The 57,333-nt window shown below is 41.0% G+C and carries 64 protein-coding genes and 1 tRNA gene (1 of these 65 only partly in view); 41 read left to right on the forward strand and 24 right to left on the reverse strand.

Annotated features, from left to right (window positions below; genetic code table 11):
- The 3 genes from istA to istB form a co-directional block, all read left to right on the forward strand.
- Positions 1-1,038 (forward strand): IS21 family transposase (istA, locus tag DSM02_RS13155; protein WP_240674057.1); only part of this gene is annotated, 1,038 nt, incomplete at its 5' end.
- Positions 1,039-1,119: 81 nt separating this feature from the next.
- Entirely contained in the window at positions 1,120-1,416 is a 297-nt protein-coding gene (locus DSM02_RS20595; protein WP_240674058.1) for a hypothetical protein, read from the forward strand.
- Positions 1,417-1,439: 23 nt separating this feature from the next.
- Complete coding sequence (gene istB / locus DSM02_RS13160; protein WP_128766086.1) at positions 1,440-2,177, forward strand: IS21-like element helper ATPase IstB; 738 nt, start codon at positions 1,440-1,442, stop codon at positions 2,175-2,177.
- Positions 2,178-2,185: 8 nt separating this feature from the next.
- Here istB and DSM02_RS13165 read toward each other — a convergent pair whose 3' ends face one another.
- A complete protein-coding gene (locus tag DSM02_RS13165) occupies positions 2,186-2,401 on the reverse strand; it encodes a hypothetical protein (RefSeq protein ID WP_128766087.1) in 216 nt (71 codons plus the stop codon).
- An 11-nt stretch (positions 2,402-2,412) separates the two neighbouring features.
- Positions 2,413-3,141: an SOS response-associated peptidase gene (locus DSM02_RS13170; RefSeq protein ID WP_128766088.1), complete on the reverse strand. Its 729-nt coding sequence runs from the start codon at positions 3,139-3,141 to the stop codon at positions 2,413-2,415.
- 41 nt (positions 3,142-3,182) lie between these two features.
- Between DSM02_RS13170 and DSM02_RS13175 the strand changes: the two genes are divergently transcribed.
- The 3 genes from DSM02_RS13175 to DSM02_RS13185 are packed head-to-tail and all read left to right on the forward strand — an operon-like array spanning position 3,183 to position 5,181.
- Positions 3,183-3,443: a hypothetical protein gene (locus DSM02_RS13175; protein ID WP_128766089.1), complete on the forward strand. Its 261-nt coding sequence runs from the start codon at positions 3,183-3,185 to the stop codon at positions 3,441-3,443.
- Between the two features lie 57 nt (positions 3,444-3,500).
- On the forward strand, positions 3,501-3,923 hold the full coding sequence (locus tag DSM02_RS13180) for a LexA family protein (RefSeq protein ID WP_128766090.1): 423 nt from the start codon (positions 3,501-3,503) through the stop codon (positions 3,921-3,923).
- A 1-nt stretch (position 3,924) separates the two neighbouring features.
- On the forward strand, positions 3,925-5,181 hold the full coding sequence (locus tag DSM02_RS13185) for a Y-family DNA polymerase (RefSeq protein WP_128766091.1): 1,257 nt from the start codon (positions 3,925-3,927) through the stop codon (positions 5,179-5,181).
- Positions 5,182-5,235: 54 nt separating this feature from the next.
- Here the strand turns inward: DSM02_RS13185 and DSM02_RS13190 are convergent, their stop codons facing one another.
- Positions 5,236-5,517: a hypothetical protein gene (locus DSM02_RS13190; protein ID WP_128766092.1), complete on the reverse strand. Its 282-nt coding sequence runs from the start codon at positions 5,515-5,517 to the stop codon at positions 5,236-5,238.
- Between the two features lie 294 nt (positions 5,518-5,811).
- Here DSM02_RS13190 and DSM02_RS13195 point away from each other — a divergent pair, with 294 nt between their 5' ends.
- The 6 genes from DSM02_RS13195 to DSM02_RS13220 all read left to right on the forward strand — a co-directional run bounded on the left by DSM02_RS13195 (position 5,812) and on the right by DSM02_RS13220 (position 12,076).
- Entirely contained in the window at positions 5,812-6,630 is an 819-nt protein-coding gene (locus DSM02_RS13195; protein ID WP_128766093.1) for an RteC domain-containing protein, read from the forward strand.
- Positions 6,631-6,885: 255 nt separating this feature from the next.
- A complete protein-coding gene (locus tag DSM02_RS13200) occupies positions 6,886-7,170 on the forward strand; it encodes a helix-turn-helix domain-containing protein (protein WP_128766094.1) in 285 nt (94 codons plus the stop codon).
- A complete protein-coding gene (locus DSM02_RS13205; RefSeq protein WP_317128249.1) occupies positions 7,171-7,902 on the forward strand; it encodes a hypothetical protein in 732 nt (243 codons plus the stop codon).
- Entirely contained in the window at positions 7,886-8,548 is a 663-nt protein-coding gene (locus tag DSM02_RS13210) for a P-loop NTPase family protein (protein ID WP_128766095.1), read from the forward strand. Before DSM02_RS13205 ends, DSM02_RS13210 begins: the two co-directional genes overlap by 17 nt.
- A gap of 71 nt (positions 8,549-8,619) precedes the next feature.
- The gene (locus tag DSM02_RS13215; RefSeq protein WP_128766096.1) at positions 8,620-9,603 is read left to right on the forward strand and encodes an AAA family ATPase; all 984 of its coding nucleotides are present in this window, start codon (positions 8,620-8,622) and stop codon (positions 9,601-9,603) included.
- 7 nt (positions 9,604-9,610) lie between these two features.
- Positions 9,611-12,076: a S8 family peptidase gene (locus DSM02_RS13220; protein ID WP_128766097.1), complete on the forward strand. Its 2,466-nt coding sequence runs from the start codon at positions 9,611-9,613 to the stop codon at positions 12,074-12,076.
- A 70-nt stretch (positions 12,077-12,146) separates the two neighbouring features.
- Here the strand turns inward: DSM02_RS13220 and DSM02_RS13225 are convergent, their stop codons facing one another.
- On the reverse strand, positions 12,147-12,815 hold the full coding sequence (locus DSM02_RS13225) for an N-acetylmuramoyl-L-alanine amidase family protein (protein WP_128766098.1): 669 nt from the start codon (positions 12,813-12,815) through the stop codon (positions 12,147-12,149).
- Between the two features lie 159 nt (positions 12,816-12,974).
- Here DSM02_RS13225 and DSM02_RS13230 point away from each other — a divergent pair, with 159 nt between their 5' ends.
- The 9 genes from DSM02_RS13230 (at position 12,975) to DSM02_RS13270 (ending at position 20,248) form a co-directional block, all read left to right on the forward strand.
- Entirely contained in the window at positions 12,975-13,262 is a 288-nt protein-coding gene (locus DSM02_RS13230) for a hypothetical protein (protein WP_128766099.1), read from the forward strand.
- Between the two features lie 11 nt (positions 13,263-13,273).
- Positions 13,274-13,558, forward strand: coding sequence for a hypothetical protein (locus tag DSM02_RS13235; RefSeq protein WP_128766100.1), 285 nt, complete (start codon positions 13,274-13,276; stop codon positions 13,556-13,558).
- Positions 13,545-15,974, forward strand: coding sequence for a TraG family conjugative transposon ATPase (locus DSM02_RS13240; protein ID WP_128766101.1), 2,430 nt, complete (start codon positions 13,545-13,547; stop codon positions 15,972-15,974). The genes DSM02_RS13235 and DSM02_RS13240 overlap by 14 nt, the downstream gene beginning before the upstream one ends.
- A 79-nt stretch (positions 15,975-16,053) precedes the next feature.
- Complete coding sequence (locus DSM02_RS13245; RefSeq protein WP_128766184.1) at positions 16,054-16,593, forward strand: conjugal transfer protein; 540 nt, start codon at positions 16,054-16,056, stop codon at positions 16,591-16,593.
- Between the two features lie 2 nt (positions 16,594-16,595).
- Complete coding sequence (locus DSM02_RS13250; RefSeq protein WP_128766102.1) at positions 16,596-17,438, forward strand: hypothetical protein; 843 nt, start codon at positions 16,596-16,598, stop codon at positions 17,436-17,438.
- Between the two features lie 10 nt (positions 17,439-17,448).
- On the forward strand, positions 17,449-18,066 hold the full coding sequence (locus tag DSM02_RS13255; protein WP_128766103.1) for a conjugal transfer protein TraK: 618 nt from the start codon (positions 17,449-17,451) through the stop codon (positions 18,064-18,066).
- A gap of 73 nt (positions 18,067-18,139) precedes the next feature.
- Positions 18,140-19,015, forward strand: coding sequence for a conjugative transposon protein TraM (gene traM / locus DSM02_RS13260; RefSeq protein ID WP_317128250.1), 876 nt, complete (start codon positions 18,140-18,142; stop codon positions 19,013-19,015).
- 12 nt (positions 19,016-19,027) lie between these two features.
- A complete protein-coding gene (locus tag DSM02_RS13265) occupies positions 19,028-19,876 on the forward strand; it encodes a DUF4138 domain-containing protein (protein WP_128766105.1) in 849 nt (282 codons plus the stop codon).
- Positions 19,877-19,882: 6 nt separating this feature from the next.
- Entirely contained in the window at positions 19,883-20,248 is a 366-nt protein-coding gene (locus DSM02_RS13270) for a nuclear transport factor 2 family protein (RefSeq protein ID WP_128766106.1), read from the forward strand.
- Here DSM02_RS13270 and DSM02_RS13275 read toward each other — a convergent pair.
- The 11 genes from DSM02_RS13275 to DSM02_RS13325 form a co-directional block, all read right to left on the reverse strand.
- The gene (locus DSM02_RS13275) at positions 20,245-21,495 is read right to left on the reverse strand and encodes a type II toxin-antitoxin system HipA family toxin (RefSeq protein WP_128766107.1); all 1,251 of its coding nucleotides are present in this window, start codon (positions 21,493-21,495) and stop codon (positions 20,245-20,247) included. The genes DSM02_RS13270 and DSM02_RS13275 overlap by 4 nt on opposite strands.
- Before the next feature lie 2 nt (positions 21,496-21,497).
- Positions 21,498-21,785, reverse strand: a complete 288-nt coding sequence (locus tag DSM02_RS13280; protein WP_128766108.1) for a helix-turn-helix transcriptional regulator — start codon at positions 21,783-21,785, stop codon at positions 21,498-21,500.
- Between the two features lie 66 nt (positions 21,786-21,851).
- Entirely contained in the window at positions 21,852-23,420 is a 1,569-nt protein-coding gene (locus DSM02_RS13285; protein WP_128766109.1) for a type IV secretory system conjugative DNA transfer family protein, read from the reverse strand.
- Positions 23,421-23,426: 6 nt separating this feature from the next.
- A complete protein-coding gene (mobB, locus tag DSM02_RS13290; RefSeq protein ID WP_128766110.1) occupies positions 23,427-24,458 on the reverse strand; it encodes a MobB family relaxase in 1,032 nt (343 codons plus the stop codon).
- An 11-nt stretch (positions 24,459-24,469) separates the two neighbouring features.
- Positions 24,470-24,841, reverse strand: coding sequence for a BfmA/BtgA family mobilization protein (locus DSM02_RS13295; RefSeq protein ID WP_128766111.1), 372 nt, complete (start codon positions 24,839-24,841; stop codon positions 24,470-24,472).
- A 442-nt stretch (positions 24,842-25,283) separates the two neighbouring features.
- On the reverse strand, positions 25,284-25,430 hold the full coding sequence (locus tag DSM02_RS13300; RefSeq protein WP_240674059.1) for a hypothetical protein: 147 nt from the start codon (positions 25,428-25,430) through the stop codon (positions 25,284-25,286).
- 62 nt (positions 25,431-25,492) lie between these two features.
- The gene (locus DSM02_RS13305) at positions 25,493-25,942 is read right to left on the reverse strand and encodes a JAB domain-containing protein (RefSeq protein ID WP_128766112.1); all 450 of its coding nucleotides are present in this window, start codon (positions 25,940-25,942) and stop codon (positions 25,493-25,495) included.
- A 10-nt stretch (positions 25,943-25,952) separates the two neighbouring features.
- Positions 25,953-26,333 carry a DUF6876 family protein gene (locus DSM02_RS13310; RefSeq protein ID WP_128766113.1) on the reverse strand — a complete coding sequence of 127 codons (381 nt, stop codon included), beginning with the start codon at positions 26,331-26,333 and terminating at the stop codon, positions 25,953-25,955.
- 72 nt (positions 26,334-26,405) lie between these two features.
- Complete coding sequence (locus DSM02_RS13315; protein ID WP_128766114.1) at positions 26,406-26,744, reverse strand: single-stranded DNA-binding protein; 339 nt, start codon at positions 26,742-26,744, stop codon at positions 26,406-26,408.
- Positions 26,745-27,981: 1,237 nt separating this feature from the next.
- Positions 27,982-28,061 (reverse strand) — tRNA-Leu (locus DSM02_RS13320).
- 1 nt (position 28,062) lies between these two features.
- Positions 28,063-28,299, reverse strand: a complete 237-nt coding sequence (locus tag DSM02_RS13325; RefSeq protein WP_128766115.1) for a GIY-YIG nuclease family protein — start codon at positions 28,297-28,299, stop codon at positions 28,063-28,065.
- Between the two features lie 224 nt (positions 28,300-28,523).
- Here DSM02_RS13325 and DSM02_RS13330 point away from each other — a divergent pair, with 224 nt between their 5' ends.
- The 16 genes from DSM02_RS13330 (at position 28,524) to DSM02_RS13405 (ending at position 43,094) form a co-directional block, all read left to right on the forward strand.
- Complete coding sequence (locus DSM02_RS13330; RefSeq protein ID WP_128761701.1) at positions 28,524-29,465, forward strand: ribose-phosphate pyrophosphokinase; 942 nt, start codon at positions 28,524-28,526, stop codon at positions 29,463-29,465.
- Positions 29,466-29,491: 26 nt separating this feature from the next.
- Positions 29,492-30,121 carry a 50S ribosomal protein L25/general stress protein Ctc gene (locus tag DSM02_RS13335; protein ID WP_128766116.1) on the forward strand — a complete coding sequence of 210 codons (630 nt, stop codon included), beginning with the start codon at positions 29,492-29,494 and terminating at the stop codon, positions 30,119-30,121.
- A 197-nt stretch (positions 30,122-30,318) separates the two neighbouring features.
- A complete protein-coding gene (gene pth, locus DSM02_RS13340) occupies positions 30,319-30,939 on the forward strand; it encodes an aminoacyl-tRNA hydrolase (protein ID WP_128766117.1) in 621 nt (206 codons plus the stop codon).
- Between the two features lies 1 nt (position 30,940).
- Positions 30,941-31,876, forward strand: coding sequence for a bifunctional riboflavin kinase/FAD synthetase (locus DSM02_RS13345; RefSeq protein ID WP_128766118.1), 936 nt, complete (start codon positions 30,941-30,943; stop codon positions 31,874-31,876).
- Positions 31,869-33,227, forward strand: coding sequence for an HTTM domain-containing protein (locus DSM02_RS13350; protein ID WP_128766119.1), 1,359 nt, complete (start codon positions 31,869-31,871; stop codon positions 33,225-33,227). The genes DSM02_RS13345 and DSM02_RS13350 overlap by 8 nt, the downstream gene beginning before the upstream one ends.
- Positions 33,228-33,319: 92 nt before the next feature.
- The gene (serS, locus tag DSM02_RS13355) at positions 33,320-34,588 is read left to right on the forward strand and encodes a serine--tRNA ligase (protein ID WP_128766120.1); all 1,269 of its coding nucleotides are present in this window, start codon (positions 33,320-33,322) and stop codon (positions 34,586-34,588) included.
- 212 nt (positions 34,589-34,800) lie between these two features.
- Entirely contained in the window at positions 34,801-36,585 is a 1,785-nt protein-coding gene (locus DSM02_RS13360) for a tetratricopeptide repeat protein (RefSeq protein WP_240674060.1), read from the forward strand.
- 135 nt (positions 36,586-36,720) lie between these two features.
- Positions 36,721-37,047, forward strand: a complete 327-nt coding sequence (locus DSM02_RS13365; protein ID WP_128766121.1) for a DUF4286 family protein — start codon at positions 36,721-36,723, stop codon at positions 37,045-37,047.
- Between the two features lie 35 nt (positions 37,048-37,082).
- Complete coding sequence (gene rsmA, locus DSM02_RS13370; protein ID WP_128766122.1) at positions 37,083-37,940, forward strand: 16S rRNA (adenine(1518)-N(6)/adenine(1519)-N(6))-dimethyltransferase RsmA; 858 nt, start codon at positions 37,083-37,085, stop codon at positions 37,938-37,940.
- Positions 37,941-38,127: 187 nt separating this feature from the next.
- Positions 38,128-39,480, forward strand: a complete 1,353-nt coding sequence (gene mgtE, locus DSM02_RS13375) for a magnesium transporter (protein WP_128766123.1) — start codon at positions 38,128-38,130, stop codon at positions 39,478-39,480.
- Positions 39,481-39,648: 168 nt separating this feature from the next.
- Positions 39,649-40,056, forward strand: a complete 408-nt coding sequence (locus DSM02_RS13380) for an acyl-CoA thioesterase (protein ID WP_128766124.1) — start codon at positions 39,649-39,651, stop codon at positions 40,054-40,056.
- A 21-nt stretch (positions 40,057-40,077) separates the two neighbouring features.
- The gene (locus DSM02_RS13385) at positions 40,078-41,013 is read left to right on the forward strand and encodes a 2-hydroxyacid dehydrogenase (RefSeq protein WP_128766125.1); all 936 of its coding nucleotides are present in this window, start codon (positions 40,078-40,080) and stop codon (positions 41,011-41,013) included.
- Positions 41,014-41,099: 86 nt separating this feature from the next.
- Positions 41,100-41,702, forward strand: a complete 603-nt coding sequence (locus DSM02_RS13390; RefSeq protein ID WP_128766126.1) for a MarR family winged helix-turn-helix transcriptional regulator — start codon at positions 41,100-41,102, stop codon at positions 41,700-41,702.
- Positions 41,703-41,709: 7 nt separating this feature from the next.
- On the forward strand, positions 41,710-42,111 hold the full coding sequence (locus DSM02_RS13395) for a VOC family protein (RefSeq protein WP_128766127.1): 402 nt from the start codon (positions 41,710-41,712) through the stop codon (positions 42,109-42,111).
- Position 42,112: 1 nt separating this feature from the next.
- Positions 42,113-42,604: a GNAT family N-acetyltransferase gene (locus tag DSM02_RS13400; RefSeq protein ID WP_128766128.1), complete on the forward strand. Its 492-nt coding sequence runs from the start codon at positions 42,113-42,115 to the stop codon at positions 42,602-42,604.
- 142 nt (positions 42,605-42,746) lie between these two features.
- On the forward strand, positions 42,747-43,094 hold the full coding sequence (locus DSM02_RS13405) for a TM2 domain-containing protein (protein WP_128766129.1): 348 nt from the start codon (positions 42,747-42,749) through the stop codon (positions 43,092-43,094).
- A gap of 22 nt (positions 43,095-43,116) precedes the next feature.
- On the opposite strand, the gene DSM02_RS13410 is transcribed toward DSM02_RS13405, so the two are convergent.
- The 4 genes from DSM02_RS13410 to DSM02_RS13425 all read right to left on the reverse strand — a co-directional run bounded on the left by DSM02_RS13410 (position 43,117) and on the right by DSM02_RS13425 (position 47,366).
- Entirely contained in the window at positions 43,117-44,943 is a 1,827-nt protein-coding gene (locus tag DSM02_RS13410; protein WP_128766130.1) for a GNAT family N-acyltransferase, read from the reverse strand.
- 132 nt (positions 44,944-45,075) lie between these two features.
- Complete coding sequence (locus tag DSM02_RS13415; protein WP_128766131.1) at positions 45,076-46,329, reverse strand: aspartate kinase; 1,254 nt, start codon at positions 46,327-46,329, stop codon at positions 45,076-45,078.
- A 9-nt stretch (positions 46,330-46,338) separates the two neighbouring features.
- Positions 46,339-46,827: a GNAT family N-acetyltransferase gene (locus tag DSM02_RS13420; protein WP_128766132.1), complete on the reverse strand. Its 489-nt coding sequence runs from the start codon at positions 46,825-46,827 to the stop codon at positions 46,339-46,341.
- A gap of 113 nt (positions 46,828-46,940) precedes the next feature.
- Entirely contained in the window at positions 46,941-47,366 is a 426-nt protein-coding gene (locus tag DSM02_RS13425) for a tellurite resistance TerB family protein (RefSeq protein ID WP_128766133.1), read from the reverse strand.
- 399 nt (positions 47,367-47,765) lie between these two features.
- Between DSM02_RS13425 and DSM02_RS13430 the strand changes: the two genes are divergently transcribed.
- From DSM02_RS13430 to DSM02_RS13445, 4 genes are all read left to right on the forward strand, one after another.
- Complete coding sequence (locus DSM02_RS13430; RefSeq protein WP_128766134.1) at positions 47,766-48,788, forward strand: ligase-associated DNA damage response exonuclease; 1,023 nt, start codon at positions 47,766-47,768, stop codon at positions 48,786-48,788.
- A 55-nt stretch (positions 48,789-48,843) separates the two neighbouring features.
- On the forward strand, positions 48,844-50,454 hold the full coding sequence (locus tag DSM02_RS13435) for an ATP-dependent DNA ligase (protein WP_128766135.1): 1,611 nt from the start codon (positions 48,844-48,846) through the stop codon (positions 50,452-50,454).
- Positions 50,455-50,597: 143 nt separating this feature from the next.
- Positions 50,598-50,960: an endonuclease domain-containing protein gene (locus tag DSM02_RS13440; protein ID WP_128766136.1), complete on the forward strand. Its 363-nt coding sequence runs from the start codon at positions 50,598-50,600 to the stop codon at positions 50,958-50,960.
- A 128-nt stretch (positions 50,961-51,088) separates the two neighbouring features.
- Positions 51,089-53,557 carry a ligase-associated DNA damage response DEXH box helicase gene (locus DSM02_RS13445; RefSeq protein WP_128766137.1) on the forward strand — a complete coding sequence of 823 codons (2,469 nt, stop codon included), beginning with the start codon at positions 51,089-51,091 and terminating at the stop codon, positions 53,555-53,557.
- Here DSM02_RS13445 and moeB read toward each other — a convergent pair.
- The 5 genes in view from moeB to DSM02_RS13470 are tightly spaced (at most 13 nt apart) and all read right to left on the reverse strand, a layout consistent with a single transcriptional unit that may run on beyond the window.
- On the reverse strand, positions 53,554-54,621 hold the full coding sequence (gene moeB, locus DSM02_RS13450; protein WP_128766138.1) for a HesA/MoeB/ThiF family protein: 1,068 nt from the start codon (positions 54,619-54,621) through the stop codon (positions 53,554-53,556). The genes DSM02_RS13445 and moeB overlap by 4 nt on opposite strands.
- 3 nt (positions 54,622-54,624) lie before the next feature.
- On the reverse strand, positions 54,625-55,734 hold the full coding sequence (gene thiH / locus DSM02_RS13455; protein ID WP_128766139.1) for a 2-iminoacetate synthase ThiH: 1,110 nt from the start codon (positions 55,732-55,734) through the stop codon (positions 54,625-54,627).
- On the reverse strand, positions 55,727-56,497 hold the full coding sequence (locus DSM02_RS13460) for a thiazole synthase (RefSeq protein ID WP_128766140.1): 771 nt from the start codon (positions 56,495-56,497) through the stop codon (positions 55,727-55,729). Before DSM02_RS13460 ends, thiH begins: the two co-directional genes overlap by 8 nt.
- Before the next feature lie 13 nt (positions 56,498-56,510).
- The gene (locus DSM02_RS13465) at positions 56,511-57,176 is read right to left on the reverse strand and encodes a thiamine phosphate synthase (RefSeq protein WP_128766141.1); all 666 of its coding nucleotides are present in this window, start codon (positions 57,174-57,176) and stop codon (positions 56,511-56,513) included.
- Positions 57,145-57,333, reverse strand: partial view of a thiamine phosphate synthase gene (locus tag DSM02_RS13470; RefSeq protein WP_128766142.1) — the final stretch only. 423 nt of this gene lie beyond the right edge of the window; only the last 189 of its 612 coding nucleotides appear in the window; the start codon falls outside the window, past its right edge; its stop codon occupies positions 57,145-57,147. Before DSM02_RS13470 ends, DSM02_RS13465 begins: the two co-directional genes overlap by 32 nt.

Below are 57,333 nucleotides of genomic sequence, written 5' to 3' on the forward strand. Positions count from 1 at the left end.
GGTGACTATGCTCTTAAAGAGTTGCTGACTCTTGATAATGCAACCTTAGATAAACTTTTTCCTTCCCACAGCACTATTGACAACTCCCGGTATCAAGAGCTGATGCTCTATTTTAAGGAGCTTAATCAAGCCCGTAACCATCCCGGGTTTACCTTTTTATATCATTATCAGGAGTATGTCTCCCAGTCTAAAAACCCGTATGGCTATACGCAGTTTATGGAGCATTACCGCCGTAAATATGCTAAAATCAAAGGCTCGATGAAGCTTGAGCACGACCCCGGCAAAGAGCTCTTCATTGATTTTGCGGGTAAAAAGCTTCACATTATTGATAAACAAACCGGAGAATTAGTTCCTGTCGAGGTGTTTGTAGCTATTTTGCCCAACAGTCATTACACCTATGTCGAAGCCTGTAAAAGTCAGAAACGCGATGAGCTGATCAACTGTTGCCGTAACGCTTTAAATTTTTATGGCGGGGTACCTAAAGCTATTGTCTCTGACAACCTAAAATCAGCTGTTAACCGTGCCAGCAGGTATGAGCCCGAGATCAACCGCAGTTTTAAAGACTTTGCCCGGCATTACAACTGTGTGATCAACCCCACCCGGGGCTATGCTCCACAGGACAAGGCTTTAGTAGAGAATGCCGTAAACCTGGCCTACCAGCGTATCTATTATCCTATGCGCAAGATGAGCTTCTTCTCTATAGAAGAACTCAACAGGGAGATAAAAAAGCAGCTGGAGCATTACAACAACTTGTTGTTCTCCCGCAAGGAATCCAGTCGCAGGGAACTGTTCCAATCCGTGGAGCAACAATACTTGAAACCCCTTCCAGAGACAGCCTATGAGTTAAAAAGCTACCGAAGGGCAAAGGTCCAGAAAATAGGATATGTATACTTCTCCCCAGATAAAAGCTATTACAGCGTACCCTACCGCTACATCGGAAAGGAAACCACCTTGCATTACACCCGTTCTTTAGTTGAAGTGTATTACCACTATCAACGCATAGCCCTGCATCAGCGCAATCCCTCAAAAGGCAGCTAAAATACTAACAAAGAACACCTGAGCAGCACCCACAAGTACTATAGCGACTGGAGTCCTGAATTCTTTAAAAAGAAGGCAGCCGTGCACGGGAAGCACGTGGTGGATTGTGTCGAAAAAATAATCACTGCGGTAGATTATCCTGAAATAGGATATAAGCGTGCTATGGGGCTTATTCAACTCCATAAATCCTACGGCTCCCAGCGGCTGGACAATGCCTGTAAAAGAGCTTTACAAGCAGATGCAGCCACCTATCAGCGCATCAAGAACATCCTGAAAAACAATCTGGACAAGAGCTCCCTGTTCTATCAGGATCTGGAAGAAAATAAAACACATATCCCGAAGCATACTAACATACGAGGTGCTTCAGCTTATCAGTAATATAACCTTTAAACACAGTAACTATGAACAACAATCAGACTATTGAAAAATTAAAAGAAATGCGACTAGGGGCTATGGCTCAGCTGCACTTGCAGCATCTTAAAGACAACCGCATAGCAGGGATCACTGCCGATGAATACCTGGCATTATTGACCGATCACCAGTGGGAAGACCGACACAACCGTAAGATAGAAAGGCTTTTAAAACAGGCTGGCTTTAAACAACAAGCCAGCCTGGCTGACATTAACTACTCCCAGAACCGGAATCTGGATAAAAATATGTTTGCTCGATTAGGCAGTCTGGATTTTATAACCAGAAAAGAAAACATCATTCTTACCGGTGCTTCAGGAGTAGGTAAAAGCTATTTAGCTCAGGCTTTAGGGCATCAGGGCTGCATGATGGAGTACAAAACCATATACACCAACACAGCCCGGCTTTTTAAAAAACTAAAACTTAGTAAGGTCGATGGCACCTATTTTAAAGAACTGGGGAAAATCATCAAAGCAGACCTTCTAATCCTCGATGACTTTGGCCTGCAGAGTTTTGATAATCACGCAAGGGAAACCCTGATGGATATCATCGATGAGCGGTACAACAAAGCTTCCACTATTATATCCTCACAAATACCCGTATCCGCCTGGTATGATATTATTGGGGAAGGGACTATTGCAGATGCAATTCTGGACAGGATTGTAAATTCATCACACCGCATTGACCTAAAAGGAGAGTCGCTAAGAAAAGGAGCTTTAAAGAACGAGTAACATTAATTTTATATATAATTGCAGTATCTTTTAAAGTGGCACTGTTTGACCGAAACAGCTGGCACCATCACTCCGAAATAGCCACCTGTTCCACCTGAAGCTAAAATTCTAATCGGTAATCCATAAATAAGAACTTTTTTACTGTTCATACTTATTTTTATGGTTTTGTTCATAATTTCAAATTGGGGAAGGTTTTTGTTGCCAGTCCATTCTTCAGGTAACATTAGGCGTGAACCTAAAAAAGCGTCAGCTCGCCACCACCCAAAGCGGGGTCAATAGGTTCTACCGGTTTTAAAATTTCGGGGACATCGGTTTCTACCCCACGCTGATAAATGGCATTGCTTACCGGATAGGTTTCAAAAGGCGTAGTGGTAAAGCCTACCCGCATCAATTCTTCCACCTGCTTTTGATTTAAATCCGGTTCAATCCAGTTATTTAGAAACTGATCGTCTAACACAAGGGGCATCCGTTTCTTTTTATTGTGTATCTGTTCAAACAGCTCATTTGCCGGTACCGTAATGATACTGGCACTATAGAGTTCATCATCCAGTGCAGTATACAATCCTGCAAAGGCGAAGAGTTTATGGCCTTCCAGTTTACAGTAATACGGTTGAGATTTACTTTTGTAATGATGCGGCTCATAAAACCCGTCTGCAAGAATCAGGCAGCGACTTTCTGCCGCACTCTTTTTATACGTCCTGCTACTAAAGATGCTTTCACTTCGGGCATTGAGCGTATTGTAATCCGCTTTAAAACCCGCCGGATCTTCAAATGCATATTCCGGGATCAGTCCCCAATTCGAGGGATAAATGCGGTCGGTTTCCATCGGAATGATATGCAGCATTCCGCTGCCAAAACCATTTAAATGATAATGCTTTTGATATTCCAAAGGCACGGCAAAATCCCGTTTAAAGGTTTCCTCTATTTCTTTCTTAGACTTCGTCAAGCTGGTTGCATAACACATATCCTGTAAATTTTTATCTAATTTATTAATTTAGAAGCAGTATGAGCCGTACCCGCAAAGAACTTTACGATCTCGCCAATCATTTCTACCTCAATGCCCAAATTGAGCGTATGGAAAACGATCCTACTTACAATCTGTATAAGGTAGTATATGAGGGTAATTCGTATTTCTTCTGTCTGTGTAGCCGTAAACACAACTATACCGGCACCCACCCCAAATTCATCTTTACCAACAAATCAGAAAAGCTCGCCTTAAATCTCTGTTGGAAAAAATTAGTGGAACCCACTTTAAAGCAGAACTAATTTAGCTAATTTTGGAATATTTCCTAATTAAAGGATTTAATCCATTTAACAAGCGCTATGATAGTCCAATTAAGCCCCATTTCATCTGTACTCTATTCTTGTTTTATTCCCTTTGTATCTGGTTTATCGTGTGGATTCCCCTCCCCTGCAGACGATCATTTAGACGATGGCATTGATTTAAATACCGCCTATATCCGCAATAAAGACGCAACGTTTTTTGGTCGGGTAAAAGGAGATTCCATGTTGGGTGCAGGATTAGCAGATGGTGATTTACTCATCATTGATAAAAGCCTGGAGCCCCGGGATGGGAAGATTGCGGTCTGTTTTATAGACGGCGAGTTTACCGTAAAACGCATTAAAATAGAAAAGGACACGATCTGGCTCGTAGCCGAGAACCGAAATTACCAACCCATAAAAGTTACTAAAGACAACGACTTTTTAATTTGGGGGGTAGTGACAAACGTGATTAAAGACCTCTGATATGTTTGCCCTGATTGACTGCAATAACTTTTACGCTTCCTGCGAGCGCGTGTTTAATCCTAATTTGAATGGACAACCCGTAGTGGTCTTAAGCAATAACGACGGCTGTGTGATCGCACGCTCTAATGAAGCCAAGGCATTAGGTATCCCTATGGGCGCTCCTGCCTTTAAAATTAAAGAACTGCTGCGTCAGCACAACATTCATGTGTTTTCATCTAATTATGCGCTGTATGGGGATATGAGCGCCCGGGTGATGAACATTCTGGGAAACTATTCCCCGGAGTTGGAAGTATACTCCATTGATGAGATTTTCCTAAAACTGGAGGGATTTGATTTGTTTGACTTAACCGAGTATGGACTTAAAATGATCGAAGTGGTCAAACGCAGTACCGGTATTCCCATCAGTGTTGGGATCGCACCAACTAAATCCCTGGCTAAGGTGGCTAACAAAATTGCCAAGAAGTTTCCTGCCCGCACTCGGGGTGCATACGTAATCCAAACTCCCGATCAGATCGAAAAAGGGCTCAAGTGGACGCAGATTGGTGACGTCTGGGGCATTGGCAGACAATATGCCAAAAAGCTTCAAAATATACAGGTATTTAATGCCTGGCAGTTTACAAACCTGCCGGATGAATACGTGCGCAAAGAAATGAGTGTGGTAGGATTACGACTTAAGCGAGACCTTTCCGGCGAAGCTACCCTTGATCTGGAAGAAGTGGCTAAAAAGAAAAACATTGCTGTTACCCGTTCTTTTGAACGTATGTATACCGACTTTGAGGATATACGTGAACGGCTTGCCACCTATGCCGGTAAAGTAAGCTATAAACTGCGTAAACAGAACTCCTGCTGTAAACTGGCCTATATCTTTCTGCATACTAACGTACACCGCGATGATCTCGCGCAGTACCACAACGGCATCACGGTAAAGATGCCTTATGAGACCAATTCGTCTCTGGTGATTACCAAAGCCGTAATGACTGGATTAAAACGCATCTATAAAGAAGGCTATCACTACAAAAAAGCAGGGATCATCGTTATGGGCCTGACCCCGGATACGCAAAAACAACTCACCTTTTTTTATAACGAAGATCCGCGGCATAAAGCACTGATGCAAACGATTGATAAACTCAACCGTACCTGTTTTGATCAGGTAAAGCTGGGCGCACAGGATTTACAGAAAGTCTGGAAAATGCAACAAAACCACCTTTCCCGCAGGTATTCTACCCGGCTAAATGAGGTGATTGAGGTAAAGGTCTAGCATCTGAAATACGAAGTGAGGTATCAAATTTCCCTTTATTCTTCGACAACCGTTCTATTCGGGATTTTCAAAACCTAAAGTTCTTAATCCTATACCTTCCAGATCTAATGCGACCACCCGGTTGCGCAATTCATACACCAGTTGGGTATTGGTTTTACAATTGAATTTTTTACGCAGGCTGCGAAGGTGTTTGTCAACAATGCCTATGGAGTTGGCTTCTATGGAGTAGAATTCCAAAATCACCGGTAATTTACCTACCGGTACTCCGTAGGCCAAAGCACTAAGAAGATAGCGTTCATAGGGACTGAGATTGGGCTTTTTAGAAGGGGCTTTCATCTTTATAATTTAGATAAAGATAGGTGAAGGCGTTTTATTTGACAATTCTCAAGAGAATAAGCATAAATGAATATACGGATTAACAGGCTTACACCCTCCATTCCTAATGTATTAGGCTGGTAAGCAGGCCAACTGTAGGGAGTTGACCTGTTTTTAATTTCCTTACCAGCTGTTACAATTTATAAAAGTAAACCGGCATTCGATGTTATTTTTATAAATCAATAGAAGCGCGATATCCAAATTACAGCAAAATCCATCAAATCCTATTAATTTCTTTTCTCTAGCGGAGCATAGATGAAATGGGATCAACACATACAAAAGTTTAAAGCAGGTTTGAAATATCTGCAGCAAGAACATGCCTATAACACAGAGCTCAATGTATTGTGTTTAAACTATGCGGCCCAGGTTCAAAATCAACTGGAACAGGATTTTAAAGCTATTTCTGATGTACAAAAAACGGAGGAAATCAACTTTTTTAAGCACATTAAGCCGGTTGTTGATGGACAGCATTTATACTACCGTAAAATCATTCAATTGGAGCATGAGAAACCTGTAAAAGGGCTTAAAACACAAATACGATTTTACAAAAATCAACTCGATATCGAATACCGCTTCAAACTGCGACATAAAGCCTTTGCCTACTACCTTAAGTCAAACCAAACCCATTTAGACGCAATCTACTTTACACGTCGGGACCCCCTCCCCTACGATCCCGATGATCTCAGGCTCCAATGCAATCCAGGTTATTCAACACCACGGGATTTTCTGACCGCCAAACTGCGGTGTGGTGAACTCCTCACAAATTATCTAACAGACCGGCTTAAGCACTTAATATCTCCCGGCATTCCAGTGGAGGCGGCCCGATTAGACTGGAGCGGGTCGCGTACCGATCTTATCGAACTTACCTACGCCTTGTATCACGCTAAAGTCATTCATAAAGGCAAAGCCGACATTATTGAGATCGCCCGGGCTTTGGGTAATTTCTTTAATATGGATCCCGGTGATGTCTATAAAACCTATTCTGAAATCAAATCCCGTAAAAAAAGCAGGACTAAATTCCTCGACGAGATGGCTATGAATCTGCAGGTGGCTATGGACCGTGAGGACTTTTAAATCACCCCACTCCGGTATACCCCCGAAAAGAAAAATTAGCAGTTGTAACTGCCTGGCCATTTTCAGCAATTCCCTTAATCCAGTGTTGAAATACTAGTTTTTGACGGCTGTTAAAGTTTGACCGGGTCTCCGGTTTCCTTGGGAACAAACGGGTACAAAACCCCTCAAATTCGTAGAACGAAAGTCAAACCGGGATTGGGACTATCAAAAAAAAGATAACCACGATAGTCCCTTTCTTTTTAAAAACGTTCTACTATGCCAGCAACACTCATTACAACAGACGATCTGCGCGAGTTCAAACACGAACTGCTTAAAGAGATCAAAACCATTATCAACAATCAGGGAAGCCAAAAGCTCAAAAAATACCTCAAATCCTCTGAGGTGATGGACTTACTTCAGGTAAGCCCCGGCACGCTGCAAAACTTACGTATCAATGGTACGCTACCGTTTACCAAGGTGGGTGGCTTGATCTACTATGATGCAGATGACATCCAAAAAGTAATGGAAGACAATCGGGTCAACTACGGTTTAAAACCTTGAATGATGAATTACATAAAGCTTATTCACGCAGCTTATACCCGATTCTACGATGATGAGCGGCTAAATCCTACCCACATCAGCCTCTATATGGCCTTGTTTCAGGAATGGAACAGTTCCCGTTTTAGCGAAGGCTTCTATGTAAGTCGCGGCGTATTGATGCGTGTGGCCAAATTAGGCTCTAAGACCACCTACCATCGCTGTATGACCGATCTGAATGATTGGGGCTATCTGACCTACCTACCCTCAAACAATCCCTATAAGGGCAGTGTCATCAAGATGACCTTATTTGAGACCAGTGATGAACCGGTAGCAGACGGGTCTGATACCAGACTGGAACACGTAGCGGAACACTACCATCCCACCACGATACCGCAACTGGGACACTACCGTCCCGATAATGTACCAGTAGTGGGCAGGCACCGTCCCATAAATGGACAAGCTCTGGTATCTACTACAAACAATACAAAACATGCAAACAATATAAAACAGCCAAAGGACTATTTGGCCGTTTTGGAATTTTTTGAAGAACAACACGCAGATGCTGTAGAAGCTGAAAAATTTTACGATCACTTTCAGGCAACCAACTGGGAAGATGCCGGGGGGAAGCCCGTTCGCGATTGGCAGGCTTTAGCCCTAAGCTGGATTCAAAACGAGAAACCCGTTTCACAAGCAACCGACCCTACTGACAACCTGCGAACCGCCAAAAACAAGGATTATGGAAAACCCCTCTAAAATCATCGAAGGCGGCGTGGAGTATAGCCTGGGAACCTTCAATGGCAAAAAAATGCTCTATGATTTTCCAAAAGTGCTCCTCTACCTCAATGCTAAAGGCAAACTTGAATTTGGAAATAAGTTCCGCATTTACGAGGAGGACCACGAGATCCTAAGGAAGCTCTGCTCCTACTTCATTCGCGATAAAGCCTTTTGCGAATCCCAGGGCATCGATATTGAAAAAGGCATTCTGCTGTCCGGGCCGGTAGGCTGCGGTAAAACCAGCCTGATGAAACTATTGCGTTTTCTGGTACCCCTGCAAAAGCCTTACGAACTCATCCCTTGTCGTAACATCAGCTTTGCTTTTAACCATTTGGGTTTTAAATCGATTGAAGCATACGGGAATTCCAAATACTACTGCTTTGATGATCTGGGTGTAGAACCCGCCGGGCGGTATTACGGTAAAGATCTCAATGTAATGGGAGAAGTATTGCTATCACGCTACGAACTTTACCTAAGCACCAAACGCAAGCTAAAAACCCACGCCACTACCAACCTAAACGCAGACGAACTCGAAGCCCGCTACGGCAACCGCGTACGCAGTAGAATGCGGGAGTTGTTTAATCTGGTGGCGTTTGATCAAAATGCAGGAGATAAGAGGAATTAATATTTTATTAATAATATTCCAAATTAAGAGAATGAAAACTTGGCAATTTTGCTATTTTTGTTAAAAATAATTTGGCAGCAGCAGAAAAAATAAAAGCATTGTTACAAAGTTATGGTGATAAAGATGACGCCCGTTTTTACACCACAGCAATGCAAATTGCAGCTTCTGAAGCAAAGAAAGGGCACATCAAACTTGCCGAAGAATTGAAAGTCTTAATTGATAAAATTAGGACTAAACGAAGTGTCGATTCAATTTCAAAAACACGGATTCTTCCCGTTAATGAGGCTCAAAAAGAACTCAAGGATCTACTCGAAGTTTATAGGCCTCAAATTAAAACCAAAGATATGGTTTTGGCTCCTCAAGTTTCAGAAGCTATTGAACGAATACTATCAGAACAAAGAAAGTTTGACCAATTATTACAGCACAATCTAGAACCACGACGGAAGTTAATGCTGGTCGGTCCTCCTGGCTGCGGAAAGACTATGACTGCCAAAGCTATCGCTGGTGATTTAGAAATTCCATTATTCATAATTCGATTAGATGGGTTGATTAGCCGTTATATGGGTGAATCAATTTCTAAAGTGAAAATGATATTTGATTCTATGTACCAGCATCGAGCCGTATACCTTTTCGATGAGTTTGATTCTATTGGCTCCAATAGAAGTTATGGTAATGAGGTTGGAGAAATTAGAAGAGTATTAAATGGCTTTTTAATGAACATTGAAAAAGACGAATCAAATAGTTTATTGATAGTGGCTACTAATATTCCGGAATCACTGGACAAGGCATTATTTAGACGTTTTGATGATATTATTCAATACCCACTACCTAAAGAAAAGGAAATATCAGAACTTTTGGAAGTTCAGTTAAAGGGATACGAACTATCTAAAGGAAAAACTATTAATACAATTACAAAAGAAGCCTTAGGGCTCAGCTTTGCTGATATTTCTAACGCGTGTAAAGATGCAATCAAGGAAATGATTGTACAAAATTCCGATAAGATTTCATCCGCTACACTTTTCAAATTCATAAAAAGTAAAAAGACTTATTTCTAATTGTTGAATGCCAAGAAATTTAGAACACATAATTCTTTCTGGCTATGTAACTACCGAGTCCTATACTAGTCCAAACACAGGTCGAGACCGGGTCATCGCGACTGGTCGAAATAGAAACACCCACGGAAACGTTCTACGAAATCAATTAAGTAACGCAATCGCATCTTTTAGACACGAAGTTGAAGCTGATTTGGTATATTTAGAATTCATTTCTGAAGAAGATTGTTTACTTGCCTTTGATAGCTTTGAAGATGGTAGAAAAGGTGATCACAGATTCGTTTCCTCAAAATTGGAGAAATACACTATTGACGGGGTAGAACACAAAAGATATAGGGCTTGCGTTTACTTAAACAAAAAAGGTATTTCAAAGTTTCTTAATAAAATTGAAGTTTATCTTGACACTGAGAAGGATAGCCCTTCCGGTAATCCAAGGAATTCAAAACTACTCAATAATATTGCTGTAATTCAAAGAGCTACCCTAATTAGTTTTTGGCAAGAAGATGAAATTAACTTTCCCGAGCAAGATGAAATCGTTTGGTGGGAAGTTTGGTTAAGACGAGATATCGTCGAGAACGATTCATTCGAGGACCAAGATGTGGTCGATATGCTTGTAAGGAATACTATCGAAGTTGCCGAACGACGACTATTATTTCCTGAGCATATTGTAAGATTGATTAGATGTTCTGCAAGACAATTGTCTAAAACAATCTTATATTCAGATAGACTTGCAGAATTAAGGAAACCAAAGGAGATTGCGGATTATTTCACAGGTCTGGACGGAAATGATGCGAACGACTGGGTAAAAGAACTTAAAAATAGAACAGTTAATAGAACGACGGATGATTCCGTTGTAGTGTGCTTATTGGATACAGGTGTGAATCGTGGACATCCATTACTACAAGATTTTCTTCCAGAAAAAAATATGGATTCTGTAAAACCGGAATGGGGTAATTCCGATAATGATAGGCACGGTCATGGAACACCCATGGCTGGGACAGCTTTATATGGAGACTTAACGGATTTACTCCAAGAATTTTCTAATATTGAAATATTTTATCGTCTAGAATCTGTAAAATTAATTCATCCCAACAATCCACATCATCCTGAGTTATATGGTGCTGTTACAGAGGAAGCTGTTGCTAGAGCTACAATTTTAAATCCAAAAAATAAGCGTGTTATTACAATGGCGGTTACAGCTACTGATGGACGCGACAAAGGCAAGCCCTCCTCATGGTCAAGTTCAGTAGACAAAATCGCCTTTGGGGAACAAGGTATCTCAAACGACAAAACACTTTTTTGTGTATCAGGTGGTAATACTAAAATACATTACCCCTCTGAATATCCCAGATCAAATCTTGAAGAATCAATTCATGATCCGGCTCAGGCATTCAATGCACTATCTGTAGGTTCATACACGAAAAAAACTATTATTGACCAAGAACAATTTAGTGGTGCGACGCCTTTAGTACATGCTGGTGGTATGGCACCAAGCAACAGCACTTCCTTAATGTGGGAGAATTCTTGGCCTCTAAAACCAGAATTGGTTATGGAAGGTGGTAATTATGGTATTCACAATGGTGGCATTATAGACCCAGATTCTTTGCGATTACTTTCTATAGGTAAAAATTTTAGAACTGAACCTCTACATAGCTTTGGTGACACTAGCGGTGCGACAGCTTTGGCATCAAGATATGCTGCAATGTTGACGTCCCAATACCCTACACTTTGGCCTGAAACAATTAAAGGGCTACTAGTGCATTCTGCTGATTGGACCTCAGAAATGTTATGTAAAAGAAGTATTCAGGATCTTAATAATATAGAGCAACGGAATCTTCTAAGAACCTTTGGATATGGCGTTCCCAATTATCAAAAAGCGGTTCATAGTGCCAATAACTCACTAACTCTTATTTCGCAAGAACAATTAAAACCTTTTGTTCTTGATGGAAACACGGTTAAAACTAATGATATGCATTTGCATAATCTTCCTTGGCCAACTGAAGTTTTAACTGCACTATTCGATACCGAAGTAACTCTTACAGCAACTTTATCTTATTTCATTGAACCAAACCCAGGAAATAAACAATATAGTAAGTCTTATTATTACCAATCACACGGTCTAAGGCTTAAAATGATTGATTCTGGTGAAAGTATTGAACAATTCCGAGAAAGAGTCAATAGGGAAGCACGTAGCGAAGTTGAAAGTAGCTCATATTCGGGTGAAAACTGGATAATTGGCAATAAAGTTCGAGACAAAGGTTCTATACATAAAGATATATGGAAGGGAACTGCAGCCGACCTTGCTACAAGAAACGTAGTCGCTATTTTTCCGGTAAATGGATGGTGGCGTACACGCAAAAAATTGATGCGTTACAACAATGATGTGCGATATAGCTTAATATTATCAATCGAATCACAAAATAACGATGTTGATCTCTACAATGCCATTATTAATAAAATAGACATTTTAATATAGTCAAAAATTGATCTGTAAGTTTGACAGAAGCAAGCTTTAAAAAATTAATGATTTTCATTCCCAAGTCTATCTAATAACAATCTAAATTTTTTAATAAGCATTCTAATATCAGAATTGCTACCGAGCTTAAAAATTCGGTTAATAAAAAATACATATTTTCATCCCTATTGCTCATAAAACCTAATTCCAATAATAATGAGGGCATTAGCCCACTCGTTTCCCGAAGCACCTGAAAATTGTCGAACTTTACACCCCGACTCTTAAACCCCAGTTTTTTATAAAAGTCCTCTTGAATTTGAAAGGCTAACCAGGTAGCAGGTTCTGTATTACTATTTGGTTTATCATATACATATACTTCCACCCCACGAGCTTTAGGATTGTCCGAATGATTGCAATGCAAGGATAGAAATACATCTGCTTGTAATGAGCGTGCTAGTTTGCTTCGATCTGATAACGAAATCAATGTGTCGCTGCTCCGCGTAAAAAAAAGGTCTAAAGGATGACCCAATGTAGCATTTAAATGCTGTAGCGCTAAAGCTAAGTTTAAAACTACCTCCTTTTCCTGAATTCCAGTCACCCCTACTGCCCCGGAATCCATTCCTCCGTGTCCGGGATCAATGAGTACCCGTAAAGGTCTGTTCAATTCCTGCCCAAAGATCAAACTAATTTGCAGCAGCAGCATCCAAATGACGTTTTGGAGCTTTTTTCTAAGTCTGGCATTTTGAGTTATTAACAACATGACGTTCAATTTTAATAGGATTTAGTGTGGTTTAAAGTCATTTGAAATCAAATAGAAACAAGAATTATTTTATTCACAATAAATTGATTTTCAATTATTTAAAAATAAATATAGGTAATTTTCTTCTCATTGATTTCCAATCTTTTAAATCTTAGAATTATGAAAAAATCAAACGCTTTATTCGCCGGTATGGCTTTGCTATCTGCACCCCTATTTGCTCAAATAGGAGGTATTGAAGATTCTGTAAACGATGTTTCCGATACCATACGCACTGTATTCCCCATTCTCCTGGGCGTTATTTTCCTGGTCGGTTTTCTGTTTAATGCCGGACACTTCTTTGGAGAGAATGCCGACTTAAAAAAGGGCATCACTCGCGTACTGGTCTTTGTACTTATAGCCGGGGGTGTGGTAGGTATTTTCAGTTATTTAATAGACATCGTAGTCTAATTCGTTATCCAATGAAAAGCTACGCGGTCTATAGAAACATCCGGAAACAGGCGGTCGTTTTCGGGCTGCCGGTTTCCCTGTTTGCGGTGCAGATGTGCGCGCTAATCGCCTCCTTGCTGATCGTCATCTTCTCCTTCAGCTTGCTGACCATCTTGGTTGCTTTAGTAATCAATGTCCTGCTTTACGTCTGTTTAACCCGACTACAAGGTCTGATGCAGTTTCTGCAGTTCGCCAGCGCCTTTCCGAGTCTCATCAGCACCAAACTAAACACCGGCCTTTCCTATGATCACGATTAAAAACAAAAACTTCCATCCCATTGCATCCACCAGCGATCACCTGATGTTTTGCAGTAATGGTAATGTGGTGTTGGGCTATCGACTCGATTTGCCGGAGATCTATTCCCTTTCTGAAAAGGACTTTGAGGAATTGCATTCGGGTTGGTTTCAGGCCTTTAAAACGCTGCCAACCGGCACACTGATCCATAAACAGGATTACTATCACAACACCGCCTTTGATGCCTCTTCCCTACCGGATGAATCCTTTCTGGGAAAGGCTACCCAAAGCTATTTCAACAGTCGGGAATATACCGCGCATACCAGCTACCTGTTTTTCGTGCTAACCCATAAATCCAATACCCATGCAACCTACACCAATCCCTTCCGCAAAATCCTCAAAAACCTACCGAACACTCTGGAAGATGCTGTACGCCATTTTACGGGAGCTGTTGAAGATGCTGTTAGCTTCCTCAATTCGGGTAAAAAAATCAAACTGACTCCTCTAAAACCTTATGAGTACCAATCGCTGACACAAAACTATTTTAACGGATTTAATGAAAACCTGACTACCGATATACTGTTGGACAAAAACCGCATCAATATTGGTAAGCACCTGTTTGATGTACTGGCTGTAAATAGTGAGCTCTGCTTTGGAGAGCAGGTAAAAACCAGCAGTATTGACGAGCGCTTTACGGCAGATGATTTTCAGTTTCATAAGGGCTTTATTGACGGACTCGGACTCACCCTGAGTGAAAACCACGTCGTCAATCAGATTCTGATACTGGATGACAAACACAAGTGGCGTAAAATTTTAGATAAGAAAGTTGAAGAACTCGGCAAGAGTTCCAGTTTCGGATCCCAGAATCGGGTTGTACTGAAAAAAATTCAGGAGATCCTGGAACAGACCAATACCGATGAGAGCTCCCGTGTGATCCGTGGGCAGCTGAGTGTGCTGTATTGGGCAGAGACCCAAAAGCAGCTGGATGCCATTGGGGCGAAAATCAAAACCGAATTTAAGGAGCTGGATATCGTTCCGTATTATCCTATTGGCGAAGCCAGAAAGAACTACTTCCTCAATTCCTGGTTCGGATTTGCTTCCCATTTTTCAGATGAAGACCTGTACGTTACCGATTTGAAGCACGCGCTGTGTCTGATGCTGAATAGCACCAATTACAAGACCGACCCCAAAGGCATCCTCTTTAACGACCGCCAATATACTATTCCGGTACTAAAAGATGTTTGGGATGAATCTAAAAAACGCATCAAGGCTCGCAACTTTGCCATCTTTGCACCTACCGGGGAAGGCAAATCCTTCCTGGCCAATAACATCCTGCGGCAGTTTTACGAAGAGGGCGTGCGTCTGGTAATTATAGATCTGGGAGGCTCTTATACCAAATTTGCCAAACTCTATCCCGATGAGCACATCATCCTGCGTTATGAGGCCGGGAAGAATCTGGGGATTAATCCCTTTTATACCTCTGAAGGTGAAATCCCTTCCGCAGAGCGACTGGAAGATCTTACCGTATTCCTTTTTGAACTCTACCATACCGAAGGCAGGCAGGCTAAAGCCCAGTCGGTTTCCCTAAAAAAAATACTTACCGCTTATTACAGAGCTAACCCATCGCTGCACTCGCTCAACGGATTCTACGACTTTGTTTTTAGCAATCGAAAAGACCTGCTGGCACAGCTTAAAATCCATCCCGATTACTTCGATATTCAGGAGTTCCTGCACGTAATGTCGGAGTATGTTGGCGATGGTCTATACAGCTACCTCTTTGAGGTAGACGAAGATCAGACCTATACGCTGGAAGATAAGCGTATGATCATCTTTGAGCTGGACGAGGTCAAGGATAATAAGGAAATCCTTTCGGTAATGCTTAAGCTCATTAAAACCGCCATACAGCGCACCATCTGGAAAAATAAGGCCGAACGGGGAATCATCCTCTTTGATGAGTTTGCCAAGCAGCTCAAGTTTGAAAATGTGCTGGAGAGCGTTGAGTTTTACTATCAGGCGATCCGCAAACAAAACGGTGCGATTGGCATCATTCTGCAATCCATCAACCAACTGCCGGGCAACGCAACTTCAGCAAGTATCTTGGAAAACACGCAGGTGATTTACAGTCTGAATAATGAAAAAGGCTATGACGAACTCGCCCGCAGGCTGAACCTTTCGAGTCACGATCTCAATCAATTAAAATCCATCCGCAACAAGCTGAGCGGCTCCCGGAAGTACACTGAGATTTTTATCAAGATCGGTAAGGAGAGTAACATCTTCCGCCTGGAGGTACCCCCTGAAGTCTATGCCGCCTACCTGACAGACGGCAGTGAAAATGAACTCATTCTAAGCCTTTACGAGCAAACTCAGGATATGGAAGCGGCCATCAACCAATTTATTAGTCCCTCCCGGTCAGTACAGACAGCAATACAAAAACAATAATCTTTTAATTCATACCACCATGAAAACACACCTCACACGTCACATCAGGAAACTAGTCCTCGGACTAGCCCTAATCGTAATGCTATTTATGCCCTGCCGTGGCACGGCCCAGGGGATGCCGGTTTATGATAATACCAACTTTGTAAGTCTGGTCAAGTCCCTCTTGGAATCAGCCAAACAAACCACCCAACTCCTGAAAACGGTCGAATTCCTGAAACAACAAAAAGAGAATCTGGAAAAGGTAAACAATGTGGTCAAGCAGCTCAAAGCCGTAAAGGAAATCGGGAAAAACAATGCCCGTCTTATTCAGGTGATGCGTCAGGACTTGCGGGAAATTCTGAACTCTCCGTACATCAAACCCGATGAAGTAGTACACATCACGGAAGCCTTTAATCAGTTTGTAGATAATTCGCTGGAGGCGATGGACTTTATAGACGAGATCCTATCCAGTAACTATTTAAAAATGTCTGATGCAGACCGGGCGGCAATCTTAAAAGAAAAAGAAGCCGAGTCTAAAGAAATGGTGGCTACGATCAATTTAAAGACCAAACGCTATAAGGAGATCATCGCCTTTCGGAAACTGCAGGATAAAATCAATAACCGCGAAACCGGATTTTAAAGATGGCTGCGCTTGTGATCTTAGGAATCGGTTTGGAGTATGTAGATACCATTTTTGATACCATCCTAGCCAGTCCGGTAGCCCAGTATACCATTACCGGTATGAAAACCCTGGCGGTACTGTTCTTTCTGGTAAACATCCTGAAAAAATACAATGAAGGTATTGCAGACCGCTACGGTTATACCTGGGGACTGAGTCCGGGCGAACTGGCTAAGAATTTTGCGGTGGTTCTGGTGGCTATCTTTTCCACGCAAATTCTGGGTTTCTTTGACGGTATTCTAGTCGCCATTGAATCTCAGTATCGCGATACCGCTCCTGCCCTATTACCGCTACAGATGCAGGAAATCCCCATTGAAGAGGAAGTAGGCATGTACGAAGGGATGAAAGCTGCGATGGCCTTACTTTATGAAGCGCTGGTTACCCCTTTGTTTGGTTTTAAAATCTTTGCATTTATCGGGGGCATCATCTTATGGATTCTGGATTTATTCATCTATCCCTTATTTCTGGCCGAGCGCTTCTTCCTGCTGGGCATTATGCAGGCCTTTTTTCCGCTCATCATCAGTCTGGCGGTATTTGAAAAATTCCGCTCTCTGGCTTACGGGTTCTTTAAACTCTATGCTGCAGTCTATATGCTGGTACCGGCATTCTTTCTGGTCAATGTTTTTATCAATGCCCTCTACACCGAAATCAACGAACACTTTTGGCAAAACCTATTGGGTTCTGATTACGGTCAGGATTTTTTTGCTCCGGTAATCCAATTAGGCTCAGTAGGCTTTATAGTGTTTTTAAAATTCAAGCTCTACCGCCGGGCCATCTCGTTTACCCTTCGCTTATTCACCACTTAAAAGTATTTCTATGAAAACACCTTATTCCTCCGTCTATTCCACCTTAAAGACCAACCGGCTTATCGTTTGGCTGGTTGTAGTATGCGCTACCCTATCCAGTATGTTTTCGGGTTGGATGGCGTACAGCATTTATAAGGATTCCCTTCAAAATGCTTTTGCGATCAGCACTACCGGAGAAGTCATTCCCTTAAAACTGGTTGATCAAAACGAAAATCTGGAGGTGGAAGCTTTGGCGCATCTTGAATTATTTCACGGGTATTTCTACGATATCGATGCCAGCAATTATGAAAGTAATTTAGAGAAAGCCCTGTGGTTAGGTAACAATTCAGTTGACAATACCTACCGCCAGAAAAAGACTGAAGGCGTTTACAACCGCCTGATTCAGTATTCTCTGGTGCAAAACCTACTACGCCTGAAATCAAAGGTAGATTTAAACACCTATCCCTATTCGTTTCAAACAACATTGGTTTTTGAAATCAATCGGGGCAGTATCACCGATACCTACGAACTCATCACGACCGGTAATCTCATTCAGGTAGACCGCAATTTTCCGCACAATCCGCACGGCTTGCTGATAACCGATTTCTTTGAAAAAAGCCTGCGCAAAATTGATGCAACAAGCAGATAAACCTATTAACTCCAAGACTATGAAAATCCAAAAAAACAAACTCGTCTTTGCCTCGATTATCGCGGTAATCATTATGTTTTTAGTCTCCTATGCGATGATGCTGGCCAACCGGGATCAGGAGCCCGAACTTCTAAAAGAAACCCAGGTTCCCGAACTGGAAGAAGATCCGGAGATCTACCGGTCTAAACTGGATGCAATTAATGCGCTAAAAGAAGAACGGGAGAGCACGGCTCCCAGTGTGTATAATGAACTCCTGATGGATTCGTTGGGCTATTTTGATCCCGAATATCCGGAGGATCAAAAACAACGCATCATCGACAGCATCTATGCATCGGCCCGTATCAACTACAATACCGATACCTACTCCGAGTCTGCCGATGAAGAAAAACCACGCTCCTATCCTCAAACGGATTCAAGGCTGGATTCTATTGAACGTACTCCAAACCGCAAAGTTGAAGTACAGGAATTGGGACTGGAACATCAGCTGTTCTTTGCAGCCCGACCTAAAATATTATCAAGTGCAGTTGCAGCAATAGAGTCTATTCCAGTTGTAGTAGATGGCGATCAGATGGTAAAGGCCAACAGCCGCCTGCGCCTGCGAACCAATGAAGTATCTACTTATCAGGGCAGAACGATTCCTAAGAATACTCCGGTGTTTGGCTTTGTAAACTTTCAGCCCAACCGGGTGCTGATCCGTATCGAGAGTATTGATCAGCAACCGGTAGACCTGGAGGCATTTGACCTGCAGGATTCACAGGAAGGAATTTATGTGGAAAACAATTTTCGGGCAGAGGCCACACGGGAAGTGCTGGACGATGTGCTTCAGGAAGTGAATATCCCGGGAGTACCTCAAGTAAGCGGGGTCGGTCAGATCCTGCGCCGGGGAAATCGTACGGTTAAAGTCATCGTGCTCAATAATTATAAAATGCTACTCAAACCAGCTAACTAAAATCTGAAACCTATGAAAAATCCAGTCTACTTTTCCGTTTGGATGGTATTGTTATCCTGCTTCAATGCCAAAGGGCAAAACCAGAATGCTATACAATTAGACACCATCTATGCCAATGACTATACCAATGTGGCGCTGTTCTTTCCGGAACCCATCAGACAGGGAATCGTTGGTTCGTCAGATTATGTATTCAGTTTTAACCGGGATGAAGCCCAGCATCTAGGCCTCTTACAGGCCAAACCCGGAAAACCCAGTAATTTACTGGTAATCAGCACCACGGGTTCTGTTTTTTCGTATATTGTTATGTTCAAAGAGTCAATGGATCAGTTCACTTATTTTATTGACACTTTAGATCGTATTGGTTTTGAGAACCACAACAGTATTGACCCGATACACGTCTCTGAAGAAATTAAAACGTCTTCAGAGACAGCCCCTTTCCCCTACGAGCGGTATTGTAAATACCTGATTCAGAAAAAACAAAAGATTGGTCGGTTAAAAACCCGGAATCAGGGAATTATCCTTAGCGTGGCAAACATCGTATTTCATAAAGAAGCCCTGTATTTTGTGATGGAAATCGAAAATCGGTCCGGTTTGGATTATGATTTTAATTACCTGAACCTATCTACTCAAACCCGTTTAAAAGGAAAACGAAAGTCCATGCAAAAACTTCCTAAAGAACCACTATATACCCATCAGGCACCCGAAAAAATAAAAGCCGGGGAAATTAAAAGCTTTGTTTATGTGGTGCCCAAATTTTCATTAAGCAGGGATCGCAGGCTGATTTTAGACTTAAGCGAAGCTCGCGGGGAGCGCGAACTGCAACTCAAAATCAACCCCCGCTTTATTAACTATCCAAACTAACATATTATGAAAACAATCTATTTAATTTTCAGCCTTACGCTGTTCTCAGCCTGTTCCAATCCTAAAAGCAAAAGCCCGGAAGAAGTGACCCAAATGGTTTTGGAAAGCTTTTATGCACGGGATAATGAGATGCTAAAAACCTATACCACCCAAACCGGTTATCAAGGTCTAATGCAGATTCAAAACTTCTTTGTGGAAGATACCGAAACAGAACTGGGTTTTAAAGTAGTACAGCAAACTCAGGAAGGAGATACCGCCTGGGTGAAATGTACCATCAACTATTTAGATAGACCGGAAACCTTTAAACTGGTCAAGGAAGATGGACAATGGAAAGTCACGGAAAAAGAGCTTCGGGAGAAGAGTCCAATTTAGATTCTAAAAGCCGATTCCATCAACTCAATTTCTGCATTTTTTATTCCAATTTCTTTAGCAATAACTTTCCAATCGTTGACTACAATTTGAATTTCATTCAGGATAGCATTCATCTCCTGTTCATTTAATCGAAAATAGACCCCAACACTTTTGGCCAAGTCAAAATCAAGGGCATTATCATCCATATCAATATTTAAAGAGAGCCCATTTTTATCGACAGACGGATTCAGATCATAAGCCGGAGCTAACTCCCAGCCCTTTTCACGGAGTATAAATCCGTGATTTCGCAAGTGATCATCTGTATTGGAAATCGCAATATTAAAAACCATTCGGCGCCAGAGCTGATGTAAATTGGTTTCTACATGGACACCATAATTTTCAATAAATTCTACCAGTTCAAGGTAACTAGCTGTCTTACCCCTAAGAACATCTTCGGTATTTCCGGTCATGGTCATGGCGGAGGCAAAATGAATGCGCTCTGTATTTTCGCGATCAAATCGGCGGGTTAAAAAAGTATGATAGGGACCCTTGATTTTTTCCACTTTGGATTCAGCCATTTCAATTGCGGCAGCTGTAGCCAGTCGATAGGCTAAAAATTCCCATAAAGCTTTGTCCACGGTATCTGATTTCGACGGAAACTTGGCTATCCAGAGGTTTTTCTGAGAATCCAGAACATTGGCCTTGGGCCTGGCACCACCAAGAGAGGAACCTGGGGCTATCAGTACCGCAATCCATTTTCGTATGGTATCGTTTTGCTCATCATTTTCCAACTGGTTTACGGCTTTCTGCAATTCCCCTAATGAAGACCATGGAGGTGTTGGTGTTTGATTATCATTATCCAGAAACGGACCATCCAATTCCGTCTTAAAACGTAAAGCCCCCATCCTACTTTCATCGAATACTCCCAGGAGGTAGTCTATTTCATAAAGTGTTCTAGGTCTTTCGTTGTTTTCCCTGGCTTCTTGTGCTGCCTTACGTTTCATTAAAGTTTTTCCCCATGTATCAGGCATACTATCCAGGAAAATTCCAAAATTCTCTTTTTCTGATGGAAATTGAGGCCCTGAATAAAATTGAATATCCGGATCCAAAAGTCGCTGATTTTTAGTTTTCAACCACTCTGAAGCATATTCAAAACTGAAGGCTTTTTTGCCCTTTGCAAAATGCGCCGATAACGTACCAATTAATCGGGGCCCGCCCAGGCCAATCCAGTCTGCAAAAACATAAATATCAAATTTTCCTACTACCATAATTATAATAGATCCAGATCTTGTAATTTTCTACCGAAAGCATCATCATTGGCCAGTTTCAAAAAATCCTCTTCAAGGTTATAAACTCTTAATACATTAAAGTAAATACCCAGGGCCACGGACGGATCCCCCTTCTCAATTCGGTAAAGGGTAGCCCGGTGAATTCCGGCACGCTCTGAAACCTGCTCTGTGGTAAGCTTTCTTCTTTTTCGTGCCAGCTTTATGTTTTCGCCTATTTGCTCAAACATTTTTTGATGTTTTGGTAATACCGTGGCTTTTTTCGAATTCATTTGTCGCTAATTTACAACAAATATAATATTTTTAACGTATATAAACGACATTGCAGAAAATGGCTTTTATGTTTTAAACCGTCTCATCACTTCCCAGTGAATACGTTTAAAATTGGTTTCATAATCTTCCTCTGAAAAGCGTTCTGCAGCTTGAGGAAGCTGTCTTTTGATTTTATCCAGTTTAAACTGAACTTTGCGGTCTAAACCATCCGCATAGGTAATGAATTCTCCCTGTTTTAATCGGAAAAACACATCCGCCCGCACTTTAGAAACCTCGCGCTCACCAGTAGTCACGCGCGTATCAAAGTCCAGCGTATAGCCTTTACTCACGCTTTTAGTTGGGTTTTTGACAATTTCAAAAAAACGTTCGTAGTATTTTGCAGTATCAGGATCGTTGACCTTTCCAAAAAACTGATAGGACAGATTGGCCAGAATGGCCCTGCTGGCTTTATCCCCGTACATCATATCGTTCTGCACCTTATCCTGCATCACATAAATAGTTGCCACATCGTAGCTGCGCAAGGTTGCGGGAATGCGGTGCATATTTAGTAAACGGATTGTGGGTGCTTCTTCCATCATTACAAAAGACGATTGCTGTCCCCTTACACTCATTTGTTTAATCGCGGTATGCAGAATGGTAGCGATTACGGGTGAATAAGCCGATTCGTACTTGGGGTTATTGACCACACTGATTACCGATGGATTTTTGGGGTTATTGAGATCCAGCGGTACTTCGTCTGCAGATAAGGCCATAAAGATGCGTTTGGTACTGATGCGTTTTAAGGCATTGGCCAGGGTACTCATCACTCCGGCTGTTTGCTTTTCAGAATCTATCCCGCTGATAAAGGCACTGGCCATAATGCGCGAAGTACGATTTTCAGAAAGCCAAAGTACCAGTTGTTTGGTATCCAGGTGCTGGTATAGCGCAATCATATGAGGCAGTGTACACAAAGCGGGTAAATCTTCTTTTAGACGCCAGATCATTCCACATAAAAGCCCTTCAGCGGCATCATTAAAGAATTTTGAAGAACCGGTAACTACCTGTTCCTTTTGCTCGAGCAGGTTCTCCAGTAAAACACGAGCGACTTCATTGACGCTTTCTTCATTGGGTAAATAGCGTGGAGCAATGGGATTTACTTTATGAATGACTTCATCAAAAGCGATGGTGTAAAAAGGTATGTCTGTGTTTTTAAAAAGCGGATAGGCAATCTCGGTCAGTTCAAAATTTTTGTAATCGTGGATGATGCCACAAAACTGATGCTTTTGAAAATGCTTGAGAAACTGATAGACCACGCTTTCAGTTTTCCCGCTTCCGGCAGAGGCGATTACCGAGGCCCCACGTTTGATGTTTTCAATTTGGAAACGCTTGCTGTGGGTCTCAAACTGTACCCGGTATTTTGATCGAATTGCGGTGTCTACTGTTGGAGTAAATACTTCGATACAGGTTCCCAGAAAGAGCAACGGACAGGTATAGCACAACAGAATTAAATACCAATTCACCTGTAGGATCAATATTACTGTTGAGCTCCCCAAAAATAAAAGACCAACTATCCAGGATTGACTATAGAATCGTTTGGCCAGAACATAAATTGACAGAATTGACACCTCTATTACTTGTATTTCAATTATCTCCATACCAAACTAAATACTAATTGAACTTGATTTCACGGCAATACCCACTCCCCTTTTCAGGGCATTAAATGCTTTATATGCCAGTTGTACCTGATTTACCGGAACAGTTGGTGGCAATTTAATTCCGGCTTCCCGCATCAGTTTAAATGCGGCAGTACGCTCGGGATAAGGGAGCTTAAGGAGGTTTTTGTAAAACTGACTGGTATCCTTAACAAAATCCCTGCGGGAGGTATAGTGCTCCATAAAGTTACGCTCGTAGTTGAAAAGCCTGTCAAAGGTTTTCTCAGCCTGACTGAAAAAATAATCCCGATCAAAGCCACGCTTGATCTGTTTCCCGTTAAATTCCACCTCTGATGCTTTATACTTACTTCCCGGAGACAGACTAATCGAATTCGACTGATCCTTCCTGCTTACGATTATATGGATGTGACTTTGCGGCCCGGGCTTTTCCATTCCCTGCACAATGCGTTTGCCATTAAGTTGGTGGGGTGCTTCCAGTTCCAAACATTTGATTTTATCGTGAAGTGCCTTTAGATTACCGGTGGTGGTACCGGTCTGAATACGATAGACTTCATCTTTTAGAGTTTGGATTTTGGTAGCAATAGGCTGATTGCCGATCACCTCCCGATCTGTGCCTTTAAAGCGCCGGGTATATTCAATCTTTGCAAAGTACTTGATGTCTTCGACCCGTATAGGTCTGCCGTTGATCTCCCGATTAAAAGCTTTGACATAATCCTGCATCAGCTCGCGGGTATACTGCTTAAGTGCTTCGGGGTGATTTTTTAAATGCTGTAATTCCCTTTCGGAAGGATTAACAGTGATCGAATAAAACCGGGGTTCGTTACGCTTAAGTTTTGCGGTGTTGGAATCGATTTCCGCCACTACCCGATCCGGTTTGATATCATTCTCCGTCTGGTTAAAGAAGTACTCAAAATTTTCAAGCGTACGTTCTTCGTTTTCCTTTTCCAGGTAATTGACAAAATCCTGTGAACTCTGATTGAAATGGGTTCCTAATTTCTGAGGGGTGATGGTGATGTACATAATGTTCGCAATTAAAAATCCTTTCCATCCCAATCCTCAAACTTCTCATCATCCAGTTCGTCATCCCGCTTCATTATAAGTGGCTTTTCTTCCGGAGTTTCCGTCTGGGTAAATAGCGCTTCGAGCATGGCCTGGGTGGGTTTGGTTTGGTTCTTTTCCACGTCCTTGATAATCGCAATGACCGCATTGATGCGTTTCAGGAGTTTGGCTTCCAGCGTACGTCCGGTTGGACCTAACTGTTCTTTGGGAGAAATCTCATTATACAGGAAAAAGTCGAGCATCGTCTCCATCGCTTCCGTGTGCGTTTTGAAGTGTTTTCGGGAGAATTCCTGAAAACGTTTGGCTGTTGGTTTCTTAAATCGAATGCCTAAAAATGAGTCCATAATTCGCTGATTTGTCGCAAATTCTTCCCATAAAACAGGCGCTTTGAAGGCATTTGTCGCAAATTATTGAAAATCAATGTATTGTTATAATTTTAAACTGCTGATTTTCAAAGAGTTGAAAACGAAAAGGAATCCGTAACACCGCATCGCGTGTTACCCTCTTGCTATTCCTTTTCGTTCGCCGCAGGCGAACCAAAATCCCTACAATTTGGTTACAAGATTATCATCTGCAACCATTGCTTTTTCTCTGGAAAAATTTCCGAAATGTTAGTATTTGCTGTGTAGGTTTATCAGCGAAAGTCAAAAAATTGGATACCCCTACTTTAAAAATGTGTGCTGCTTTCCAGCCTTTTAAAGATACGTTATTTTTAAAATTTAGAACTTATGAAAAACAATAAACGCCCCATTTTTTGGAGCGCATTTCATATTTAATTTTGAGTTATTAAATGTTGAATACATAGGTATATGAATATAAATTCCGCATCGCTTCTTCGTCCAGTATTTTATCGATATTGGTGCGATGCTTTAGGGCGTGATTCATCAGCTCCCTGCCGTTTTTCTTCTTGACATCTTCTTTGGAATTTGCCAAAAGCCGTTATCGTGCTTCCTCGCTTGAATCGGTAAAATTTTGATAAATCATCATATTGATTTTTAGAGGAGGCCTTCATCTGCAAAACTGAAGTATTGACCTGTGGGCGTTAAAATGATGTGGTCTAAAACTTTGATGTCCAGAAACTCCCCTGCACTTTTGATCTTACGGGTGATGCTCTTGTCGGCTTCACTGGGTTTTAAAGTTCCGCTGGGGTGGTTGTGGGTTAAGATCATCCCAACTGCCAATGATTTTAAAGCAACGGCAAATATTAAACGAACATCTACAACCGTTCCGGTGATACCACCCTGCGATACCTGAAATACCCCTTTGATCTGGTTGCTGTTGTTGAGCAGTACGATTTTAAAGCATTCAAAAGTGGCGATATGGTCTTTATCCCAGTTCTTAAAAATAGCTTCGGCAGCATTGGCAGAAGAACTGATTTTAATCCAGTCTGTAGCTTTCTGTCTGGTGGAATACCGGAGCTTGATTTCGTTGAGTTGTGTCTCCATAGCAATCGATTTAATATTCATTCGGTAACATCAGGGTATCGTCTACAAAAAACAGGCGCAGTTCATCTAAGGGAAAATCGGTGACGGTATATTGCTGCTCAAAAAGGGTAATACCGTTTCCGTCTCCATAGCTGATAGCAGCTTCGTGTTGGTTCCGTTGTTGCTCGGCTTCGCTATAACGTCTAAACAGGGTAACTATAAATCCGTGCTTGGCTCGAAAGCGTCTTACGACGGCTCCGATATCGGTAAGCATCCAGTAACAGGCAGCTTTCTCCGCCAGATAGTGTACTCCTTCGGTGTATTTGTAATTGAACAGCGGTAAGGTATATACTACTTCACTTCCGCAGAACTGCTTTAGGTTTTGGGATAAATTGATATTTGAATTTTCCATTGTGATACGAATTAAGAATTAGAAAAAGATTGGGCTCTGCTTTGGTCAACAGCGCCCAATCTTTAAACCTGTTTAAGATTTACTACCCATTAAAAGGATTTCCGAAGCTTCGATTTCGGTTACATAGCGGGTTACCCCTTCTTTATCCTCATAGCTACGGGATTTGAGTTTTCCACTTAAGGCCAGTTCTTTACCTTTGGTCACGTAGTTCTCAATGAGGTCTGCCGTTTTACCCCAGGCGACAACGGTGTGCCACTCGGTAGTCTGTAGTTTTTCGCCATTATCCTTTTTATAAAATTCATTGGTGGCGAGGGAAAAGCGTGCGACTTTGCGGCCGCTTTCCAGATTGGTAATCGTTGGCTCCTGACCAACATTTCCGATTAACTGTACATGGTTTCTTAAAGTTCCCATAATTGAAAGAGTTTAATGCCCGTAATTAGGCGATTACTAATTCCCTTTTCCATTTAAGTAATCCCGATTTTAGGAACTGAACTTAAATTTTAAGGGGTGTTTGTTTGCCTTCTTACGTGCGTAGCACAATGGATCAGGTGGGTTTTGTCAAGGCTTTCCGGGAACAAATCAGGAGTGTCTGCGACGTAGTAATCCCGATAGTCATCGGGATTCAAGGAAGTAGAAACCTTATTTTTCCTGGAAACTCCGTATAGCCTTGACAAGTTCCATAAGGACCTTAGCAATTCTCTTAAAACCGGAAGCGCAGTAAGCGTACGGGAAGTTAAGCGAGCGGAGCAGTCGGGTTTATTCTAGAATTGGTTAGGTTCTGCCTGTTTTTCGCTGTCCCGAAAAACAAGCAAGGCCTTAGCCATTAGAAACCCCTTAAAATGACTAAGACGGCACCTGATTTTTCAGGATTTTCGAGCAGGGGCTCAAGAAGAACCTGCCGCAAAATCCGGTTAAGAAAATCAGGATGCCGGCTTTCCTATTTCAAAAAGCGGACTAATCTGTTTTTTGGGAGTGAATGCAATGCACCCAAAAGCGCAGCGAGCGGGTAAATGCAATGAAGGAATCAAAATAACAGATGGGTCCAAGACTTCGAGTGAAGCTCTTTTACCGAAATGAAGCTTAGCGGAATGTAGGGAAATGGGATGAGCGACTGGATTACTAAATATTAAAGTTAAAAGTCCTGTTAAGGAACTTGATGAATCTTTTTCATATTTACACCTTTTGGCAAAAAATATCAAATAGCTTTTATCTTATTGATCCAGTTGCCTAAAATCCATATAAAAAATATTATGCAAAACAGAATTAAAGTCATTATAGCCTAACCATAAATTTGGAGTTTACTTTAATGTCAGAGTGGAGGAACCAAACGCAAAATAAAATCTTGAATCAAAAGCAAACAAAATAAATAGGAAAAAAAGAAGTCCAATAGCTTAATGACTTAGTCTTTTGATAGAGGTAATTTAAGAATTTAACCTGCAGAGATGTTATGTGATTTTAAACTTTTAATCGAAGAATTATAAGCTGAGAAAAACTAAATTCTAAAATTCATATTAATAAATATATTGCTTGCTACTAAATATAAGTATCTAACATCAAATTATAGTTTATCCTGAAAACATGCGAAATGTTGTACCTATGTTGTACCTGGAGCAAAAAAAGGCTTAGGTTTTAACCTAAGCCCTTTCAGTACCCCGGGTGGGAATCGAACCCACACTCGTAAGAACTGGGTTTTGAATCCAGCGCGTCTACCAATTCCGCCACCGAGGCATTATAATAAAGTCTTCAGTTTTTCTTTACCAACTCCAGACTTCCAATATTTTTCTCTTTTGCGAGCCTCAACACGTGTTGAAACCTCTTCAACCATTATCAATTTAAAAGGGCGATAAGGTCTTGTTGTCTTTTCCCTTCCTGCATTATGCCTTGCAAATCTATTTTCAACATCACCAGTAAGCCCCACATAAATGTAAGAGCGTGTTTGACTAGAAATAGCATAAACATAAAACATAATTTCAAAACTGGGTTTTAAATCCAGCGCGCCTGCCTGCCGGCAGAGGCAGGTCTACCTCCCGATAGCTATCGGGACCGCTACCGAGGCATTAATGGAGGGCAAAATTAATAAAATTTCTCATTATTTAATCAAAATACTGCTAAAATAAAGTCCGTCAAGCCAATTTAATTTATACTTTTGCACCCTCTTATAAATTTAGCGAATCTAAACATAAGATAACCATGTCATTATCAGCCCCTGATGCAAAAATTTTCCCGTGTACACAAAGCCGGGATTTAGCCGAAAAAATAGCGAAAGCTTACGGGCAACCGCTGGGCAAGATAATCACGTCTACCTATAGCGATGGCGAGTTTCAGCCTTCTTTTGAAGAGTCTATACGAGGATCGCGGGTTTTTATCATTGGCTCAACAATGCCAAGCAGTGAAAACCTAATGGAAATGTTATTAATGCTTGATGCTGCAAAACGTGCTTCTGCGCGTCATATCACTGCTGTTTTACCTTATTTTGGGTGGGCACGTCAGGATCGTAAAGACAAGCCACGAGTACCTATTGCAGCGAAACTAGTCGCTAATTTATTAGAAACTGCCGGAGCAACCCGTATCATAACGATGGACTTGCACGCAGATCAGATTCAGGGATTCTTTGAGCGCCCGGTTGATCATCTTTTTGCTTCAACTGTATTTTTGCCTTATTTAGAGTCACTTAATCTGCCTAATATGACAATCGCCTCTCCAGATATGGGAGGTTCTAAAAGAGCTTATGCGTATTCTAAAGCTTTAGATTGCGATGTGGTAATCTGCTACAAGCAGCGTGAAAAAGCTAATGTTATCAGCCATATGGAGTTGATAGGTGATGTAAAAGGCCGCAACGTTATTCTGGCAGATGATATGGTAGATACCGCAGGAACACTAACTAAAGCCGCAGACCTTATGATGGAACGCGGTGCACTAAGTGTTAGAGCGATCTGTACGCACGCACTTTTAAGCGGCAACGCTTATGAGCGTCTTCAAAACAGTAAGCTTGAAGAACTTATTGTAACAGATAGTATCCCGCCAAAACAACAAAGCGATAAAGTACGCATATTGAGTTGTGCAGATTTATTTGCCGATGTAATGCACCGCGTGCACAGTAACACGTCTATTGCATCAAAATTTTTAATGTAATTTATTAATACTTAATATATAATTAAATGAAGTCAATCACGATCACAGGATCTAAAAGAGAAAGCGTGGGCAAAAAGGCAACTCAAGCCCTACGTAATGCTGGACAGGTTCCTTGCGTATTATACGGAGGGGATGAGCCAGTACACTTTAACGCACCAGAAATTGCGTTTAAAGATTTGGTTTACACTCCAGATGCGCATACCGCGACTTTGGAACTTGACGGAAACACCTATATGGCTATCCTTCAAGACATCCAATTTCACCCGGTAACAGATCGCATACTTCACGTAGATTTCTATCAAATCTTTGAAGGTAAAGAAGTTACCATGACTATTCCTGTTCACTTTGAAGGAAACTCTAGAGGGGTACGTAATGGTGGTGTTTTACGTAAAACATATCGTACACTTCGCGTTAAGGCATTGCCTAAAAACCTTCCTGATTATGTTGTTGCAGATATCACTAAACTTAAAATTGGTGATAAATTGTACATCACAGATGTAGAACAAGGAGAATGGAAATTCCTTCACCCAGACAACACTGTGGTTTGTCAAGTTAGAACTTCTCGTAACGTTGTTGAAGATATTGATGACGAAGATGAAGAAGGAGAAACTGAAGGTACAGAAGCTACTGAACAAGCTGCTGACGCTGCAGAATAAATTGGGAAACCAATTTTATTATAAAACACCCGCATTAGTGGGTGTTTTTTTATACCCTAATTTTGAGATAAGCTTAACCCTTATATTCAAGCAAAACGCAACAAAATCTTAAATTTGCGCTTTAATCACCTTTAAGAAGTGTTTTAGTTTTAAAAAGCGAATAGTAAACCTCTTTCATTTAATTAGATTTTAATCCTATGTCAGGTTTTTTCAGCAAGCTTTTTAAAGCATCAAAAGAACGTGAAGATCCCATGAAAAAATACCTTATTGTAGGCCTGGGAAACATTGGCCCCAAATATCACAATACCCGTCACAACATAGGTTTTAAACTAGTCGACGCTTACGCAGAAGAACAAGCTGCATCCTGGTCTACCGAAAGACTAGGAGATGTTGCTTACACTAAAGTCCGTGGCAGAACAGTAGTACTGCTCAAGCCCAATACATATATGAATTTGAGCGGAAAAGCAGTAAAGTACTGGATGCAAAAAGAAAAAATAAGTATTGAAAACATTCTGATTATAACAGATGATCTCAATCTCGATTTTGGTACCATACGTGTAAAAACCAAAGGAAGCGACGGCGGCCACAACGGACTCAAAGACATTCAGAATCAATTGATGACCAGCAGCTACCCGCGTTTTAGATTTGGTATTGGCGACCGGTTTAGCAAAGGCAAGCAAATAGATTATGTGCTGGGTGAATGGGACAAAAATGAAGATCTTGATATGCCAGAAAGAATAGATATCTCGTGCAAGGTAATTGAAAGTTTTATAGCTTCGGGAGTATCTAATACCATGAACGCTTACAACGGCAAATAAATTGAAACAACATACCTCAGCAGAAAAATTTGACGGGCAAAAAGGCTCTGTGGTTACCATTGGCACTTTTGACGGCGTGCATCTGGGTCATCGCAAAATCATTAACCGTCTGCTAGACAGCGCTCAGAGTAACGATTTAGAATCTGTAGTACTTACCTTTTTTCCGCATCCGCGTATGGTACTTCAGAAAGATACAGGCATCAAGCTAATCAATTCTATTCAGGAACGTGTTGCCTTATTAGAAGCTTGTGATCTGGATCACCTGGTGATTCATCCATTTACGCAAGAATTTTCAAGACTTACCGCAGAAGAGTTCGTAAAAGGTATTTTAGTAGATCAGCTAAAAGCCCGTAAAGTGATAATTGGCTATGATCATCGTTTTGGTCGCAATCGCAATGCGAATATTGAAGATCTGAGAGCCTTTGGCGAACGTTATAATTTTGAGGTTGAAGAGATCTCAAAACAAGATGTAGATGATGTAGCTGTTAGCTCTACCAAGGTAAGAAAAGCACTTAACGAAGGAAATCTGGATCTGGCGAATGAATACCTTGGCTACCCTTTTATGCTCAACGGAATAGTTTCCAAAGGAAAAGGACTGGGTAGAAAATTCAATTACCCTACTGCAAATTTAAAAGTTGAAGAACCCTACAAGCTTATTCCGGCAAAAGGCGTTTATGTTGTGCAATCCGATCTTGCCGGCAAAACCGTTTACGGAATGATGAGCATAGGTACAAACCCAACCGTTGGCGGCAATGCGCTCACCATTGAAACTTTCTTTTTTGATTTTGATCAGGATTTGTACGACCAACATTTACAAATAGAGTTGCTCACCCGCATACGCGATGAGAAAAAATTCAATTCTGTAGACGAACTTATTGCAGCCATGCAGGCTGATGAACAATTTTCTAAAGCATTCATTCAAAAACTAGATGCTTAATAAATGGCTTTTTAAACAGGTAGACAACAGTGCGCTCGTCGTATTTAGAGTACTGTTTGGTTTTTTGATAACCCTAGAAGCCTGGGGAGCCATCGCTACAGGGTGGATCAACGAAACTCTGCTTGAGGGTGATTTTACTTTTAATTTTATAGGCTTAGATTTTTTACAACCACTTCCCGGAGATGGCATGTATTATTATTATGCCATAATGGGTTTATTTGGTGTCTTTGTGATGCTCGGGCTTAAATATCGGTTTAGTGTGTTAGCTTATGCCGTGATGTGGTCAGCGGTTTATTTGATGCAAAAATCTTCTTACAACAACCACTATTACCTTTTGATGCTTTTATTAGGCATTATGGCATGTTTACCGGCACACCGCTATCTTTCTTTAGATGTAAAATACAACCCTAAACTCAAAAAACTGAGCATGTCACGCTGGGTGTATGTGATCATCATTGCCCAACTATGGATTGTTTACACCTACGCTTCCATAGCAAAATTGTACCCGGACTGGCTAGACGCAAGTATGGCCGGTGAGCTTATGGAAGCTCGCAAAAATTACTGGCTGGTGGGTGATTTTCTTCAGCAAAAATGGGTACACTGGTGTATCGCTTATTTTGGGATTCTGTTTGACGGACTCATCATTCCGGCTTTGCTGTATAAACCTACACGGAAAATGGCGTTTATAATTTCGATCTTTTTCCACCTGTTCAATTCGTTCATTTTTCATATTGGCATATTCCCGTATATGTCATTAGCGTTCACGCTATTCTTTTTTCCGCCAGAAACCATACAGCGTATTTTTCTACAGGGAAAAAAATTATACACAAAAAATGAAATCATCAGACCCAAGCACTACAAACCCGCTCTTGTATGCTTTATAATTTATTTCTTAATTCAAATTGGGCTCCCTTTAAGACATTGGGTCATACAAGATGACGTCCTCTGGACGGAAGAAGGACATCGCCTCAGTTGGCGCATGATGCTGCGATCAAAAGGCGGAAGAATCAGTTTTAAAGTTGTTGATAAAGCAACAGGTTTAGAATTACCATTTAATTATCGTAAAATGCTCTCTCGCAAGCAGCAACGAGCCGTGGGCACAAAACCCGATGTGATCTGGCAATTTTGTCAACGTGTGAAGAATGATTTTGCTGAAAAAGGCAAGGATGTTGCTATCTATGTAGATTGTAAAATACGTATCAACGGGGGTGACCTGCACACCTTAATAGATCCTAAAGTAGATATGGCAACTGCAAAATGGGACTACTTCTGGCATAATGAGTGGCTCTTACCCTCGCCACTAAATAAAGAAGTTAAAAAAGCACCCTATTCAAAAGTTTCTTTTGAATAGGCAACACGCATTTCTCGCCGAATAAATCAGAAGAATTTACCTGTTAATTTTAAAAGGCATTTACGTACTTTTGCCGTCTAAAATCTAAGCCAATGCTACACGTTACAGACATTCGTGACCATAAAGAAGAATACATAAAAGCGCTTACCAAGCGTAATTTTGATGCCACTGAAGTATTTGAAAACGTTCTTTCGCTAGACGAAAAACGCCGTAGCACGCAAGCTTCTTTAGATAATACTCTAGCCGAAAGCAACAAGCTTTCTAAAGAGATCGGGATGCTTTATAAAAATGGAGAAACTCAAAAAGCCAACATTTTAAAAGAGCGTACCGGTAAATTAAAAGAAGAATCTAAGAATTTACAGGAAGTACTCACAACTACCGTTGAAGAATTAGAGCAGTTGCTGTACACCATACCAAATATTCCGCAAGACACTGTTCCTGCAGGAAAAAGCGAAGATGATAATGAAGAGGTTTTCCGTAAAGGAGCTATTCCTGTTTTAGCAGCAGGCAGTTTACCGCACTGGGAACTGGCTAAGAAATACGACATCATAGATTTTGAGCTGGGCAACAAGATTACCGGCGCCGGTTTCCCGGTTTATAAAGGGAAAGGTTCTCGCTTGCAACGCGCGCTTATCAACTACTTTTTAGATAAAAATACTGCAGCGGGTTATACTGAATATCAGGTTCCACATTTAGTAAATGAAGCTTCTGGTTTTGGTACGGGGCAGCTTCCTGACAAAGAAGGTCAGATGTACCACGTAGGTGTTGATGATTTGTATTTAATTCCAACTGCAGAAGTGCCGGTTACAAATATGTTTCGCGACAGCCTTTTAGATGAAAAAGACTTGCCAATAACATGCACGGGTTATACGCCGTGTTTTAGACGCGAGGCCGGTTCTTACGGTGCTCACGTACGCGGACTAAATAGATTGCATCAGTTTGATAAGGTAGAGATTGTTCGTCTTGAAAAAGCAGAAGACAGTGACGCCGCTCTTGAAGGAATGGTTGAGCACGTAAAAACAATTCTTGACGAGTTGAAACTTCCGTATAGAATATTGAGACTTTGCGGTGGAGATCTAGGTTTCACCTCTACGCTAACTTATGATTTTGAAGTCTTTTCTACAGCTCAGGATCGCTGGTTAGAAATAAGTAGTGTATCTAATTTCAAGACTTTTCAGGCCAATCGCCTAAAACTGCGTTACAAAGATAAAGACGGTAACAAAAAACTAACACACACTCTTAACGGAAGTGCCCTTGCATTACCGCGTGTTTTAGCAGGTATATTAGAGAACTATCAAACCGAAGATGGTATCAATATCCCGGAAGTTTTGGTGCCTTATTGCGGTTTTGACAAAATTTAAAAATCCATACACGTTTATAGAATTCCTTGCGTTTCATACGCAGTACAATAAACCATCTTGGGTCCCGCCTAAAGAGCATAAAAGGAAACAACTTTTGACTTTAAGGCAAGTCTGATAACATTTAAATTTCGATTATCGAGTAAAGATCTAATTGAAGCACTTGCACATGTAAAGTGCTTCAACTTTAGTATCTTTAGCTAAAATCATACCCTGTGTCACGCGCGCTACTTTTAAGTTTTTTTTGCTTTATAACTCTTGCTGCCCAAGCTCAGGAAGAAATACTCGCACGCAATTATATGGAGCAAGGCGCTTATCAAAAAGCAGCTTTGATATATGAGGAATTGGTTGAAAAAAATCCGGCGAATACCAATATGATATCGAGTCTCGTTGAAGCCTATCAACAGCTTGAAGCGTATGGTAAAGTCAAAACCTTATTAGAAAAATCGCTCAACTTATCTAATAGTTTAGTTCATCTGGAAGTAGATTTGGGTTACAATTACCAGTTACAAGGTAATACCGAAGCAGCAACCTTACATTATAACAAAGCCCTTACAGCCGTTGCTCAGGAAGCTCGTTTTGCGTATTTGGTAGGGCGTACGTTTCAAAAATACAGCCTGCTGGATGAAGCGGCACAAGCTTATAATACGGCTGCTGAGGCAGACCCCAGATATAATTTTGACCCGCAACTGGCGCTCATTTATGGTGAACAAGGGGATATCGAAAAAATGCTGAGCACTTATATCAATCTTATTGAACGTAATGAGAAATACCAAAGCATCGCCCAGCGCTATTTTAATGAGTTCATAACTGAAGATCCTGAGAACGAGGCCAACCAGATCTTTAGAAAGCTGTTGCTCACGCGTATGCAAGAAGAGCCCAACCTGCTTTACAATAGATTGCTGAGTTGGTTATTTATTCAACAAAAAGAATACAACAAAGCTTTTTTACAGGAAAAAGCTATTGCAAAGCGTAGTGATAACGAGCTTAACGGAATTATCATGCTTGCCGAAGTAGCCGAAAATAACAACGAGTTTGAGCTTGCCACTTCGATTTATGAGTATTTGATCAGTCAGACTATTTCTGCAGATCTTAATTTATTTGCCAATCAGAAATTATTAGAACTACGTATAAAAAGCGCTGAACATAAAGAATATGCTGAGATAGCATCAACTTTTGAGAATTTATTGGAGCATTATAATTATGATTCTGAAACGCTGGAGCTACAAATTACATTTGCCCATTTTTTAGCATTTAAAAATATTGATTTACAAAAGGCTTCCTCATTATTGAAAAAAAACCTACAAAAACCTCTAAGCCGATTTCAGCAAGCTCGTATAAAAATGGAACTCGCAGATATTTTGGTTCTTGAAGAACGCTTTAATGCAGCTTTGCTCTATTACACACAAATTCAAAAGAACTTACAAGGTACTGCTATTGCTCAGGAAGCCCGCTTTAAAGTAGCTAAAACCAGTTATTATAAAGGTGATTTTGAATGGGCAAAAACCCAATTGAAAGTTTTAAAATCTTCTGCAGAGCAACTCATAGCAAATGACGCACAAGATTTATACCTGCTCATCACAGACAATACGGTTCACGATTCGACTCAGACAGCTTTACAAGAATATGCCCGTGCAGACCTGTTGCTTTTTCAGAATAAAGACCAAGAAGCACTTGCTGTTTACACAGATATTTTGCAAAAACACGAGGGCAAAGCAATAGAAGATGAAACTTTATTGGCTCAGGCTATTTTATTTGAAAAAGCTAAAAATTTTGAAGCTGCTGCAGCCAATTACATTAAAATTATAGAATTACATGGCGAAGATATTCTCGCCGATGACGCCCATTACAGACTGGGTAATTTATATGCAGAAGAACTGCAACAACCCGAAAAAGCAAAAGAACAATTTGAAGAAATCATCTTCAAATTTGCAGATAGTATCTTTTATGTGGATGCCCAGCAAAAATACCGGAAATTAAGAGGTGACGCGATTAACTAACGTATCTTTGCCGACCAAAAAAAAGTAAATTGCCTCTGGGCCTTACCCTTGAGGAAATTATAAAAATTTTAATTTAAAATTAGAGGTAAACCTCGGGGGTATTATACCCTTTGGCGGTGCCAATAAAATTGCCTTATGATAATATACAATGTTACTGTTAATGTAGACGATAGTGTACATGCAGATTGGCTGTACTGGATTCGTAATGAGCACATCCCAGATATGCTTGCGACCGGTAAATTTGTAAAAGCCCTGATGACTAAAGTTTTAGCAGAAGAAGAGATGGGCGGTCAAAGCTATTCTATTCAATATACCGCAAAAAGTAAAGATTCTTTGGAGCGCTATAAGAAAGAAGATGCCCCTCGCTTACGAGAAGAAGCGGGTCGTTTTGGTGATAAAATCCTTTCGTTTAGAACAGAATTAGAGATCATAACAGAGCAAACTGAGTTTAAGCCGCAATAACCTTTATGGACCCTTCGGAATTCTAAAAAATCCAGATGAAAAAAAAGTTTACCCGTACGCATAAAAAAGCCGCTTCAGATGATCCTGTAAAGGCAAAAAAGCATTTGGGTCAACATTTTTTAAAGGATGAAAGTATCGCAAAAAAAATTGCTGATACGCTTACTTATGAAGGATACTCTGAAGTTTTAGAAATAGGTCCCGGTACCGGTGTACTTACTAAATATTTGCTACGCAAAGACAGTAATGTAACGGCAATGGATCTTGATAGCGAGTCTATTGTGTATCTCAATCACAGCTTTCCGCTGGATTATGCAGAACAGATGGAAGGTTGTAATCTTAGTGTGCTTGAAGCAGATTTTCTAAAGTTTGATCTAAGTACGCTTTATGGCGAAAAGCCATTTGCAATCACAGGTAACTTCCCGTATAACATATCTACACAAATCGTTTTTAAAATGCTTGAGTGGCGCGATCAGGTGCCTGAGTTTAGTGGTATGTTTCAAAAAGAAGTTGCCCAGCGTATTTGCGAAAAGGAAGGCAGTAAAGCCTACGGAATTCTTTCGGTATTAGCACAGGCTTTTTACGATGCAGAATATTTATTTACCGTTCCACCAACGGTCTTCAATCCGCCGCCTAAAGTAGATAGTGGGGTTTTAAAATTAACCAGAAAATCCAATTTTAAAGATCTCGCCTGTGAGCCAGACCAACTTTATAAAGTGGTTAAAATGGCGTTTCAGCAGCGCCGAAAAACATTGAGAAACAGCCTCAAACAATTAGAGCTCAGTGATTCGTTCCGCGAAAGTGAAACCTTCAATATGCGACCAGAACAGTTGAGTGTAGCAGCTTTTATAAAGCTTACACAAGACATTGCAAATGACCTGAACAAGAAGAGCTAAATACAATTCTTAACAGCTTTTGATCTAAAAACATTTAAAACTAGAGCCATTCAACTTCAGTTTTAATAGAAGTGAAGTTTAATCTCAATTATCGAGTTAATCTGTCTTAAAGCCGCTTTACGCTCTGTTGAGTTTAATTATATTTGCCTGACTTAAAAAAATATGAACCCTCGATAAAGTAGCGACTATGGCTTTTGAACTTACCGAAGACCTTATAGAGCAGATTGAAAACTTTATCGAAGTTGGGGATAACGCTTCGATTCTTGAGCTCCTAAACGAAGTACACCACGCCGATATCGCAGAGATCCTGGACGAGGTCACTACAGAAGAAGCTACCTATCTGGTAAAACTTCTGGATAGTGAGACCACATCTGAAGCTCTAATGGAACTGGATGAGGATTACCGGGAAGAAATTCTTGATAACCTCTCTCCTCAGGAAATTGCAGACGAGCTTAATGAGCTGGACACCGATGATGCGGTTGACTTTTTATCTGAACTTAACGAAGACATACAGCGACAGGTAATAGATGCCATTGAAGATGAGCAGCATGCGCAAGATATCATTGAGATGTTGCGTTATGATGAGGATTCTGCCGGTGGTCTAATGGCAAAAGAATTGGTACGCGTTCGCGAAACCTGGACGGTTGCGGGTTGCGTACGTAAAATGCGGGCGCAGGCACAAAATGTAACCCGGGTGCATTCGGTTTATGTGGTTGATAAAAACGATCATTTAATAGGCAGATTATCGCTTAAAGATTTACTTACTGCGGAAGCAAAATCAAAAATTTCAGACATTTATATTCCAAATGTAGATTCGGTCAATGTGCATGACACTGCAGAAGATGTTGCCCGAATTATGCAAAAATATGATCTGGAGGCCGTACCGGTTGTAAACGACTCAGGTGTGCTTTTAGGTCGGGTTACCGTTGATGATATTCTTGATTTTATACGAGACGAAGCTGATGAAGATTACCGAATGGCAGCGGGTATCTCACAGGTAGTAGAAGCAGATGATAATCTGCTTAAACTTACCCGTGCACGTTTGCCTTGGTTGATGATTGGCATGTTTGGCGGCCTGAGTGCAGCGAGTATCATCACCGGTTTCAACAGTATCTTTGAAACCTTCCCTAAGCTCTTAGTTTTTGTTCCCTTGATTCAGGCGACTGCCGGAAATGTAGGTGTGCAATCTAGCGCGATCGTAGTACAAGGTCTTGCCAATGATTCCCTAAAAGGAAATATCGTAAGCAGACTTTTAAAAGAATGTGCTCTGGCACTTATAAACGGTGTTTCGATCGCTACTGTGGTTTTAATTATCAGCCATTTCTTTTTTGGTACCACCTATTTAGAATCTATAAGTATTGGGATAGCTATTATTGCTGTTATCATTCTCGCAGCCTTAATCGGTACATTTATTCCTATTATTCTAGACAAAAAAGGCATTGATCCTGCTGTTGCAACCGGACCGTTTATTACAACAAGCAATGATGTTTTTGGAATCCTCACCTATTTCTTAATCGCCAAGCTGATTCTGGGCTTTTAAGCATTACCAAGTAAACTACCTGGGAGCATGCCCACAAGGCATTGGTTAGAAGCAATTTTTCAATTTTTAAGGCAAACCTGGGGACGTTAAACCCTTTTGGCGGTGCTAATAAATCTCAAAACAAGCTTAGACATATATAAGCTGCGTTAAGTTTAGTATTTTTGAAGTATGAATGCGAAAACTTTCAAACTAGAATTCACTGTTCCTCCTGAGGCAATTGATGGCTTGGGTCACGTAAATAATGTGGTGTATGTTCAGTGGGTTCAGGATGTTGCCGAAGCTCATTGGCAGCATAACTCTACCGAAGAAATGCTTGAGAAATATGCCTGGGTAGCGTTAGAAAACCATATGAAATATTTTGCTCCTGCTTTTGAAGGAGAAAAGATCGTTGCAGAAACCTGGGTTCAAAAATTTGAGGGTGTACGGTCTATAAGAGAAGTTCAAATCTACAGAGCTTCAGATGGTAAAAAGCTCGCCAGCTCCATAACAAATTGGTGTCTTCTGGATATGCAAACGCGAAAACCATTACGCATTCCTAAAAATTTCTCTTCATATTACGAAGAAGTCAATACCTAATCTCCACCCATTTTTTAGTCCATGAAAATTCTACATATAGACAGCAACCACGATTTAATGATTGAGCAATTAAAAGCAGCCGGTCATACCAATCACGAAGATTACACTTCCTGTAAAGAGGAGATCGAAGCTAAAATTGATCAATATGAAGGGGTTGTTATCAGAAGTAGATTTAAAATTGATAAACAATTTCTGGATGCTGCAACTAATCTTAAATTCATCGCTCGCGTAGGTGCAGGTCTCGAAAGTATTGATATCTCATATGCAGAATCTAAAGGAATCGCTCTTATCGCTGCTCCTGAAGGCAATCGCAATGCGGTAGGTGAACACTCCTTAGGCATGTTGCTTATGCTTTTTAATAAACTGAAACTGGCTGATGCCGAAGTACGCTCCGGGCAATGGAATCGTGAGAAAAACCGTGGAGTAGAACTCGAAGGAAAAACAGTTGGACTCATCGGTTATGGAAATATGGGGAATGCTTTTTCTAAAAAATTAAAAGGTTTTGACTGTGAGGTAATTTGTTATGATTTGAAGCCTAATTTAGGCAATGAAAACGCCAGACAAGTCTCTCTTGAAGAATTGCAGGAACAAGCAGATGTATTGAGTTTGCATACTCCCTGGACACCGCTTACCGATAAAATGGTAAATACCGATTTTATTAAACGATTTAAGAAGCCGTTCTGGTTTATAAACACAGCTCGAGGTAAAAGCGTAGTTACTTCAGACCTTGTTGAAGCCTTGAAAACCGGTAAAATTTTAGGTGCTGGTCTGGATGTTCTGGAATATGAAAAACTTTCTTTTGAAAACCTGTTCACAGCAAAAGAAGAAATGCCAAAACCATTGCAATACCTCATCACTGCAGACAATGTCGTGCTTACTCCGCACATCGCCGGGTGGACGGTGGAAAGCAAAATCAAACTCGCGCAAACCATTGTAGATAAGATATTGCAACTATAATTCCCTATTCAGGATTCCTTACTATCGGATTAAACGTTTTGATTTTCAGGGTTTTTTAGTAATTTAGAAATGAAAACCTCATTTCTATGCAACACCTTTACAATCCCGATTATCAAAACCAAGATCTAGCTGTACGTTCTGCTGCGGCGTTAGACAAAATTTCAGATACTCTGAAAGCCCTGCTTTGGACCGGGCAAAAAGAAAGTGGCTTCTCCCCGCTTCAGCTTAAGCTTTTGCTGTTTATTGCCTATCACGAGTCAAAATACAACACAGTCAGTCAGCTCGTTGAAGAATTTCAAGTCACAAAAGCAACAATAAGTGACTGCATCAAAGCCTTAGAAAAACAAAAACTACTGACTAAGGTTTTGAATCACCGGGACAATCGTAGATTCCATATTGAATTGACTGAAAAAGGCACTCAGACCGTTTCAGAAATCAAGCCTTTTGCCAATCCCTTAATTCAAGTACTTCAATCTGAAAAAAGTGAAGATTTAGAAAACTTATACAGTAGTATGTTTTCCATACTATCTAAAATGAATAAAAGCAAACAGCTGAATCTTAAACGATCGTGTAGCGATTGCAATGCCTATCGCTCAGATGGGATCAATCATGCATTTTGCATGCAGTTACGCATTCAATTGCGTGATAAAGATCGCAGAATAGACTGCCCAAAGTATCAATCTAATTAAATATATTATGAAAAATAGAGTCACTGGTTTAGGCGGATTTTTTTTTAAAACTAAAAATCCCGATCAAATCAAAGAATGGTATAAAAACCACTTAGGCATTCCCACAGATCAATACGGTTGGACGTTTTGGTGGAAAGATGAGCATGGCAATAAATGTTCTACACAATGGAGTCCGTTTAAAGAGGACACTACTTATTTTTCGCCTAGCGAAAAACAGTTTATGATGAACTTTAGAGTGGAAAACCTGAAAGAGCTTTTAAAAGTATTAAAGGAGGAAGGTGTTACAATCGTAGGTGAGATAGAAGAATATGATTATGGTAAATTCGGTTGGATTCTGGATCCGGAAGGCAATAAAATAGAATTATGGGAGCCTGTAGATTCCGTGTTTTTAGAAGATAAAGATTCTTAGAATGTTATTAAGCATTCGTGATTTTCAAGAAGCAGATTATCCTGAGGTTTCCAAAATCTATAAGGATGGTATAGACACCGGGATCGCTACATTTGAAACCGAAGTCCCAGACTTTATAAACTGGAATCTCAGGTTTTACCAATCGTGTAGATTAGTGGCAATTTTAGATAATGAAGTTGTAGGGTGGGCAGCTCTCAGTCTGGTTTCAAAAAGAAATGTATATAGCGGGGTTGCCGAAGTAACCATTTATATATCACAAAAACATCAAGGACAAAAAATAGGATCTCTAATCCTGGAAAAGCTTATAGCAAAAAGTGAGGCAGAAGGTTTCTGGACCCTAACTGCTCATATTTTTCCGCAAAATAAAAGCAGTATTCATTTACATCTAAAATATAATTTTAAGGTTTTAGGTGTTCACGAGAAAATTGCTAAAAGAGATAACAAATGGGAAGATAACATACTTCTGGAACGCCGCAGTACTAAGATTTTTTAGCTTTTTATTCTTGGTCTTTTGTCAACTATGCTGAACATCAATTTCAGAGAATGATCAGTATTATTTCATCACAAAACAAATTGAATCGAGATTATCCTTTCTACTGAATTGTTTTAGTTTTGTTCCAAACAATCAAATCTAAATGGAAGAAAACAAAAATTTTAACGATCGTGCTCGCGATACTGCTAGTAATTTTGGAGAAGAAGCAAAAAACACGGCTAACGAATTTAAAGAAAACTGGAACGAAACTACCAATTCAGGAAATAACTTAAAATTAGCTTGTGGGCTATTAGGTATTTTTCTTGGCTATCTGGGTATTCATAAATTTGTATTAGGCTACACAAAAGAGGGTATTATACAATTAGTTGCCTCTATAATAACGTGCGGCTTTGCTGGAATCATAGGATTTATTGAAGGTATCATTTACCTTACTAAATCTGATGATGAATTCTACCGCACCTATCAACAAGGAAGAAGACCTTGGTTTTAATAATTACAAGAAGAGCAATTGATTAATCCAATTGCTCTTCATCTTTTCTAGCCTGCTCCACCTTCTGTTCCAGTTCTGCCTGAAATTCTTCCATAACCGGTTTTACTGTACTTTCTGGCAAGTCTTCTATACGAATATACATCAAGCCGTCTATCGCATCATTAAAAAGCGGATCTACATTAAATGCAACCACTTTTGCATTCTGCTTGATATACTTTTTAATCAGCACAGGTAAACGCAGGTTACCGGTTTCCATCTCTTCGATGATACGGTCAAATTTATTCAGGTCTGCCTCAGTCTCATCAAAAACAAACTCTTTGTCAGCATCTTTCAGCTTGACCTTAAATTCTTTTTTCGGTCTGATGTATTGTGCCACATAGGGATCATAGTAATGCGAGCGCATAAACTCAATCATCAATGACTTAGAAAAATTAGAAAACTGGTTACTAATACTCACCCCCCCAATTAAATATTTATGCTCAGGGAAGCGTAAAGTGGTATGCACAATACCGCGCCATAATAAAAATAACGGCATTGGTTTCTGCTGATACTCTTTAATGACAAAGGCACGGCCCATTTCAATACTTTCGCCCATCATTTTGTGCAATTCTGGCTCAAAACGAAATAAGCTTTGCAGGTAAAAACCATTGATGCCATGCTCAGGCATGATCTGAGAACCCAGTCCCATACGGTATGCTCCGGCAATTTTCTTATTATCCTCATCCCATAAAAACAGATGGTGATAATGATGATCATAAGGATCTAAATCTGTAGGCTCATTGGTACCCTCACCTACTTCTCTAAAGGTGATCTCACGTAAACGCCCTATCTCATTTAGGATATTTGGTATGATTTCGGCAGAGGCCAAAAAGACCTCATAATTTTTGCTTTGCAACAAGCGACGCTCATTATCCCGCAGAAAATCTACTTCTTTTTCTATAAGTTCTCCTTTAACCTCTTTTACAATCTTTTTAGGCTCTTTTGGCACTTTTAAAGATTGCGGAATCGTACTGAGAATTGAAGATTTTTTCTCGAAAGGCTTAGCCAGCATATACGTCTTACGGCGTAAGAAATCTGTAAAATCATCCAGACTTTCATGCTCTTTCTGTGAATTTACACTTATGGGATTCCCAATACGCACGTGAATGGTACGCTTTTTCTGAGTGAGTAATTCTGAAGGTAATTTTGCTGTACGCAGCGTGTCGCTAATACGGGAGAGCTGGTAAAATAAACGGCTGTTTTTTGCGTGAAAATAAATAGGAACCACAGGTACTTCAGCGCGCTTAACCAATTTCATAGCGGCTTCCTCCCAAGGTTTATCAATTATTAATTTATCGTCTTTATAAGTCGAAACTTCACCCGCAGGAAAAATCCCCAAAGGGTGACCGTTTCTAATATGTGTTATTGCCTGTTTAAAACCTGCAATGCTAGACTTGGCATCTTTATGCTCTTCAAAAGGATTGACCGGCATCACATAGGGCATAAGCGGCTTGATACGATGCAGTAAAAAATTAGCAATTATTTTAAAATCAGGACGCTGCTCAATCATTAATTTAAGTAGCAAAATACCATCTATTCCGCCTAGCGGATGATTGCTTATCGTGATATAACTGCCCTTTTTAGGCAATCGTTTTAGATCTTCTTCTGGGATGTCAAAATCAATCTCAAACTCAGCTAAGATCGCATTTAAAAACTCCAGATCACTCAGGTGTTTATTGCGATCGTAGATCTCATTAGCTTTTGAGATCTTGAGTACCTTCATCAGGGTCCACCCCATAAAGGTGCCCGCAAAACCAAATTTATCTACGTTAATTGCTTTTGCAACTTCTTTTGCGGTAACTAATCCCATGAATTATTAATGTTCAAAATCTTTGTTCAATACAAAGATGATATAAATTTTACGATTAAATTCTGAAGGTGGGTTTATCCTATACCTACCCGATAAGTAGGAGGCAAATATAGAAAAAACACACCAAGCAACTTATAGTGTTACCAGTTGAACGGTATTTTGCATCACTTGCTTTAACAGCACTTCTTTATTTTTTTCAAGTTGAGCGAGCGCTTTATCTGTTGCATGCCTTAGTGTATATAAGGAAACATCCTGGTGCACGGTTACTTTAAAATCTGCACGCAGCTTAACCACCAGCGCATCAAGATTTTTATATTTATTATCTACACATACCGAAAAACTAATCGCAGAATTCTGAATTAGATCTACTTTCATTTTATAATGACCAAGAAGCTTAAAAATCTCCCCAATGTTTTCTTCCGCCATAAAAGAAAAATCAAGTGAAGATAAAGCAATTAACACCTGATTGGTTTTTATAATGTAACACGGCACTTGTGGCTCTATCAACTGCCCTATACTCACTTGTGTGCCGGAGTTTTCAGGATTTAAAAATGACTTTACAAATAACGGAATCTCCTTGCGTTGTAATGGCTGTAATGTCTTAGGATGAATAACCGATGCTCCATAAAAAGCCAACTCAATAGCTTCCTGATACGAGATGAAATTCAGCAGAACAGCATCTTCAAAATACCGTGGATCTGCACTCAATACTCCCGGAACATCTTTCCAGATTGTTACGCGTTCTGCATTTAAACAATACGCAATAATCGCTGCGGTATAGTCACTGCCTTCTCTACCTAAAGTAGTTGAAAATCCGTTAGCGTCAGAAGCGATAAAACCTTGAGTAAGCTGTATTCCTTTTCGTGGCAATTTTCGACTTAGGTTACGCATCGTCACTTCCCAGTTCACTTTTCCTTCGCGATAACTTGTGTCAGTTTTTAGATAATCTCGTATGTCATACCACGTACTTCTATAACCTTCCTGCTCTAGGTAGGCATTTACAATAGTAGTGCTCAACAACTCTCCATAACAAACTACCTGATCATAGACAAAATCATAATCCGGAGATTTATTGCGTTGTAAAAACCCTTTAAGTTCACTGAGTAAAGTTTGAATTTCTTTAAATACCGGAGCTGAAGGGTTTTCAAAAAGTTCCAGTGCGATATTGTGGTGAAAAGCTTCAACAAGCTCTAACGTATCAGATTTTAGTGTCGCTTCAAAATAACCAGCGACAACATCCTCTAATGCGTTAGTCATTTTACCCATCGCCGAAATCACAATGACCAGATCTCCGATTTCAGTTTTCCGTAAAACTTCAACCAGATTTTTTACACCAGTTGCATTTTGCACAGAAGCTCCTCCAAATTTATAAACTTCAAAACCCATGAGTTCTTTTTATGCCAGACCTTTTTCAGATAAAAATTGCTTCATCGCTGCTACATCCATCTGCACCGTATTCCATTCTTGCATCACATTGGCGCCAGAAGCTTTATAGAAATCAACCGCAGAAGTATTCCAGTCCAGTACGACCCATTCTATACGCTTTAAGCCTAATTCATAGGTGTATTTTATAACTTCTGTATACAACGCCATCCCTATACCTTTTCCGCGATATTGCTCGCGCACAATAAGATCTTCAAGGTGTACAGTGCGTCCTTTCCACGTAGAAAACCTATAATAAAGCAGTGCAATTCCTAAAATATCACCTTCTTGCTCTGCAACAAAACAGGTGAAATCAGGATTATTACCCGTGCCGTAAGCTATAAGATCATCTACAGTAACCTCAACAGCATCTGGCTCTTTCTCATAAACAGCCAGTTCTTTAATTAAACGTAAAACCTGAGCCATGTCATTTGCCTCAGCCCTGCGAATTGTTGCATCCATATCAAAAAAATATCTCTGTTAAATATACAGTTTTAAGACTGTAAATATTCACAGTCTAAAACAAAAAGCCCATCACTTAGCAGTGATGGGCTTTTAAAAACAAGTATCTGTTTTTAGTTTTTATCTAAAAGATATAAGTAATCTTCAAAATCTACACCTCCTTGAAAAATATCTATAGAACGCTCTATTAAATGTTTAGCGCGTTCTGCACTAAAGCCTAAACCTATTGCATATTTCTCGATTAAAAAACGCTCGTGATCATCTATGGTGTGATCAACAAAAATCATTCTAAATAAATCGTGCAAGCGCTCTAAACGCTTTTCTGAAGTATTTGGTGGGTTTATAGGGTATCTTTTTGCGTTTTCAACGATATCAACATACTCAGACTCGTCAATATCAAGTTTAATTGCAAATCGCTTAAGCAGCTTTGTTTCTTCGGCATTTAATTCTCCGTCTACGGTTGCCATATTAGCAATCGCCGCAAAGTGTCCGAGGTTACGTCTGTGCTCGCCGCTATCAAATAAATCTGTGAAAGACATGGTTTAATTTTTAAGTCGTCAAAGATAATTATTATGCTCACTTTAAAACAAATAAAAGTGATTATTTGGGGGATTGTAATTTCGGCTTAAAAAAGCTTCAATCGCACCGGGCTATACGCGCTATAAGGCAGCTTGCTGCTATCCCTATCCCGGAATTTCAGTAGGCAATAGACAATAAGCAATAGCAGTATTCAGTATTCAGTCGCAGTTTGCGGTTCGTTGTGAAATCATTTAAGTATCATTTTTCAACTTTTTCTGTCCAATGAGAGTGCTAACTACCCTAAGGCAGCTGAGTGATTTTTTTGGCTTAGCCAAAAAATTGTACCGAAGCTAATATTTTCTTAATCACACAAAAGCTTTCTGCTAGGCATTGTAACTTTAAACGAAAAGGCTATAATCATCGCAGAACCACTTCTACAATTTAACGACAAAGGCATTTATTGCGCCGCTGCAGACGTCTATTTGGACCCCTGGAAACCGGTGGACAAAGCAATCATTTCACACGGTCATGCAGATCACAGCCGCTGGGGACACAAGTCATATATCACCCATCATACTAATGTGCCTATCATTCAGCACCGGCTGGGCGAAATCAACGTAACAGGTAAAGAATGGGGAGAAACTTTTGTCATCAATAACGTTAAATTCAGTTTGCATCCTGCCGGGCATATCATTGGCAGTTCGCAGATACGGGTAGAGCATAAAGGTGAAGTCTGGGTGTTTACGGGCGATTATAAAACCGAAGACGACGGCATCGCGGTTCCTTACGAACCTGTAAAATGCCACACCTTTATCACCGAATGTACCTTTGGCCTTCCGGCATTTACCTGGCGGCCGCAAAGCGAAGTATTTACAGACATCAACAACTGGTGGGCAGAAAATAAAGCCGAAGGCAAAACCTCGGTTATTTTTGGCTATTCGCTGGGAAAAGCCCAGCGCTTGTTGCGCTATCTGGATACCGACATCGGGAAAATTTACACCCACGGCGCCATCGAAAATATGACCGAAGTCATCAGGCCGCTTACCGCAATGCCTGAAACAACCCGGGTAACCCGCGAAACCAAAAAAGAAGAGCTTAAAGGGAACATTGTAGTCGCCCCACCCAGTGCACACGGCAGCACATGGATTCGTAAAATGGTTCCGTATGTGACCGCTTCAGCCAGTGGCTGGATGACCTTTCGTGGAGCACGCCGCAGAAGGGCGATTGATAAAGGATTTGTATTGAGCGATCATTGCGATTGGCAGGGACTTTTAGAAAGCATCAAAGCAACCGGCGCCGAAAAAATCATCAGTACCCACGGTTACACCGATATTTTTACCCGCTTTTTACTTGAGCAGGGTTACGATGCCCGCACAGAGGCCACCCAATATGAAGGCGAACTCGGGGAAGAAAACAAAAAAGAAGAATCAGAAGACAATTAGAGAACACAGAGATTCTCTCCCTCTGGGAGAGAGGTCTGAAGGATAGCGAGGGGACATGAAAGCATTTGCAGAACTAATCCGGAAAATAGACAGCACCAACAAGACCAATGTCAAGGTTGATGCGCTTACGCAGTATTTTCGCGAAGCGCCAGCCAAAGACAAGGTCTGGACGATTGCTATTCTCTCGCATCGGCGTCCACCACGACCTGTCAATACCACCTTGCTACGCACATGGGCGACTGAACTCGCTCAGATTCCGTTGTGGTTGTTTGAAGAAAGCTATCACATTGTAGGCGATCTTGCAGAGACGATTGCGCTGATCATTCCGGCTTCCGAAGAATCTTCCGAAAAAAGCCTGACTCAGTTTTTGGAAGAAATCATTGCGCTCAAGAAAAAATCTGACGAAGAAAAACGCGACTATTTACACGAAAACTGGACCGCACTCAACTATTACGAGCGCTTTGTATTTAGCAAACTCATTACGGGAAGTTTCCGCATTGGCGTGAGTCAGAAACTGATGACCCGCGCCCTGGCCAAAGCAACCGATATTGATATTGATGTGCTGGCCTATAAATTGATGGGAAACTGGGATCCTAAAACCGTTACGTTTCAGGAATTAATTTTAGAAGAAAACGCTGCAGACTACCTCAGCAAACCCTATCCGTTTTATCTCGCCTATGCCATTGAAGACGCACCCGAAGATCTCGGCGATGTCAACGAGTGGTTTGCCGAGCATAAATGGGATGGCATCCGCTCACAGGTCATTATTCGCGAAGACGAACTCTTTGTCTGGAGCCGTGGTGAAGAACTGGTGACCGATAAATACCCGGAGTTTGAAGCATTTGTAGAAGACTTGCCTGATGGAACCGTTTTAGATGGGGAGATTCTTCCCTTTAAAAATGGAGCCATCGGCACCTTTAATGATTTGCAAACCCGCATCGGTAGAAAAAATATTACCAAAGCCCAACTCAACAAAACGCCGGTCATCCTCAAAGCCTACGATATTCTGGAATGGGAAGGAAAAGACATTCGGGATAAGGCTTTCGCCGAACGGCGGGAAATTTTAGAGAAGTTGTATACTAAAGTTCAATCTGAAGAATTGCCGTTGCACCTCTCAGAAACTATTGAATTTTCAAATTGGGAAGAGGCTGCACAGGAGCGTGAACGTAGCCGTGAAGTAATGTCTGAGGGATTGATGCTCAAACGCAAGGATTCGCCCTATCTCGTAGGTCGTAAAAAAGGCGACTGGTGGAAATGGAAAGTAGATCCGCTCACCATCGACGCTGTACTCACCTATGCGATGCGAGGTCACGGCCGCCGCAGCAATCTGTTTACCGATTATACTTTCGGACTTTGGGATGAAGAAAAGGAAGAACTCGTGACTTTTGCCAAAGCCTATTCAGGGCTTACCGATGCGGAATTTCGCAGTTTGGATGCGTGGATTAAAAAGAACACTCTGGAGCGTTTTGGACCTGTACGCAGTGTAACGCCGCATCACGTGTTTGAAATCGCTTTTGAAGGCATCGCATTATCTAAACGCCACAAGAGTGGCGTCGCGACCCGATTCCCAAGAATGCTACGCTGGCGAAAAGATAAAAAAATTGAGGATGCGAATACCTTAGAAGATCTTAAGCAATTGATTCCGAAGCCTGGCAAAGCCGGCTGAATGAATCTCACCAATGAAATTTAAATACTTAGTACTATTTTTAAATTGAACGAAAATTTTATAAGCCCCAAGGCTCCCCTCCTTTGAGAGGAGGGGGAAATTTGGACTCGTCAAAATTGGGGTGGTTATACCCCCGCTAGTTTATGAAAAAACAAATACACAACATCAAGGCTCTGGAGTCCAGAAGAAAGTATTTGCGGTCTCATTTAACCCCGGCAGAGGCTTTTCTTTGGAGGCATCTGCAGCGCTCGCAACTGGCAGGTCGAAAATTCAGGAGACAACACAGCATTATGTATTTCATAGTTGACTTCTATTGTCCTCGGGAAAAATTGATTATTGAATTGGATGGTCAATACCATCTAAATCCTGATGTTGCAGAATACGATGCATACAGAACTGAAAAACTGGAAGAACTCGGTTTGAAAGTCATCCGCTTTGAAAATAAGATGGTGTTTGACTTTTTACCAAGTGTATTAAAAGAAATTGAAGATAATTTTAGAACTTAAAAGTTCCCCTCCTTTTAAAGGAGGGGAATGAATTTACCGAAGGTAAAAAAGGGGGTGGTATAATAACCCTTCCGTCTTTCGCTAATGCGAAATCCACCTTCCCTTAAAAGGGAAGGAGCTTTTTAACCATGACAAAAAAACAACTCCATACTCTCGCAAAGTCCTGGTTTAAAAATCAGGGATGGAAACCTTTTGCGTTTCAGGAAGAGACCTGGGAGGCATTTTTGGATGGCAAAAACGGGTTGCTCAATGCACCTACCGGGAGCGGAAAAACCTATGCACTTTGGGTGGCGTTCGTACTCGATTACATCAAAAATAACCCGAATTATAAAACGAAGCACAAAGCCGGATTAAAAGCTATTTGGATTACACCGCTGCGTGCACTTTCGGTGGAAATTGCGCAGGCGGCACAGCGCTTTGCAGATGGTTTGGAAACCCAACTAACGGTTGGGATTCGCACAGGAGATACACCGCAGGCTGAACGGGCCAAGCAAAAACGCAAAATGCCCGATTTGCTCATCACCACACCTGAAAGTCTGCAGTTGCTATTAACCGCAAAAGGCTATGAGAAGGTTTTTAAAGACTGTACTGCTATTGTTATTGACGAATGGCACGAATTGCTGGGCAGTAAACGAGGTGTGCAAACCGAACTCGGACTTTCAAGGCTTAAAGCCATCGCTCCAAAATTACGCATCTGGGGAATTTCGGCGACCATTGGCAATCTGGATCAGGCGCGGGAGGTACTTTTAGGACCCAATTCTCAAGCTTTTAAAAATTCGATTTTAGTCAAAGCCAATTTGGGAAAAACCTACAAAGTAGAAAGCATCATCCCCGAAACGATGGAGAAATTCCCGTGGCGGGGTCATATGGGCTTGCATTTACTGGAAGAAGTCGTGCCTATCATCAACAACAGCAAAACCACTCTGCTGTTTACCAATACCCGCGCGCAGTGCGAACTCTGGTTTCAAAAGATGATGAATAAGCATCCCGAGTTTGCCGGTGAGATGGCGATGCACCATGGCAGCATCAATAAAGAAACCCGCCTTTGGGTGGAGCAAGCGATCCGTAATGAAAGCCTAAAAGCGGTGATTTGCACCTCAAGTCTTGATCTTGGGGTTGATTTTGCTCCGGTTGAAAGCATTATTCAAATTGGCGGCCCCAAAGGTGTTGCCCGCTTTCTGCAACGAGCTGGGCGTAGCGGTCACCAGCCCGGTAAAGAAAGTGTGATTTACTTTTTACCCACACATGCCATCGAACTCATTGAAGCTTCGGCGTTGGGCAAAGCGGCCATCAATCAGGTGGTGGAAGACCGTATTCCCTATTTACTGAGTTTTGATGTGTTGATTCAGTATTTAACAACGCTGGCGGTTGCAGACGGTTTTTACCCGGCTGAAATCTGGAAAGAGGTGAAGCAAACCTTTTGTTTTCAGGCAATGACCGAAGACCAATGGCGGTGGATTCTCAATTTTATTACCAAGGGCAGTCAATCGCTGCAGGCTTACGACGAGTATAAAAAAATAGAGATTGAGGAGGACGGCACGTTTAAAGTACATAGCAAAGCCGTTGCGATGCGACACCGGCTTCAGATTGGGACCATTGTTGGCGACGCGGCGCTTCAGGTTAAATATTTGAAAGGCGGCTATATTGGTACCGTTGAAGAATGGTTTATCTCCAAGCTTTCGCCCGGTGATGTGTTTACTTTTGCCGGAAAAAATCTGGAGCTCTACCGCATTAAAGGCATGCAGGTTCTGGTTAAAAAAGCGAAAACCAAAAAACAGGCACGCGTTGTGAGTTGGATGGGTGGCAGACTGACGCTTTCCGCACAAATGAGTGAATTGCTGCGTGAAGAATTGTATTCGGCAAACTTGCCTTTGGAGCAACAAACCCGCGAGCTTCAGGCTTTGAAAGATATTTTTGACCGGCAGCGCCTGGAATCTATCGTTCCCAATAACGACCAGTTCCTGATCGAAACCTTTAAAAGTCGGGAAGGCTATCATCATATTTTTTATCCGTTTGAAGGACGCTTTGTTCACGAAGCGCTGGGCAGTTTGCTGGCTTACCGCATCAGTTTGCTTTCCCCCATAACCTTCAGCATTGCTTTTAACGATTACGGATTCGAAATTCTTTCCGACCAAAAAATTGATATGCAGCAGGTGCTGGATAACGACTTATTTACTTCGGCCTATTTATTTGAAGACTTGCAACGAAGTCTCAACAGTACCGAAATGGCCCGAAGGAAATTCCGGGATATTGCAGTAATCAGCGGGATGGTCTTTACCGGTTTCCCGGGGAAAATCGTCAAAAACAAACACCTGCAAAGTAACTCCCAATTGCTATTTGAAGTTTTTCGGGATTATGAAGCTGAAAACCTTTTATTTCAACAGGCATATCGGGAGACTTTTGAACATCAGCTTGAGGAGGGCCGTTTGCGTATCGCTCTGGAGCGTATTGAAAAACAAGAAATCATTGTCAAAAACTGTGAGAAAGCCACTCCGTTTTCATTCCCGATTATTACCGACAGGCTTCGGGAGAAACTCAGTAGTGAAAAGCTGGAAGACCGCATTAAAAATATGCTGAAGTATCTTGATAAAATTTAGTCTTCTACTTTAAGAGCTTCTGCAATGCCACCTTTTAAACTATATCTTTTTTGTTCTGAAAATAAATCTTGAAGTTGATTGACAACCCTGGCACTTCGCTTTCCGGATGCACAATAAAACACCACCGCATCAAATTCAGCAATTTGATGCGGTTTCTTTAGCAATTGATCTAAAGGAATATGCAACCCGCCAATATTTGATGTTTCGCGCTCCGGTTTACTCCTAATATCAATCAACGTATACGTATTTTTATTTTTTTTAAAATCCCTATAATCCATCTCGTTAGCAGAATGTATTGAACAGCTTAAATCCAGTTCGATCAATTCAGAGATTTCTATTGATTCATTTTTGTTAAATGGAAGTAGCATTTGAGAAGCTTCAAGACTGTTATAAATCAAAAGTTTTCCGGAGAGAATATTTCCCAAATCCAAGATAATTTTAACCACTTCATTTGCCTGAAACATTCCAATGATTCCGGGTAAAATACCCAAAACCCCCACTTCACTGCACGTAGGCATATCTGCTTCGGCAACAGGCTCTGGATACAAACAACGATAGGTCGGTCCGTTTTTATAATTAAATACCGATACTTGTCCTTCAAACTTAAAAATAGAGCCGAAAACCAGAGGTTTCCCGGTCAAAACAGCAGCATCATTGGCCAAATATTTGGTGCTAAAACTATCGCTTCCTTCTACGATAACATCGTATTTTTTAAATAAATTAGGGGCATTCGCAACTGATAAACGTTCACTATAGATTTGAATTTTTATGGAAGAATTTAATGCATTCAGAACTTCCTGAGCAGCTTCAACTTTAGGCATCCCCACGTGAGATTCTTTAAACAAAATCTGTCGTTGCAAATTGCTCAAAGCCACCGTATCGTCATCTATTATGCCAAGCTCTCCAATTCCGGCAGCCGCTAAATATTGAAGAATGGGACATCCCAAACCACCGCAACCAATAACCAAAACACGCGCTTTTTTTAGCTTTTGCTGGCCTTCAACACCTACTTCACTAAGCAAGGTGTGCCTCGAGTAACGCTCTTTTTCTATAGTTGTAAACATCGCTTACCAATTTTGATCCCAATCTTTCCAGATCGGTTCCAGATTGCTTTCTTGCAGCATACGCGCAATGGTTTCTGTACTGCGCTCATCAGAAATCTCAAATTGCTCCAGAGATTGAGGCTCTACTACATATCCACCGGGATTGGTTTTTGATTCAGCACTCATCGATGTGATTCCCAAATGCACAATATGGTTTCTAAAATTTTCTTCTTCACGCGTAGAAATAGACAGTTCTACATCTTCATCAAGCATACGATAGGCGCAAATAAGCTGTAACAAATCTGCATCTTCCATTGCCACTTTGGGTTCTAAACCACCACTAAAAGGTCTCAATCTGGGAAACGAAATGGAATACTTTGTTTTCCAATAGGTCTTCTGAAGGTATTTCAAATGCAAGGCTGTAAAAAAACTGTCTGCACGCCAGTCTTCTAAGCCGAACAAAGCCCCAATTCCTATTTTGTGGATTCCGGCTTTGCCGAGACGATCTGGAGTTTCCAGACGATAATCAAAATTTGATTTTTTCCCCTTAGGATGATGCGATTTATACGTTGCTTCGTGATAGGTTTCCTGATAGACTAAAACCGCATAGAGCCCTTCTTTGATCAAGAGTTCATATTCGTCTTGATCCAAAGGCTGTACTTCAATAGAGATATTTGCAAAATGAGGTTTTAATAACCGGATTGCATTTACAAAATAATCTACACCAACCGTTTTATTAGCTTCTCCCGTGACCAATAAAATATGCTGAAAGCCCTTATCTTTTAAAAACTGTGCTTCCTTCAAAATTTCAGCATCTGTAAGCGTTCTCCGCGGAATTTTATTCGTCAAACTGAAACCACAATAGGTGCAAATATTTTGGCACTCATTACTCAAGTACATCGGTGCAAACATCTGCATGGTATTGCCAAAACGCTTTTTGGTAATCGCTTTACTTTTTGCTGCCATTTGCTCCAAATACGGTTTGGCAGAAGGTGAAATCAAGGCTTTAAAATCTTCAAGCGTGGGCTTCGGGCTAGCAATCGCATGCTCTACCTCTCGTTCTGTTTTTAAAAAAATAGAATCAAGAACCTCATCCCAATTGTAGCTATTTAAATGTGCTTTAAAATTATTCATACAAAAACCGGGTTAATGGGCTGCTGGCTTGGGCTTGAGTCGCTCGTGGAGCAAGGCGCGCTTCAAAAGCCATGCGCCCAGCTTCAACAGCAAGTTTAAATGCTTTTGCAATGCTAACGGGATTTGGCGAAACGGCAATCGCTGTATTTACCAAAACAGCATCCGCTCCTAATTCCATAGCATCTGCGGCGTGTGAAGGCCTACCAATACCGGCATCAACAATCACAGGCACATTGCTTTGTTCTATAATAATCTCCAGAAAATTACGTGTTTTGAGTCCGTTATTACTGCCGATAGGCGAACCCAAAGGCATCACACATTGGGCACCAACTTCCTCAAGTCGCTTGCACAATACCGGATCAGCCTGAATATAAGGCATCACCACAAAGCCAAGTTTCACTAATTCTTCACACGCTTTCAAGGTCTCTACAGGGTCGGGCAGTAAATATTTAGGATCTGGATGAATCTCCACTTTTACCCAGTTGGTTTCTAAAGCTTCACGCGCCATTTGAGCCGCAAACACCGCCTCTTTAGCGGTGCGGACTCCGGATGTGTTAGGTAGTAAACTCAGGGATTCATGTGTCAGACTGCTGAGCAAGGCGTCCTTCTGATTACCAACCTCCACACGCTTTAAAGCAACAGTTACCAGTTCGCTTTCTGAAGCGAGAATAGCATCCCTCATTGTTTCAGAATTACTGAATTTCCCGGTCCCTGTAAACAACCTCGAGTTAAAGGTTTTGTCTGCTATTTTTAATTGTTCCATTTTTAGTAGTCTTTTAATTTGACCAAAGCTTGCTGGCCTTTTCAATAATTTCTTTTTGATTTAAGGATTGCGTCAATAAACCCGAAACAGCGATGCCGTATAATCCGATTTGTTGCAAAGGCTGAAAATCTGCTTCGGTTATTCCGCCTATGGCAATAATTGGTGTGTTTATATTATCTGCGGAAAACTTCTGAGTCAAATTTGTGTATCCTTCAAAACCTAAAACCGGACTTAGCTTTTTTTTAGTGGAAGTAAAACGCAACGGGCCCATACCTAAATAATTTACCCCATTTTTTATATGATTAAGAGCTTGCTCAAACGTATTGGCCGTTCCTCCAATTATTTTCTCTGACCCCAGAATTTTACGCGCATGAGCAGTAGATAGATCTTCCTGTCCCAGATGCACGCCACAAGCATCTACTTCTTGCGCTACACTAACATTGTCGTTTATTATTAGAGTTGTACGAAAAGCATCGCATAAAGCTTTTGCCTGGTGAGCGGTTTCCAACGCCACTTCATAATTGGTATTTTTCATACGCAACTGCACCCAGGAGCATCCTGCTTGCAACACTCGTTCAATATTTTCTAAATGAGCCTTTTGATCTATTCCCTGAGAAATATAATGCAGGTGAGCGATCGCTTTATTTTCAAGAACCTGTGCACTTATAGCTTTTTTCATATGCGTTTTTAATTTTTAAAAAGGAATTAAACGGATTTGCTGCGAGCCAGACAGCTCCTAAAACTGCAACTCCATCAAAACCTTTCTGCTTTGCCAGATTTATAGTTTCTGAAGTTATTCCGCCCAGTGCAATCACTTGCTTATCAAAATCAAGTAC

This window comes from Leeuwenhoekiella polynyae (assembly GCF_004104075.1).
Classification (GTDB): Bacteria; Bacteroidota; Bacteroidia; order Flavobacteriales; family Flavobacteriaceae; genus Leeuwenhoekiella; species Leeuwenhoekiella polynyae.

Bases quoted from the DNA above. Each gene is read 5' to 3' on its own strand.
- DSM02_RS13410 (WP_128766130.1), bottom strand. From the start codon at position 44,943: ATGGGATTAGTTACCGCAAAAGAAGTTGCAAAAGCAATTAACGTAGAT.
- DSM02_RS13285 (WP_128766109.1), bottom strand. From the start codon at position 23,420: ATGGAGATAATTGAAATACAAGTAATAGAGGTGTCAATTCTGTCAATT.
- DSM02_RS13270 (WP_128766106.1), top strand. From the start codon at position 19,883: ATGAAAACAATCTATTTAATTTTCAGCCTTACGCTGTTCTCAGCCTGT.
- DSM02_RS13245 (WP_128766184.1), top strand. From the start codon at position 16,054: ATGCTATTTATGCCCTGCCGTGGCACGGCCCAGGGGATGCCGGTTTAT.
- DSM02_RS13280 (WP_128766108.1), bottom strand. From the start codon at position 21,785: ATGAATTCGAAAAAAGCCACGGTATTACCAAAACATCAAAAAATGTTT.
- DSM02_RS13275 (WP_128766107.1), bottom strand. From the start codon at position 21,495: ATGGTAGTAGGAAAATTTGATATTTATGTTTTTGCAGACTGGATTGGC.
- DSM02_RS13365 (WP_128766121.1), top strand. From the start codon at position 36,721: ATGATAATATACAATGTTACTGTTAATGTAGACGATAGTGTACATGCA.
- DSM02_RS13210 (WP_128766095.1), top strand. From the start codon at position 7,886: ATGGAAAACCCCTCTAAAATCATCGAAGGCGGCGTGGAGTATAGCCTG.
- DSM02_RS13445 (WP_128766137.1), top strand. From the start codon at position 51,089: ATGACAAAAAAACAACTCCATACTCTCGCAAAGTCCTGGTTTAAAAAT.
- DSM02_RS13255 (WP_128766103.1), top strand. From the start codon at position 17,449: ATGAAAACACCTTATTCCTCCGTCTATTCCACCTTAAAGACCAACCGG.
- DSM02_RS13185 (WP_128766091.1), top strand. From the start codon at position 3,925: ATGTTTGCCCTGATTGACTGCAATAACTTTTACGCTTCCTGCGAGCGC.
- DSM02_RS13330 (WP_128761701.1), top strand. From the start codon at position 28,524: ATGTCATTATCAGCCCCTGATGCAAAAATTTTCCCGTGTACACAAAGC.
- mobB (WP_128766110.1), bottom strand. From the start codon at position 24,458: ATGTACATCACCATCACCCCTCAGAAATTAGGAACCCATTTCAATCAG.
- DSM02_RS13190 (WP_128766092.1), bottom strand. From the start codon at position 5,517: ATGAAAGCCCCTTCTAAAAAGCCCAATCTCAGTCCCTATGAACGCTAT.
- rsmA (WP_128766122.1), top strand. From the start codon at position 37,083: ATGAAAAAAAAGTTTACCCGTACGCATAAAAAAGCCGCTTCAGATGAT.
- DSM02_RS13170 (WP_128766088.1), bottom strand. From the start codon at position 3,141: ATGTGTTATGCAACCAGCTTGACGAAGTCTAAGAAAGAAATAGAGGAA.
- DSM02_RS13315 (WP_128766114.1), bottom strand. From the start codon at position 26,744: ATGGGAACTTTAAGAAACCATGTACAGTTAATCGGAAATGTTGGTCAG.
- DSM02_RS13465 (WP_128766141.1), bottom strand. From the start codon at position 57,176: ATGAAAAAAGCTATAAGTGCACAGGTTCTTGAAAATAAAGCGATCGCT.
- DSM02_RS13335 (WP_128766116.1), top strand. From the start codon at position 29,492: ATGAAGTCAATCACGATCACAGGATCTAAAAGAGAAAGCGTGGGCAAA.
- DSM02_RS13440 (WP_128766136.1), top strand. From the start codon at position 50,598: ATGAAAAAACAAATACACAACATCAAGGCTCTGGAGTCCAGAAGAAAG.
- DSM02_RS13420 (WP_128766132.1), bottom strand. From the start codon at position 46,827: ATGGATGCAACAATTCGCAGGGCTGAGGCAAATGACATGGCTCAGGTT.
- DSM02_RS13380 (WP_128766124.1), top strand. From the start codon at position 39,649: ATGAATGCGAAAACTTTCAAACTAGAATTCACTGTTCCTCCTGAGGCA.
- DSM02_RS13200 (WP_128766094.1), top strand. From the start codon at position 6,886: ATGCCAGCAACACTCATTACAACAGACGATCTGCGCGAGTTCAAACAC.
- pth (WP_128766117.1), top strand. From the start codon at position 30,319: ATGTCAGGTTTTTTCAGCAAGCTTTTTAAAGCATCAAAAGAACGTGAA.
- DSM02_RS13305 (WP_128766112.1), bottom strand. From the start codon at position 25,942: ATGGAGACACAACTCAACGAAATCAAGCTCCGGTATTCCACCAGACAG.
- DSM02_RS13400 (WP_128766128.1), top strand. From the start codon at position 42,113: ATGTTATTAAGCATTCGTGATTTTCAAGAAGCAGATTATCCTGAGGTT.
- DSM02_RS13435 (WP_128766135.1), top strand. From the start codon at position 48,844: ATGAAAGCATTTGCAGAACTAATCCGGAAAATAGACAGCACCAACAAG.
- DSM02_RS13230 (WP_128766099.1), top strand. From the start codon at position 12,975: ATGAAAAAATCAAACGCTTTATTCGCCGGTATGGCTTTGCTATCTGCA.
- istB (WP_128766086.1), top strand. From the start codon at position 1,440: ATGAACAACAATCAGACTATTGAAAAATTAAAAGAAATGCGACTAGGG.
- DSM02_RS13385 (WP_128766125.1), top strand. From the start codon at position 40,078: ATGAAAATTCTACATATAGACAGCAACCACGATTTAATGATTGAGCAA.
- DSM02_RS13295 (WP_128766111.1), bottom strand. From the start codon at position 24,841: ATGGACTCATTTTTAGGCATTCGATTTAAGAAACCAACAGCCAAACGT.
- DSM02_RS13350 (WP_128766119.1), top strand. From the start codon at position 31,869: ATGCTTAATAAATGGCTTTTTAAACAGGTAGACAACAGTGCGCTCGTC.
- DSM02_RS13165 (WP_128766087.1), bottom strand. From the start codon at position 2,401: ATGTTACCTGAAGAATGGACTGGCAACAAAAACCTTCCCCAATTTGAA.
- DSM02_RS13240 (WP_128766101.1), top strand. From the start codon at position 13,545: ATGATCACGATTAAAAACAAAAACTTCCATCCCATTGCATCCACCAGC.
- DSM02_RS13460 (WP_128766140.1), bottom strand. From the start codon at position 56,497: ATGGAACAATTAAAAATAGCAGACAAAACCTTTAACTCGAGGTTGTTT.
- moeB (WP_128766138.1), bottom strand. From the start codon at position 54,621: ATGTTTACAACTATAGAAAAAGAGCGTTACTCGAGGCACACCTTGCTT.
- DSM02_RS13310 (WP_128766113.1), bottom strand. From the start codon at position 26,333: ATGGAAAATTCAAATATCAATTTATCCCAAAACCTAAAGCAGTTCTGC.
- DSM02_RS13195 (WP_128766093.1), top strand. From the start codon at position 5,812: ATGAAATGGGATCAACACATACAAAAGTTTAAAGCAGGTTTGAAATAT.
- DSM02_RS13425 (WP_128766133.1), bottom strand. From the start codon at position 47,366: ATGTCTTTCACAGATTTATTTGATAGCGGCGAGCACAGACGTAACCTC.
- DSM02_RS13250 (WP_128766102.1), top strand. From the start codon at position 16,596: ATGGCTGCGCTTGTGATCTTAGGAATCGGTTTGGAGTATGTAGATACC.
- DSM02_RS13415 (WP_128766131.1), bottom strand. From the start codon at position 46,329: ATGGGTTTTGAAGTTTATAAATTTGGAGGAGCTTCTGTGCAAAATGCA.
- DSM02_RS13220 (WP_128766097.1), top strand. From the start codon at position 9,611: ATGCCAAGAAATTTAGAACACATAATTCTTTCTGGCTATGTAACTACC.
- traM (WP_317128250.1), top strand. From the start codon at position 18,140: ATGTTTTTAGTCTCCTATGCGATGATGCTGGCCAACCGGGATCAGGAG.
- DSM02_RS13265 (WP_128766105.1), top strand. From the start codon at position 19,028: ATGAAAAATCCAGTCTACTTTTCCGTTTGGATGGTATTGTTATCCTGC.
- DSM02_RS13175 (WP_128766089.1), top strand. From the start codon at position 3,183: ATGAGCCGTACCCGCAAAGAACTTTACGATCTCGCCAATCATTTCTAC.
- DSM02_RS13395 (WP_128766127.1), top strand. From the start codon at position 41,710: ATGAAAAATAGAGTCACTGGTTTAGGCGGATTTTTTTTTAAAACTAAA.
- DSM02_RS13325 (WP_128766115.1), bottom strand. From the start codon at position 28,299: ATGTTTTATGTTTATGCTATTTCTAGTCAAACACGCTCTTACATTTAT.
- DSM02_RS13225 (WP_128766098.1), bottom strand. From the start codon at position 12,815: ATGTTGTTAATAACTCAAAATGCCAGACTTAGAAAAAAGCTCCAAAAC.
- DSM02_RS13235 (WP_128766100.1), top strand. From the start codon at position 13,274: ATGAAAAGCTACGCGGTCTATAGAAACATCCGGAAACAGGCGGTCGTT.
- DSM02_RS13180 (WP_128766090.1), top strand. From the start codon at position 3,501: ATGATAGTCCAATTAAGCCCCATTTCATCTGTACTCTATTCTTGTTTT.
- DSM02_RS13390 (WP_128766126.1), top strand. From the start codon at position 41,100: ATGCAACACCTTTACAATCCCGATTATCAAAACCAAGATCTAGCTGTA.
- thiH (WP_128766139.1), bottom strand. From the start codon at position 55,734: ATGAATAATTTTAAAGCACATTTAAATAGCTACAATTGGGATGAGGTT.
- DSM02_RS13205 (WP_317128249.1), top strand. From the start codon at position 7,171: ATGATGAATTACATAAAGCTTATTCACGCAGCTTATACCCGATTCTAC.
- serS (WP_128766120.1), top strand. From the start codon at position 33,320: ATGCTACACGTTACAGACATTCGTGACCATAAAGAAGAATACATAAAA.
- mgtE (WP_128766123.1), top strand. From the start codon at position 38,128: ATGGCTTTTGAACTTACCGAAGACCTTATAGAGCAGATTGAAAACTTT.
- DSM02_RS13405 (WP_128766129.1), top strand. From the start codon at position 42,747: ATGGAAGAAAACAAAAATTTTAACGATCGTGCTCGCGATACTGCTAGT.